The sequence below is a fragment of the Ferrovibrio terrae genome, from assembly GCF_943371255.1.
Classification (GTDB): Bacteria; Pseudomonadota; Alphaproteobacteria; order Ferrovibrionales; family Ferrovibrionaceae; genus Ferrovibrio; species Ferrovibrio terrae_B.
In genome coordinates, this window is the sequence record NZ_CALRUC010000004.1 from 1 (window position 1) to 52,895 (window position 52,895).

The following is a 52,895-nucleotide window of genomic DNA, read 5'->3' on the forward strand; positions in this document are numbered from 1 at the left end:
GGCAGCACATAGGCACAGCCGACTTCGCCCCATTTCTCGTCCGGCACGCCGATCACCGCGCATTCCAGCACGCCGGGGAATTTGTAGATCGCGATCTCGACTTCGGCCGGATAGACATTCTCGCCGCCGGAAATGAACATGTCCTTGATGCGGTCGACGATATAGTAATAACCATCCGCATCGCGACGGGCGACGTCGCCGGTGCGCAACCAGCCATCGTTGGTGAAAGTGGCCTTGGTGGCCGCCTCGTTGTTCCAGTAGCCGGGCGTGATGCCGGGGCCGCGAATCTGCAGCTCGCCGGCATGCTCGGCGGGCAGGGGCTGGTCGTTATCGTCGACCACGCGCACCTCGGCGAGGAGCTGCGGTTTGCCCACCGAACCGATCTTGGCCTGGGCATGGGCGCGATCCATCAGGAACACGGTGGGCCCGGTCTCGGTCATGCCCATGCCGTTGCACACCAGAACGCCGCGCTTGGCAAACAGTTCGACAAGGCTGGCTGGCAGCGGTGCGCCGCCGCAGCCCCAGCTGCGCACTTTGGTGAAATCGGCTGCGGCGAAATCCTTGTGCAGGCTGATCGCCTGATAGATCGCCGGCACGCCGAAAAAGGCCGTACAATCGCCGGTCTGCAGCGCGGTCATCACCGGATCGATCTCGAATTTCTTCAGCACCTGAATGGTGCCGCCCCACATCAGCAGCGGCAGGGTATGCAGGTTGATGCCGGCGGTATGGAACAGCGGCAGGAAATTCAGCGTCGTGTCGCGTGAGGTCAGGTCGATGGCCTGGCCGATATTGATCGCATTGGCATAAGCCATGCGCGGTGTCTGGATCACCGCCTTGGGCTTGCCGGTGGTCCCGGAGGTATAGAGCATGTACCAGATCCGATCCGGCTCCCATGCCGTGTCGTACTGGCCTGGTGCCGTGGCGGTGACGGCCTGTTCGTAAGCGGCGAAAGACAGCAGCGGCAGGTTCAGTTCTGCGGCCAAGGCCGCATGCTCGGCATCGTGGATCAGCAGCTTTGGCGCGGCATCCTGCGCCACCGGGATCAGCTCCGGTGCCGGCTGGCGCCAGTTCAGCGGCACCAGAATGGCGCCCAGCTTGCCGCAGGCAAACAGAATTTCGAAAAAGCTGGCGCTGTTCAGGCACAGGATGGCAATGCGGTCGCCATGGCCGATGCCCTTGGTCTGTAGCCAGGCGGCAAAGCGGCAGGCGCGATCATCAAGATCGCGGTAGGTCAGGCGGCGACCGCCCTCACGCTCGATGAAAGCGACCGTGTCTGGGCTCAGTTCGGCGCGGCGGGCGGCAATGTCGAAAACCATCTGCATGGCTAGGCACTCTTTGCCAGGAAGCGCGCCATGCCGGCCTCGGCTTCGGCGCTGTCGATCTGTTCCAGGAACTGCTGTTGTTCGGCCTGCAGGCCGGCGGCGCAGTCCACTGCCAGCAGGCGCTTGGTGCGGGCGATGCTGCCCGGCTGCTTGCTGCGCAGCTCCATCAGCCAGCCCTCGATGGTGCTGTCCAGACTGTCGGGCTCGGCCAGCGTGGTGGCAAGGCCGAGTTGCACGGCCTCCACTGCCGTGATGCGGCGGTTCAGCAACTGGATCTCGCGTGCCTGCTGTGTGCCGATGCGGGCGGGCAGCATCGCGGTCCAGCCGCCATCGGGACTGAAGCCCACCTCGGTGTAATAGGGCTGGATGAAGGCTTGCGGCGTGATCACCGCCAGGTCGCAGGCGAGCAGGAAGCCCAGTGCACCGCCCGTCAGCGGGCCATGGATGCGGCCGATCACCGGAACGCGCAGGCCGAGCAGAGCGAGGATGGCGCGGTTGAGGCTGCCGACCAGTCCAGCGGCATAGGTGCGACGCTCGCTACGCGGCACGGCCTGGAAGCCGGCGACATCGCCACCGGTGCTGAAGCTGCGGCCGGCGGCCTGCAGCACCACGGCACGGATATCGTCGCTGGTGACAATGCGGTCAAGGTCGGCATTCAGGCTGTCGAGCAGCGCCGGCACCAGGCTGTTATGCCGCTCGGGGCGGTTCAGCGTCAGCCGCGCCACGCCATCGGCGATATCCAGCAGCGTCGCGGGCATCAGCGCGGTGCCCTGGCGGCAATGCCATGCGCCACCATGGCCGAGGCGACATCGATGATAGGGTCAAGCGGTGTCTTCGGATCCCACAACCCGTAACGCTGGCCGAGGAAGACCGAAATGCCCATCAACATCCAGGCCCGCACTTCTGTCGCCGTGTCATTCTTGCCCGGCGCGATCTCGCCACGCTTTTCGGCGGCGGCCAGCGCGATACGGTAGGATTTGGCGAAATCGGTGTAATACTGGCGATAGACCTTCTCGTCGACGAACTGCGATTCTTCCACCACCTTGTAGAGGTCGGGGTTGCGCCGCACGAAATCGAGGAAGGCGCGCAGGCCGAGCCGTTCGGCCTCGATGCGGTCGCGGGCGCCTTCGGTCGCCTCGGTCAGGTGGTGGCGCAACATGCGGCCCATATGCAGGACCAGTTCGCGCATCACATCTTCCTTGCTGCGGAAGTAGATGTAGAAGGTGCCCTGGGCGACGCCGGCTTCGGCTGTGATCGTGCTGATCGAGGCCTCGGCAAAGCCGCGCCGGCCGATCTCGCGCTGGGCGGCATCGAGAATCTTGCGGCGGGTCTGTTCGCCACGGCCGGTCTTGGGCAATGGCAGGGCGCGTTTCCTGGCGTTCATGTGAGCCATGAATCTCTTGTCATATTAACTTTTTGGAACCCTCCGCATGCGTCCCGGCGGGATTCGCCGGAATGCAGCTTGACGGCTCAACGGGCGGACAGTACAAATCTATGAAACATGAATCAACTGTCATGTTTGTGGGCCGTCCAGCGGGCGCGGTCTGCCAGCGGCACCGGGACAACCCGGGCCAAGCAGAGGGAGGAGCCGATGTCGCGCATGTCGCATGCCAATACTCGCGTCTCCGTCGCCATGCCCGCATCGCAAGGGAGAGATACATGCTGCGCGTGATGAAGACGGCCGGACTGGCTGTTGCACTAACCGCCGGTCTGGCGCTGTCGGCGCAGGCCGCCGACCTCAAGGTTGCCCTGATTGCCAGCAAGACCGGTCCGCTCGAGGCTTATGCCAAGCAGACCGAGACCGGCTTCATGATGGGCCTCGAATACCTGACCAAGGGCACCATGACCTGGCAGGGCCGCAAGATTCAGGTCATCGTCAAGGATGACCAGTTCAAGCCCGATCTGGCCAAGTCGCTGCTCGAGCAGGCCTATGCCGACGATAATGTCGACATCGCTGTTGGCACCACCGGTTCGGGCGGCGCGCTGGCGATGCTGCCGGTTGCCGAGGAGCACAAGAAGATCCTGATCGTCGAGCCGGCGGTGGCCGATGCGATCACCGGCGAGAAGTGGAACAAGTATATCTTCCGCACCGGCCGCAACTCGACCCAGGACGCCTATGCCGGCGCTGCGGCGATGCCGAAGACCGGTGAAGTGCATCTGGCCACGCTGGCGCAGGATTATGCCTTCGGTCGGGATGGCATCAAGGCGATGAAGGACGCGCTGGCGCTGTCGCACCCGAACGTCAAGATTGCCTTCGAGGAATATGCCCCGACGCAGACCACCGACTTCACCGCCTCGGCGCAGCGTCTCTTCGATGCGCTGAAGGACAAGCCGGGTAAGAAGATTATCGCCATCGTTTGGGCCGGACCGCATCCGCTGCCCAAGATCGCCGATCTGAAGCCGGAGCGTTTCGGCATCGAGATCGCACCTGGTGGCAACATCCTGCCGGTGATGAAGCTCTACAAGCCCTATCCGGGCATGGAAGGCGCGATCTATTACTACTACGACTTCCCGAAGAACCCGATGAACGATTGGCTGGTTGCCGAGCACAAGAAGCGCAACAACGGCACGCCGCCTGACTTCTTCACCGCCGGTGGTTTTGCTGCCGCGTCCGCCATGCTGACCGCCGTGCAGAAGGCGGGGGGCACCAACACCGACAAGCTGATCGCCGCCATGGAAGGCATGATCTTCGACACCCCGAAGGGCACCATGCTGTTCCGCAAGGAAGACCATCAGGCGCTGCAGCAGATGTATCATTTCAAGGTCAAGAAGGACGGCAAGGACGACAACGACCTGCTCGATCTCGTCCAGGTGATCCAGGAATCGGCCGTGCCGCTGCCGATCCGCAACAAGCGCTGATTACGCCTGCCGCCGGGACGTCATGTCCCGGCGGTCTTTTTTTATCCAGACAGATGTCCGCCACACCCACACTCGAAACCCGCGACCTGACGATCCGCTTCGGCGGCCATGTCGCCGTCAATGCCGTCAGCTGCGCCTTCCAGCCCGGCACGCTGACCGCCATCGTCGGGCCCAATGGCGCCGGCAAGACCACCTATTTCAACCTGATTTCCGGCCAGCTGAAATCCACCGCCGGCCAGGTGCTGCTGCGCGGCGAGAATGTCACCGGCCTGACGGCCTCGGCGCGCACCAAGCGCGGCATGGGGCGCGCGTTTCAGCTCACCAACCTGTTTCCCAACCTGACCGTGATGGAGAATGTGCGGCTTGCCGTGCAGTCGCGTGCCGGTGCCGGTCTGCAGTTGCTGCAGCTGTGGAGCCATCGCCGCGACCTGATCGAGAAGGCCGACAGCCTGCTGGAACAGGTTCGCCTGCTCGACAAGCGCAATGCCACCGCGGGCGCGCTGCCGCATGGCGACCAGCGCAAGCTGGAGGTGGCTTTGCTGCTGGCGCTGGAGCCCGACGTCTTCATGTTCGACGAGCCGACCGCCGGCATGTCGGTCGATGAAGTGCCCACCATTCTCGACCTGATCCACGGCATCAAGGCGCGTGGTGACAAGACCGTGCTGCTGGTCGAACACAAGATGGATGTGGTGCGTAGCCTTGCAGATCGCATTATTGTTTTACATAACGGCCAGCTGGTCGCTGACGGCGAGCCGGCCGCAGTGATCGCATCGCCCGTGGTGCAGCAGGCCTATCTCGGCCTGCCGCCAGAAGGGAGTGCGGCCGCATGAGCGACATGCTGAAGCTGCAGGGCGTGCACACCCATATCGGCCAGTATCACATCCTGCATGGCGTCGACCTCGTCGTGCCGCGCGGCCAACTCACCATGCTGCTGGGCCGCAACGGTGCGGGCAAGACCACCACCTTGCGCACCATCATGGGCCTGTGGCAGGCAAGCCAGGGCAGCGTCACCTTCGATGGCCGCGACATCACGAAAACCCCCACGCCCGAGATCGCCCAGGCCGGCATCGCCTACGTGCCCGAGAATATGGGCATCTTCGCCGACCTCACGGTGCGCGAGAACATGATCCTGGCCGCCCGCGGCGGCGAGATTGATGCGGCGCGGCTGAAATGGATTTTCGGCCTGTTCCCGGCGCTGGAGAAATTCTGGTCGCTGGCTGCCGGCGTGCTGTCGGGCGGCCAGAAGCAGATGCTGGCGATCGCGCGCGCTATCGTCGAGCCGCGCGACCTGCTGCTGATTGACGAGCCGACCAAGGGCCTGGCACCGGCCATCATCATGAACATGGTGCAGGCCTTCAGGGAACTGAAAGCCACCGGCGCCACCATCCTGCTGGTCGAACAGAATTTCCTCGCCGCCAAGCTGCTCGGCGATCATGTCGCGGTGATGGACGATGGCCGCATTGTCCATACCGGTGCCATGGCCGAACTGGCCGCAGACGCGACGCTGCAGCAGAAACTGCTGGGCCTGAGCATGGAGGCGCATCAATGACTGCTGCTGCTGATACTCCGCCGGCCATGTTGCCCAAGGTGAAGGTCGATTACCTGCCGATGCTGCTGGTGCCGCTGCTGATGCTGGTGGCGCTGCCCTTCGTCGGCAGCGTGTCGACCTGGGTGACGCTCACCGTGGCAGCCCTCGCCATGGGCATGATGATCTTCCTGATGGCCTCGGGACTGACTCTCGTTTTCGGCCTGATGGACGTGCTGAATTTCGGCCATGGCGTGTTCATCTCCTTCGGCGCCTATATGAGCCTGGTGGCGCTGGGCCCGCTGGCCGGCTGGGTGGAATCCGACAACCTGCTGCTCAATATCGGCGTGCTGCTGGCCTGTATCCTGGTTGCCATGGTGGTCACCGGCGGCCTGGGCTATGCCTTCGAGCGTATCGTCATCCGCCCGGTCTATGGCCAGCATCTCAAGCAGATCCTGATCACCATGGGCGGCATGATCGTCGCCGAACAGATGATCCATGTGATCTGGGGCGCCAGCCCGATCCCGTTGCGACTGCCGGAAGGCCTGCGCGGCGCCATCGTGATCGGCGACGCGGCGATGGAGAAATACCGTGTCATTGCCGTGGTGCTCGGCCTTGTCGTGTTCGGTGCCATGTATCTGATCCTCAACCGCACCAAGATCGGGCTGCTGATCCGCGCCGGGGTCGAGAATGCCGAGATGGTCGAGGCGCTGGGCTACAAGATCCGCCGGCTGTTCGTCGGTGTCTTCATCGCCGGCTCGGCGCTCGCCGGTCTGGGCGGCGTGCTCTGGGCCTTCTACCGCCAGACGCTGACGGCGGGCATGGGCATGGAAGTGAACGTGCTGATCTTCATCGTCATCATCATCGGCGGGCTGGGTTCGGTCGGCGGCTGCTTCATCGGTGCGCTGCTGGTGGCACTGGTCGCCAACTACACCGGCTTCCTGGCGCCGAAACTGGCACTGGGCAGCAGCATCCTGCTGATGGTGGTGATCCTGCTGTGGCGACCGCAGGGCCTCTATCCCGTGGCCAAGCGGTGAGGGGAGAGGTGTGATGCTGCCCAACAATCCGATCCACAGCCTGCTGTCCGGCGACTATCCGCGCTCGCGCGTGCTGGGCGCACTGCTGTTCGTCGTGCTGATCTGCCTGGCCTTCGCGCCTTTCCTGTTCCCGGGCAGCCAACCGCTCAATGTCGCCGCCAAGATCTGCGTCTTCGTCATCCTGGTGGCGAGCTACGACCTGCTGCTCGGCTATACCGGCATCGTGTCGTTTGCCCATACGATGTTTTATGGCATCGGCGGCTATGGCGTGGCGATCGCCATGTACAATTTCAGCCCGAGCTGGAGCGCGCTCGGCATCGGCGTGGTCGTCGCCCTGGTGCTCGCCATCCTGCTGGCCCTGCTGATCGGCCTGTTCAGCCTGCGGGTGCGGGCGATCTTCTTTGCCATGATCACGCTGGCGGTGGCCTCTGCCTTCGCCATCCTGGCCTCGCAGCTCAACGAGATCACGGGCGGCGAGGATGGTCGCAGCTACCGGATTCCGGAAATGCTGCGACCGGCCTTCCGCCTGTTCGACGAACCGGTCATGGGCGTGATGATCAATGGCCGCATCCTGTCCTACTACCTGATCTTCCTCTCGGCGCTCATCCTGTTCCTGCTGGCCCTGCGCGTGGTCAATTCGCCGTTTGGTCGCGTGCTGCAGGCGATCCGCGAAAACGACTTCCGCGCCGAGGCGCTGGGCTATCGCGTCGTGGTCTACCGCTCGATCGCCAACTGCCTGTCGGCCGGCATGGCCACGCTGGCCGGCGTGCTGATGGCACTGTGGCTGCGCTACACCGGCCCGGACACCACGCTCAGCTTCGCCATCATGATCGACATCCTGCTCATGGTGGTGATCGGCGGCATGGGCACGCTGTATGGCGCCGTGCTGGGCGCCACCATCTTCATTCTGGCGCAGAATTATCTGCAGGTGCTGATGGGCCAGTTCAGCGGCATGCTGGAAGCCGCCGGCATTCCCCTGCTGCCCGGCCTGTTCCATGCCGATCGCTGGCTGCTCTGGCTTGGCATCCTGTTCGTGCTCAGCGTCTATTTCTTCCCGGTCGGCATTGTCGGCAAGCTGCGGCAGATGCGCTCATGAGCGCCCCGGTTTCGCGCTATCTCACACTCGCCGGCCGCAGTGTCCATCTGCTCGACTGGGGCAGGGCCGATGCCCCCGCCGTGATCCTGTGGCATGGCTTTGCCCGTACCGCCCATGATTTCGACGATCTGGCGGCGGCGCTGGCGCCGCATTACCGCCTGCTGGCGGTTGATACCATCGGCCGCGGCTTCAGCGAATGGAGCCCGCAGCCGGATGCGGAATACACCGTGCCCTTCTATGCGCGGCAGGCCGTCGAACTGTTCGACCATTTCAAACTGACCACCGCCCGCTGGGTCGGCACCTCGATGGGCGGCCTGATCGGCATGGCGGTGGCGGGCACGGTGCTGAAGGACCGCATCAGCCATCTGGTGCTCAACGATGTCGGGCCGGCGATTGCACCCGGCGCGGTCAGCCGCATCCTCACCTATGCCGGCACGCCGCCGGCCTTTGCCACGCTGCCCGAGCTGGAACAGTATTTCCGCACCATCTATGCGCCCTTCGGTATTGCCACCGATGCCGGCTGGCAGAAGCTGGCCGAAACCTCGGCCCGCCGGCTGCCCGATGGCCGCCTGACCCCGCATTACGACCCGCAGATCGCCGCCGTGCTGGGCCGCCAGGCCGCCACCGTCACCGGCGATGCCTGGCCGCTGTATGACCAGATCACGACGAAAACCCTGCTGCTGCGTGGCGCGGTGTCCGACCTGCTCAGCGATGAAACCGCCGCCGAGATGACCCGGCGCGGCCCGAAAGCCCGCCGGATCGACATGCCGGGTATCGGTCATGCCCCGGCGCTGGATACGGTGGAACAGATCGCCCTGATCGCGGCGTTTTTGGCCGAGTAGGGGGCATTGGCCGGAACCCGGCCCCGCCCTATACTGGGGATATGTCCCGCCACGCCCACCAGCACGCCCCCCATACTCATGGCCATGACCACGCCGCCTGCATCAGCGATGCGCTGGCGGCGGCTGAAACCCATTGCAGCAATACCGGCGCCAAGCTCACGCCGATCCGCCGCCGGGTGCTGGAGCTGATCTGGCAGAGCCACAAGCCGGCCGGCGCCTATGACCTGCTGGCCCAGCTGGGCGGCGATGGCCAGAAGGTGGCGCCGCCCACCGTGTATCGCGCGCTCGATTTCCTCGTCGAACAGGGACTGGTGCACCGGGTCGAAAGCCTGAATGCCTTCATCGGCTGCACCGCGCCGGGCCATGCCGTGCAGCAGGAAATCTTCATCTGCCGCCAGTGCGGCACCGCCACCGAGATCAACGATCCAGAACTCGGCACCCGCATCCAGCAGGATGCCCGGGCGCTGGGCTTCCAGGTCGAACGCCAGACCATCGAAGTGGTCGGCGTCTGCCGCGATTGCCGCGCGCTTTAGGGCTAGGCGCTAATCCGCTGCTTTCACAGCAAAGTTTCTGCCCCGCAAATGTCATTATGCCAACGCGCCATCGCGCGTTAGCCTGAGCGCAATCGGCGGTACCGCCGGATGAAGCTCAAGCCACACCGGCGGCCCGTCACCCTTGCCAGAGGAGGGTGCCATGGCACTTGCGACCAGTCTGCAGCAGTTTCTCGACCGGCAATCCATTCCCTACCGGCTGATCGAGCATGCCCATGCGGCGACCATGCGCGAGGCGGCGCATTGTGCCGGCGTGCCGGAAGCCTGTGTGATCAAGGCCGTGCTGGTGGAAGACGACGACGGCTTCATGCTGGCCGCGGTGCCGGCCTCCTGCGATGTCGAACTGACCAGGCTCTCCAGGGCCGTGAAGCGGCCTGTCGAACTGGCGACCGAAAGCGACATCATGTCGCTGTTCACCGACTGCGTCCGCGGCGCGCTGCCGCCGCTGGGCAGTGCCTATGGCGTGGAGGTGGTGGTGGACCGGCGCCTGGATGCCATGGCCGATCTCTATTTCGAGGGCGGCGATCACCGCACCCTGGTGCATGTGACGGGCGAGGATTTCCGGCGCCTGATGCCGGAAGCCAGGCATGCCCGCATCAGCGTGATGCACTGAACGCGAAAGGCCCGCACCGGATGGTGCGGGCCTTCATTGCGATACGTGTCATCGCGACACGTCTACCGTCAGTGCTTCTGCTTCTGGCGGTCGCCATCAATCTCGCCCGGCTGGCGCCCGGGCTTCACGACGCGGCCATCGCCATCGGTATCCTTGCCGACCCAGTCGGTCTTGCCGGTGGATTTGCCGGCCTGCGCCCGGCGCTGCTGCGCACCGTCCACCTCACCGGCACGATGCCCCGGCTGCACGACACGGCCGTCATTGTCGGTGTCCTTGCCGACATCGCTCGAAGATGGCTTTTGGCCGGCCTGCTGCGGGTTCTGCGGCGGCGTGCGGGTCTGTTGCGGCTGCGGATTTTTGTTGGGCATGATGAACTCCTTTCGTTGACGGATAAGAAACCTCCGTCACGCAGGAAATGTTCCCTGCCGATTACTGCGAAAAACGCAGAAACTCAGCCAAACTTGGGCGGTCGTTTCTCGAAAAAGGCGGTCATCGCCTCGCGCGCCTCGGCCGATTTAAGCTGGCTGCGGAAGTGCCCGCCTTCCAGCGCCATCTGCCCGGCCACATCGCCCTTGGTGTGTTTCAGCAGCTGCTTGGTCAGCTTCATTGCCGTCGGCGGTTTGGCCGCCAGCTTCTGCGCGATCTGCAGCGCTTCCGGCACCACGCGCGCATCGGGGAAGATCGCATTGGCGATGCCATAGGCCTTCGCCGTATCGGCATCGAAGGGCTCGCCCAGCAGCAGCAGTTCGGCGGCGCGGTGATGGCCGATCATGGCTGGCAGCAGCAGCGAGGAGGCAGCTTCCGGCACTAGTGCCAGATTGACGAAGGGCAGCGACAGCTTGGCGCCGGCGCCGACATAAACCAGGTCGCAATGCAGCAGCATGGTGGTGCCGACGCCAACCGCCACGCCGGTCACCGCGGCAACCAGCGGCTTGCTGGCCGTGCTGATCGCGCGCAGGAAGCGGAACACCGGCGTGTTGTCGCCCTGCGGCGGATTGTTGAGGAAGTCCTGCAGGTCGTTGCCGGCTGTGAAGGCCCCGCCATTGCCGGCGAACAGGATCACGCGCACGGCGGCATCGGTTTCGGCGGCCTCCAGCGCATCGGCCAGCGTGGCATACATCGCCGAGGTCAGCGCATTCTTCTTTTCAGGCCGGTTGAAGGTGATGGTCAGGATGCCATCAGCCTGCGCAGTCAGGATCTCGGTCATTGTTTGCTCCCCGGAAGCCGGTTTCAGTCGGCGAGCAGCAAAATGGCATAGTCTCCGATGCGCGTGAAGCCTATCGCTAGGTAAGCCGTCTGGGCGGCCGGGTTATCCTCCGGCGTGAACAGCACGGCCTGAGTGACGCCATCGCGCCGGGCCAGGGCTAGCGCGCCGGCAACCACGGCACGGCCATAGCCCCGGCTGCGGCTTTCCGGCGGGGTCCAGACATTGCCGATCTGCACGGTATCGGGCAGGCGCGCATTGAAGCAGCAGCCGGCCACCGGCCTGCCATTGTCCAGCAGGATGAACTGGCTGCCCTCGGCCACCCACCGGGTCACTTCGCCGGCTGCGCTTTGCGCCAGGGCCTGCGATGGCGTGGCGCCCAGGCTTTCGCAGCAGAAATCGAGCCGCCACTGATACAGCAATTCATGATCGGCAGCGGTGGCGCGGCGGCAGTGCAGAGTCTGCCCCTGCAGCAGCGGGGCCGGCAGCACCAGCCGCTCCAGCGGCAGCGCCATCAGCATCTCGCGCGAGCGCAGCTTGTGATGGGCGCCGTTCTGCGCGATGGCATCCTCGGCATCCAGCGCCTGCTGCCATGGACCGATAATGCCGGCCACTGCGCGGCCGTCGGCCACCATGCGGGCGACGGCACCGGCATGCTGCGGCGCATAGACCGCCAGCATGCCCTGCCAGTACAGCGCGGCGGTGCCGACGATCCGCTCGCCATCGAAGGCGGCAGCATAGCGGCCCTGATAGGGCTCGCTGCCGTCGACGATGCCGCTCTGCGCCAGATTGGAACGCAGGATCATGGTTTCGGCAGTATGGCCGCGCAGGAAGGCGTCGAGCTGCGGCTGGTCCTGCGGAGTGAGAAGGCGAATGGTCACGTTTATGCCTGTGCCTTGTTCAGCCGGTCGAAGCCGGCTTTCAGATCGGCGATCAGGTCGCCGGTATCCTCCAGGCCGATATGCAGGCGGATCAGCGAGCCGTGATCCTGCCATGGTTCGGCGGTGCGCACGCTCTTGATCGCCGGCACCGAGACCAGGCTTTCATAGCCGCCCCAGGAATAGCCGATGCCGAACAGTTCGAGATGGTCGACGAATTCGGCGACTGCCGCATCGCTGTATTTCTTCTGCAGCTCGAAGGCGAACAGGCCGCAGGCACCGAGGAAATCGCGCTTCCAGATACCATGGCCCGGATCCTGTGGCAGGCCGGGATGCCGCACGCTGGTGACTTCCTCGCGGCTGCGCAGCCAGTCCGCCACGGTGAGGCCGCTTTCCATGTGGCGCGGCAGCCGCACCGCCATGGTGCGCAGGCCGCGCAGGCCGAGATAGACCTCGTCGGGGCCGGCATTGGCGCCGATGGTGCGCGCGGTGTCGCGCAGGGTCGGCCACATCTCCTTGGTGGCGATCACGATGCCCAGCATGGCATCGGAATGGCCGACGATATATTTGGTCGCGGCATGCACCGAAAGATCGACGCCATGGCTGAAGCTCTTGAAATAGAGCGGCGTGCCCCAGGTGTTGTCCATCGCCAGCTTGGCGCCATGCTTGTGCGTAACCTCGGCAATCGCCGCCACGTCCATCATCTCGAAGGTGAGCGAGCCCGGCGATTCAATGAACACCAGCGTGGTGTTGGGGCGGAACAGCGCCTTGAAGCTCGCCATGTCGATGGCGGTCTTGAAATACTCGGTCTCGACGCCGAGCCGTTTCAGCACGGTGTCGCAGAAATGCCGGGTCGGGCCATAGATGTTGTCGACCACCAGGATATGGTCGCCGGCCTTCACCACGCTGAGGATCGCGCCCGAGCAGGCGCCGGCGCCTGACGGATAGGCGATGGCGCGATAGCCGCCTTCCAGTTCGGCCACGGTATTCTCGAACGCATAGGTCAGCGGCGTGCCGACGCGGCCATAGGAGGTGACCTGCTTGTCTTCCGCCCGTGCGGTATACACATCGGCCAGTGCTTTCAGGCTCGGCTGCAGGATGGTCGAGGCGCGATAGACCGGGATATTGACGGCGCCGTGATGGCCTTCCGGGTCGCGGCCGAGCGTGGCGAGCTTGGTTTCGTCTTTCATGGCGGACTCCAATCTGGGGTCCAACTATCGCAAAGCCCCGGATCAATGAGAAGACTTGGCGGCCCCGGCTTCCAGCCATAATGCCGCAGCAAAGCAGAATAGGGCCATCAGGCTGGCAATCATGCGCAGGGTGTTCCAGGTGATCCAGGGCTGGGCATAATCCTGCCAGATCGCCGCGGCCGACTGGGCGGTGGGTGTCGCGGCGGCCAGGGCCTCGTTCAGCGGCACATTGAAGGCCATGGTGACGGCGAAGGCGCCGCAGCCATAGAGTGCCGTGCCGGACCACACCAGCCAGGCGGCCGGATCGCGCGGCTGGCGCAGCGCCATGGCGATGCTGGCCAGCAGGCCGAACCCCAGCGTGCCGAAAAAGCTGAAGGCGAAGGTCATGTTGCGCACGGTGGCGTTGATCGCCTGCATGGCGGCAATCGCCGCCATAGGATCGGCCGCATCGAGGCCGGGCATGACCGAACAGTGATAGGCGTAGAAAAAGCCGGCGATCAGTGCGGCCGCCAGCGCGGCCAGGCTGGTGACGGACAGGCAGAGCGGTCGCAGCATGATTCCCCCCGGAGCGAAATGTTGGGATGCTGCACGCCGGCCGAACCAATTTCCTGCGCAACTTTGCTTTGGTCCGGCCCGGCGGGCCTTGGCGGCAGCCGGGCAGGGAGCCTAACATTGCCACTTCGTATTTCTGAGTGAAGAGGCTGTCCCATGACCCGCGATGCCGCGATCCGCGCTGCGACCACCTATCTGGACGAGGGCGGTTTCCTCGCCGATCTCACCCGCCGCGTCGCCATCCCCACCGAAAGCCAGAATCCCGATCGTGCCGGCGCGCTGGGCGATTATCTGGAACAGGAAATGCGCGGCTCGCTCGAAGCGCTCGGCTTCCAGTGCACGGTGCATCCCAATCCCTCGCCCAAGGGCGGACCTTTCCTGGTTGCCATCCGCCGCGAGGCCGGCGCCAGCAAGACGCTGTTCTCCTACGGCCATGGCGATGTGATCCGCGGCCAGGATGCACAATGGCGCAGCGGCCTGTCGCCCTGGCAGATCGTGCAGGAGGGTGAAAAGCTCTACGGCCGCGGCACCGCCGACAACAAGGGCCAGCATACGGTGAACATCGCCGCCATGGCCGCCGTGCTGAAGGCGCGCGGCGGCAAGCTCGGCTTCAATGTCGTGCTGCTGATCGAAACCGGCGAGGAGGTCGGCTCGCCCGGCCTCGATGCCTTCTGTAAGTCCCAGAAGGACGCCTGGAACGCCAACCTGTTTCTGGCCTCGGATGGCCCACGCCTGTCGCCGGAACGGCCGACGCTGTATTGCGGCGCGCGCGGCGCGATGAATTTCGACCTCACAGTGAATCTGCGCGAGGGCGCGCATCATTCGGGCAACTGGGGCGGCCTGCTGGCCGATCCGGGCATCATCCTCGCCCATGCCATCGCCAGCATTGCCGGGCCCACCGGCCAGATTCGCGTGCCCGAATGGGTGCCGAAGGAGCTGCCGGCCGGGGTGAAGCGCGCGCTCGCCGATTGCGAAGTCGGCGGCGGCAGCGACGGGCCGCAGATCGATGCCTGGTGGGGCGAGCCGGGCCTGACGCCGGCCGAACGCGTCTATGGCTGGTGCAGCTTCGATGTGCTGGCCTTCAAGACCGGCAATCCCGAATTCCCGGTCAATGCGATTCCCGGCATCGCCAGCGCGCATTGCCAGATCCGTTTCGTGGTCGGGCCGGATTCATCGCAGTTCCTGCCAGCATTGCGCCGCCATCTGGATCGCCACGGCTTCCCGCAGGTGCAGGTGACGCAGGCGCGGGCCGAGGTCTTCACCGCCACGCGGCTCGATCCCGATCATCCCTATGTGCATTTCGCAGTGGCCTCGGTCGAGAAGACCATGGGCCGCAAGCCGGCGCTGCTGCCCAATCTGGGTGGCTCGCTGCCCAACGAGGTGTTTGCCGAAACGCTCGGCCTGCCCACCGTGTGGATGCCGCATTCCTACGCCGCCTGTTCGCAGCATGCGCCGAACGAGCATATCCTGCTGCCGGTGATGCGCGAGGGGCTGGCGATGATGGCCGGCCTGCTATGGGATTTGGGCGAGGCCGATGCCCGCATTCTGCCGTCCTGATCGGGGCCATCCATCGACCAGGCATTGACACTCGGCGGCCTGTTTTTCTGGTCGTTGCTGGCTGCCACTCTGGTGCCGCTGTCGTCGGAGGTGGCGCTGTCGACGGCCCATGCCATGGCCGCGGCCCCGCCCGTTCAACTCTTCCTGGTCGCCACCGCCGGCAATATGTGCGGTGCACTCATTAACTGGGGTCTGGGGGGCTGGTGCCTGCGCTTTAAGCACAAGCGCTGGTTTCCAATCACGCCCGACCGCCTGCATCAAGCCGAGATCCGCTTTGCGCGCTGGGGCGGCTGGATCCTGCTTTTCTCTTGGATTCCGGTGATCGGCGACCCGCTGACCTTTGCTGCAGGCGCACTCCGCTACCCCTTGGCCCGATTCTTGATAGTGGTGACGGCCGGCAAGGCAGCGCGGTATGCGGCCATCCTGTGGATAACTGACGTTATCTTGCCGGTTTTTACAGCGTCGTGATAATTTTAGGCAGTTCTGCCCCAACGCAGAACCCAGTCACAACAGGGAAGGGTTAACCTATGAAACTTATTGCAACGGCCGCTGCCGCGGCGGCGCTTGTGTTTGTCGCACAGGGCGCGCAGGCAGGCGCCACCTTTGATTCCGTTAAGGCCAAGGGCTTTGTGCAGTGTGGCACGAATACCGGTCTCGGCGGTTTCGCCGCCCCGGACAGCCAGGGCGTCTGGAAGGGCCTCGATGTCGATGTCTGCCGTGCGGTTGCCGCCGCGATGTTCGGCGACGCCACCAAGGTGAAATATACCGGCCTGACCGCGCAGCAGCGTTTCACCGCCCTGCAGTCGGGCGAAGTGGATCTGCTGTCGCGCAACACCACGCAGACCCTGACCCGCGACGCCTCGCTGGGTTTGATCGGCGCCGGCATCAATTATTATGACGGCCAGGGCTTCATGGTGACCAAGAAGCTCGGCGTGAAGAGCGCCAAGGAGCTGAACGGCGCCACCGTCTGCGTGCAGCCGGGCACCACCACCGAACTGAACCTCGCCGACTATTTCCGCTCGGAAAAGATGACCTTCAAGCCGGTCGTCATCGAGAAGCTGGATGAAGTCGTTGCCGCTTACGCTTCCGGCCGTTGCGACGTGTACACCACGGACGCCTCCGGTCTGGCCGCCACGCGCGCGACCCAGCTGCCGAACGGCGACGATCATCTGATCCTGCCGGAAATCATCTCCAAGGAGCCGCTCGGCCCGATGGTGCGTCAGGGTGACGACCAGTGGCTGGTCGTGGTCCGCTGGGCGCTCAACGCGATGATCGAGGCCGAGGAATACGGCATCACCTCGAAGAATGTCGACGAGATGCTGAAGAGCGACAACCCGAACATCAAGCGCATCCTGGGTGTCACCCCGGGTGCCGGCAAGGCGCTCGGCCTTGACGAGAAGTGGGCCTACAACATCGTCAAGCAGGTCGGCAATTACGGCGAAAGCTTCGAACGTAATGTCGGCATGGGCAGCCCGCTGAAGCTGGCGCGTGGCGTCAACCAGATGTGGTCGAAGGGCGGCGCGCTCTACGCCTGGCCGATCCGCTAAGTCGTAAGCAGGGCCGGCGGTGTACAGGGCACCGCCGGCCCATCGCTTTCAGCTGGCATTTATAAGTTTCTCTTAGCCATGGGGGGCACATGGCAGACCATCAAAGTAAAGGCGCGCAAGCCGCGCCGCCGCGCCGTCTGAACTGGAACGATCCCGATGTTCGTTCCGTGGTGTATCAGGTCGTCGCCGTTTCTATCGTGGTTGCAGTGGCGTGGTTTCTGATTTCCAACACGCTGCACAATCTCTCGATCCGCAACATTTCCACCGGTTTCGACTTCCTCGGCCGCGAATCCGGCTTCGCCATCGGTGAATCGCCGATCGCCTTCGGGCCGGAAAATACCTACGCCCGCGCCATTCTGGTCGGCCTGCTGAACACCATCCGCGTGGCGGTGATCGGCATCATCCTGGCCACCATCATCGGCACGATTGTCGGCATCGCCCGGCTGTCGAAGAACTGGCTGATCGCCAAGCTGTCGATGATCTATGTCGAGGTGATCCGCAACGTACCGCTGCTGCTGCAGCTGTTCTTCTGGTATGCGCTGATCACCGAGACGCTGCCCGGTCCGCGTTCCGCCATCAACCTGATGCCCGGCGTGTTCATGTCGAACCGCGGCATCAAGGTGCCGGCACCGACCGACCATTTCGCCTTCGATCTGGCCGCCATCGGTTTCCTGCTCGCCTTCGTGCTGATCGCCATCATGGCCAATCTGGCCAAGAAGCGGCAGGACGCCACCGGCAAGCCGTTCCCGATCTATCGCACCGCCCTGGCCTTGCTGGTCGGCATGCCGTTCCTGGGCTGGCTGATCGGCGGCGCGCCGCTGGAACTCGACGTGCCGAAACTGCAGGGCTTTAATTATGTCGGCGGCGCCACGCTGACGCCGGAATTTGCCGCCCTGCTGTTCGGCCTGGTGCTCTACACCGCCGGCTTCATTGCCGAGGTGGTGCGCGCCGGCATCCAGGCGGTGAATTACGGCCAGTGGGAGGCGGCTGGTGCCATTGGCCTGACCCGCACCCAGACGCTGCGCCTGATCGTGCTGCCACAGTCGCTGCGTGTCATCATTCCGCCGATGACCAGCCAGTATCTGAACCTGACCAAGAACAGCTCGCTGGCTGTGGCGATCGGCTATCCCGATATCGTCTCGATTGCCAATACGACGCTGAACCAGACCGGTCAGGCCATCGAAGGCATCATGATCATCATGGCGGTGTATCTGGCCATCAGCCTGTCGATCTCGTTCTTCATGAACTGGTACAACAAACATATTGCGCTGGTGGAGCGGTAAGATGACGACAGCGACCGAATCCCTGCCGCCGCCGACCTCCACCACCGGGCCGATCGCCTGGGTGCGCGAGCGTCTGTTCTCCTCGCCACTCAATGCCATCCTGACCATCCTGTCGGTCTGGCTGCTGCTGATGTCGTTACCGCCATTTATCGAATGGGCCCTGATCAAGGCCAACTTCACGGCGGCGACCTCGCAGGAATGCCGCGCCGGTGGCGGTGCCTGCTGGGCTTTCATCGGCGTGAAATACCGGCTGATGCTGTTCGGCCTGTATCCTTACGACGAGCAATGGCGGCCGCTGCTGGCCACCATCATCCTGATCGCGATGATCATCGTCAGCACCATCCCGCGCTTCTGGACTGTCATCCTGCTGCCGATCTGGGTCGGTGGACTGATCCTGGTGTCGGTGCTGATGTGGGGCGGCATTCTCGGCCTGAAATATGTCGAGGACACGCTGTGGGGCGGCCTGCCGCTCACGCTGATCCTCTCAACTTTCGGCATCGCCATCGCGTTTCCTTTCGGCGTCGCGCTGGCGCTCGGGCGACGTTCGAAGATGCCGGCGATCAAGACGCTCTGCGTGCTCTACATCGAGCTGATCCGCGGTGTGCCGCTGATCTCGATGCTGTTCATGTCATCGGTGATGCTGCCGCTGTTCCTGCCGGAAGGCTTCAGCATCGACAAGCTGCTGCGCGCCCAGATCGCCATCATCCTGTTTGCCGCCGCCTATCTGGCGGAGGTGGTGCGCGGCGGACTGCAGGCGATTCCGAAGGGGCAGTATGAAGGCGCCGATTCTCTTGGTCTCAGCTATGGCCAGAAGATGGGTTTCATCATCCTGCCGCAGGCCCTGAAGGTCGTGATTCCGCCGCTGGTCAGCCTGTTCATTGCGGTGTTCAAGGACACTTCCCTGGTGGTCATCATCGGTATCTACGATCTGATGCAGTCCACCAAAGTGGCGCTGACCGATCCGGCCTGGCGCGGCTTCTCCATCGAGGCCTATATCTTCGTCTCGATGATCTACTTCGTCTTCTGCTACTCCATGTCGAAATACAGCCAGAATCTCGAAAAGCGTCTGGCAACCGGACATAAGCGCTAAAGGGGCCATAACCATGGTTGCACAGATCATCGAACTGCAAAGCGTCAACAAGTGGTATGGCGAATTCCACGTGTTGCGGAACATCAACCTTAGCGTCAAGAAGGGCGAACGTATCGTCGTCTGCGGGCCGTCCGGCTCGGGCAAGTCGACCATGATCCGCTGCATCAACCGGCTGGAAGAACACCAGAAGGGCCATATCATCGTCGATGGCACCGAGTTGACCAACGACCTGAAGAACATCGATGCGATCCGCCGCGAGGTCGGCATGGTGTTCCAGCACTTCAATCTTTTCCCGCATCTCACCGTGCTGGAAAACCTCACGATCGGTCCGATCTGGGTGCTGAAAAAGCCCAAGGCCGAGGCCGAGGCGACCGCGATGAAATATCTCAACCGTGTGCGCATCCCGGAGCAGGCCAGCAAGTATCCCGGCCAGCTGTCGGGCGGCCAGCAGCAACGTGTCGCCATTGCACGCTCGCTGTGCATGAACCCCAAGATCATGCTGTTCGATGAGCCGACCTCGGCGCTCGATCCGGAAATGGTCAAGGAAGTGCTGGATGTCATGGTCGGCCTGGCCGAAGAGGGCGGCATGACCATGATCTGCGTCACCCATGAAATGGGCTTTGCCCGCAAGGTGGCCGATCGCGTGATCTTCATGGATCGCGGCGAGATCATCGAGCAGAACACGCCGGAAGAGTTCTTCTCCAACCCGCAGAACGAACGCACCCAGCTGTTCCTCAGCCAGATACTGCACTGATAAATCACTAAACCGTGCTATGCTCCTCCCCATAACAAATGGGGAGGAGCGTCATGCGCAACAGTGTCGCCGTTCTTCTGGTTCTTGCCTTGGCCGGCCCGGCCTCGGCCCAGCTTCCATCCGTCGATCCTGCCGGCCAGTATCGCCTGATCGGCCCGGCCGCCCGCAGCGACAGCCGTTGCATCGGCAGCCCTGAAACGCCGCTTTGCGCGGTCGAAACCCTGCTGGCCTGCTTCGCCCGCCGCGACACCGATCTGTGCCGCGTGGTCTGGGCCGGCAGTGAAGGCGCTGCCGGTTTCCTTCGCACGATGACGGCCTCGCGCTACTGGTGGAGCTATCGGATCGCGTCTGCCGAACAGCCGGCCGCCGATGAAGCGGTGATCGCGGTTGCCGGTCGCAACTGCGGCCTGCAGATGGCCGAGCCCGATTGCGGCACCACGCCGGCGCCGCCGACGCGCTACCGCCTCAAACAGGTGGCCGGCCGCTGGCAGGTGCTGGACTGGCAGTCGCAGCCGGGCGATCCGACGCCCATACGTTGAGACCAGACTGGCGCAGATGGCAGACCGGCACTGACGGAACTGCCGTGGCTGGCATCGCGTTATACACTGCTGCAGCACCGACTCTGCGGCAGGGGATGCAATGGCCAGGCTATTTGAGATTTTGCAACACATGTCGGCCGGCTGGCGCCTGCTGATCTGCCTGGGTCTCGGCGCCGCCATTTTTCTGTGGCCGTTCCAGCCTGACGATCCGATGATCCATGCCGGTGCGGCCTGGCTGGCGGGCGTGCTGCTGTTCCTTGCCTGGACCTGGTATGCAGTCAGCGACGTATCCATCGCCATGCTGCGCAAGCGGGCCCGTGATCTGGATGACAGCGCCTGGATCATTTCGCTGCTGGTGGTGGTTGCCGGGGCCATCAGTCTGCTGGCGCTCGGCATGATGATCAATGCCAAGGATGATGCGACGGGCAGCATCAGGATATTGCGCCTTGGGCTTGGTGGCGCCAGCATGATCTGTGCCTGGTTCCTGATCCATACGGTGCTCGCCCTGCATTACGCGCATCTCTACTATGGCGACCGGCCTGGAGACGGGAAGCGCAAGGAGCATGGTGGTCTCGACTTCCCGGGCGGGCGCGAGCCCGATTACAGCGATTTCTTTTACTATGCCTTCGTCATCGGCATGACCTGCCAGGTTTCGGATGTGAGCACGCAGTCGCGCGGAATGCGGCGCCTGACGCTGGTGCACAGCGTGATCTCATTTTTCTTCAATACCACGGTGATCGCACTGACCGTGAACATGCTTGCCAGCAATTGATGCCGCTTAACCCGGAATGCTGGGAATCTCGCGCGCCAGATCCGGCTCGTCATGAATGAAGGTAATCGCCAGGCTGCCGGAGATCTCTTCTGCCGTGCCCTGCGCAGGTGGGGCTGGTTCATCAACGCATAACCCGGCCTTTCGCAGATCGTCGAGCCAGTTGGTCAGCGTGACAATCGGGATCGTGAAGCGGATCGTCGCCGCCTTGTTGGAGTAGAAATGTGCGTCCACGACCCAGCCGCTGTGGGTAGCCAGGCTGTCGCAGGCGGCCGTCACCGCCTGATGACGGTCGGCAGTGGTCACGGCCTGCAGCAACAGCGGCTTTGGCTTCATGCCGGAAAAAGTCCGAGCAACCGCAGGCCGATGGCGATGGCCATGCCACTCAGGATCGCGGTCATCGACTTGCGCAGCAGCAGCATGATGCCGACGGCGGCCGCGAGGCCGGCCCACATGGCGGGGTCGCCCTTCATGGCGGCGGCCGTTACGATGGCGACCAGCACGCCGCCGGCGGTATGGCGCAGGAAGCGTTCCAGCCGCGGTGACAGGGTGACATAGCTCATCAGCCAGAAACCGCCGACGCGGGTGAGCAGTGTCGCCAGCGCCATACCGGCGATGGCGATCACCGCCACGCTGTCAAAGGCGAGGAAGTTATTCATCGCGGCTGCTCCACAGCCCGGCCAGGCCGGCGCAGAGGCCGCCGATCAGGATGTACCAGTTGCCGGGCAGCCAGAGCAGGGCGGCCACGGTGCCGGCCACGGCGGCGACCCAGGGCAGGATGTCGCTGCGGCCGCGATACAGTCCCACCACCGAAGTGGCGAATACGCCGGCGATCAGCACATCCAGGCCCCAGCGTTTCACATCGAGGCCGCCGCTGCCGACCAGCGCACCCAGCGCGGTGCCGCCGACCCAGACCGGCCATTGCATGATTATGGTGCCGAGCAGGATGCCGAGATCGCGCCGGCCGTTCATCATCGCCTGCAGGGTGATGGCCCAGCCGGCATCGGTCATGCCGGCCGAGATCGGAAACACCCAGCGGCGCGGCAGGGTGCCGATATAGGGATACAGCGCTGCACCCATCACGATATGGCGGGCATTGACCAGGAAGCTGGTCAGCACGATGGCGGCCACCGGCAGCGGCACGCTCCACAGGCCCAGCACGGCGAACTGCGCGCTGCCGGCGAAGGTGATCGCGCTCATCAGGATGGCTTCGCCCGGCGAGAGCGTGGTGCCCAGCGCGGCGGCGCCGAAGGCAATGCCAAAGGGCAGGGCGCTCAGGCTGTAAGGCGTGGTCAGCTTCATGCCGTGCCACACGCCTTCGCGGGTGAATCTGGCCGTTTCCGGTTTGTCGGGCAGCGAATCCATGGGCGGAAGCTAGGGATTGGCGTGCAGCCAGTCAACCGGTATGATGGTTATATGGCATTGGCTCTCCGCATTCTCACCACTGGCCTGCATGGTGGCCATCCGGCGCTCGATTTCGTCAACACGCTGGACTGGCGTGACCGCCCCGTGGCGGATGGCGGGCCGGAGGACATGCTGGTCAGTTATGACGCGCTGCTGGCCTGGTGCCGACGCCTCGGCATCATCGGCGCGCCGACGCAGGCCGAACTGGATCGGCTGGCTGCGGGCAAGGCCGCGCAGGCCGCTGCCGTGTTGCAGGAGGCCATCGCCCTGCGCGAGGCGCTACATCGCCTGGCCCAGGCCGCGCGGCTGGGCAAGCCGGCAAAGCCCGCCGATCTTGAAACCCTGAACCGCATCCTGCTGCGCTATCCGGAAGGCCGTGTCATCGCCGCCACGGGATCGCGACTGGGCTGGAAGGCGCATGGCGAGGGGCTGGAGCTGGGCTCGCCGCTCGGTGCCATCGCGCGGCTGGGCGCCGACCTGCTGGTGACGGCGGCACCGAACAGCATCCGCTGCTGCGCCGGCCCCGATTGCGGCTGGCTGTTCCACGATACCAGCCCGAACAAGCGGCGCCGCTGGTGTTCGATGGAAAGCTGCGGCAACCGCGCCAAGGCGCGGCGGCATTACGAGCGCGTCAAGAAGCATGCCTGAACTGCCAAGCTGTGCTTGCAGTCAGGCGGCAGACCTCGTCCGGAACTTTCATCTCCGTCATGTCTTTTGGAATAGCTCCAGAAAACCAGCGAGGGATGGACATGGCCAAGACGCCGCGAGACGCGAAGAAGACTGCGCCCAACAACAAGACAAAGACCGTAACCGGCAAGGGCGGTGAGACGCATCAGCAGGCAGACGGCGCCGATCATCGACTGACCACCAATCAGGGAACGGTGATTGCCGACAACCAGAACTCCCTGAAAAGCGGTGCGCGTGGGCCCACCCTGCTGGAGGACTTTATCCTCCGCGAGAAGATCACGCATTTCGATCATGAGCGTATTCCGGAACGGATTGTTCATGCACGCGGCAGCGGGGCGCACGGCTATTTCCAGCCCTACAAAGATCTCAGCCGGCTCACCAGGGCGGCGTTCCTGCGAAATCCGAAGGAGAAAACCAAAGTCTTCGTGCGCTTCTCCACAGTAGCCGGCGGTGCGGGCTCGGCCGACACCGTGCGCGACGTGCGCGGCTTCGCGGTGAAGTTCTATACTTCGGAAGGCAATTTCGACCTGGTGGGCAACAACATCCCGGTCTTTTTCATCCAGGATGCGATGAAGTTTCCCGATCTGGTGCATTCAGTGAAAATGGAGCCCGACCGCGCTTTCCCGCAGGCGGCCTCTGCGCATGACACCTTCTGGGATTTCGTGTCTCTGATGCCGGAAAGCACCCATATGCTGATGTGGGCGATGTCGGATCGCGGCATTCCGCGCAGCTATCGCATGATGGAAGGCTTTGGCGTGCATACCTTCCGGTTTGTCAACGAGAAGGGCAAATCCACCTTCGTGAAATTCCACTGGCGCCCGACTATCGGCGCGGTCTCGCTGATCTGGGACGAAGCCGTGAAGCTGGCCGGTGCCGATTACGACTTCCATCGCCGCGATCTGTGGAACGCCATCGCCGCCGGCGACTTTCCGGAATTCGAGTTGGGCATCCAGGCCTTTGAAGAAAAAACCGCCGACAGGCTCGGTTTTGATGTGCTTGATCCCACCAAGGTGATTCCGGAAGAGGTCGTGCCGCTAGAGATGATTGGCAGGCTTGTGCTCGACCGCAACCCGGACAATTTCTTCGCCGAGACCGAGCAGGTCGCTTTCCATCCCGGGCATGTGGTGCCCGGGATCGATTTCACCAACGACCCATTGCTGCAGGGCCGGCTGTTTTCTTACACCGATACCCAGCTCAGCCGGCTTGGCGGGCCGAATTTCCATGAGATTCCGATCAACCGGCCGGTTTGCCCGATGCGTAACTTCCAGCGCGATGGCATTCACCGCATGGCCGTGCCCCAGGGGCGGGTCAACTATGAGCCCAACAGCCTCGATCCGGACAGCCCGCGTGAGCACCCCACTGCCGGTTTCAATACCTTCCCGGAGCCGGCCGAGGGCGGCAAGCTGCGCCAGCGGCCCGAAAGCTTCGCTGACCATTACAGCCATGCGCGGCTGTTCTGGCTGTCGATGACGAAGCCGGAGCAGACCCACATCGTCAGCGCGTTTGCCTTTGAACTGGCGAAGGTGGGGACCATCTCGATCCGCACTCGCATGCTGGGACGACTGAAGCTGGTGCATAAGGATCTCTGTGCCGGTGTTGAGGCCGCCTTGGGCATGGAGGGACAGGCAGATACTCTGACGCCCGCCGTGCCGGCCAAGACCATGCAGCCGTCACCGGCGCTCAGTCTGATAGCCAAGGCGCCTCCCACCATCAAGGGGCGCAAGATCGGCGTGCTGGTCACCGATGGCACTGATGCGAAACTGTTGGCTGCTGTGCAAAAGGCGGTCGATGGCGAGGGCGCGCTGGTCGAGATCGTGGCGCCGAAGATCGGCGGCGCAAAGCTCAGCGATGGCAAGACCCTGGTGGCGCATCACACCATCTCGGGCGGACCTTCCGTGCTGTTTGATGCCGTGGTGGTGCTGCCGTCGGCGGATGGCGTGAAGGCGTTGGTGCGCGAGGCCGGTGCGGTCGCCTGGGTGCATGATGCCTTCAGTCATCTGAAGGTCATCGGCCATGTCGCGGCGGCAAAGCCGCTGCTGGTCAAGGCCGGCGTGGAGGCGGATGACGGGGTTGTGTCGCTGGATACCAGCAGTGGCGCGAAGGCTTTCATCGCGGCGGCCAAGCAACACCGCATCTGGGATCGCGAGCCGAAACTCAGAAGCCCGGGTTAAGGGGGCCGGGGCGATGACGGAAGCACTCACCGCCGCGGATCGAACAGCGCCTCGCGTGTCTGATACGGCCGGAAGCCGTTTTTCTGGTACAGCGGCAGGGCGGCCGGATGGTCGAGGTTGCAGGTGTTCACCGTCAGCCGGTCGATGCCATAGGACCAGGCCTGCCGGATACCGGCGCGCAACAGCCATGGACCGATGCCGCGGCCGAAGAAGTCCGGCGTCAGGCCGAAATAGGCGATGTTGACGGTCTTGCGCTCGTCGTGGTCGATGGTGCGGCGGTCGAGTTCGATATAGCCGGCCGGTACGCCGCCCACATAGGGCACCCAGATTTCCACCAGCGGATCGCTGATGATATTGCCCAGCGTCAGGTCGCTCATGCGATGGCGGTCGACCCAGTGCCAGGGCTTGCCGACCGCATCATAGAGATAGCGGTAGAATCCGGTGGTCGGCTTGTCGAGCCGCAGCAGCGCCAGCTTGGGCACCAGCGGCGGCAGGTTGGCGCTTTCAGGTGGCGCCTTGGTCATTTCCAGATAGACGACGGTGACATTGTAGCGCCCGTCATCCAGCAGTTCGGCCGGCGGCATGCGGAAGATCGCCGCGGCGACGGTCTCGTTGCGATTGTCGCGTGCCTCGGCCAAGCGGCGCCTCAGGCCACTTCGGCCGGCAGGTCGGCGCGGCCGCCCCATTCGGTCCATGAACCGTCATAGACCGACACCTGGCGATGGCCGAGCAGATGCATGCCGAGCGTGAGGATGCAGGCCGAGACACCCGAGCCGCAGCTGTTCACCACCGGCTTGTTCAGGTCGACACCGGCTTTGGTGAAGATATCTTTCAGCGCATCGGCCGACTGGAACAGGCCGGTCTTCGGGTCGGTCATCAGCGAGGAGGGCACGTTCAGCGAGCCCGGAATATGGCCGCCGCGCAGGCCGATACGTGGCTCCGGCTCGGTGCCGTCGAAGCGGCCCTTGCTGCGCGCATCCACCACCTGTTCGCGCGGGCTGGTCATGTTGGCGCGGATCTGGTCGACATCGCGAACCAGAAGATCATTGCGGCGCGCGGTAAAGTGGCGCTCGCGCGGCAGCGGCGGCAGGTCTTCCACCGGGCGGCCTTCGGCCTTCCATTTCTTGAAGCCGCCATTCAGCACGGCAACATCGTTATGGCCGAAGACGCGGAACATCCACCAGGCGCGCGGCGCCGACAGATGCACGTCCGAACCGTCATAGACCACGATGCGGTTGCCATCGCCGATGCCAAGCCGGCGCATGCGGGCGGCGAATTTCTCCGGGCTGGGCAGCATATGCGGCAGCGGCACATCGGTATCGGCGATCTCGTCGATATCGAAATACACCGCGCCGGGGATATGCGCATCGGCATATTCCTGCCGGCCGTTGCGGCTCATGGTGGGCAGATACCAGGAGGCATCGACAATGCGCAGGTCAGGCGCCTTCAGGTGTTCGGCCAGCCATTCGGTCGAAACCAGCGCATCCGGATTCACATACGACGACATGGAGTCACTCCCTCGGATTTTTTAGGCGGCGAATGCGATATTCACGCGCCGGTTCTGCTTGCCCTTGTTCTCGATCTTGACGACCGCCACCGGGCCGATCTCGCCGGTCTGCTTCACATGGGTGCCGCCGCAGGCCTGCAGGTCGAGCGGCCGGTCCAGCCCGGCGATCTCGATCAGGCGCACTTTGCCCAGGCCCATCGGCGGCTTCACCGCCATGGTCTTGACCAGGTCGGGGCTCGACAGCAGTTCTTCATCGGTGATCCAGCGCGCGCTCACGGCATGGTCGGCGGTGATCAGCTCGTTCAGCCTGGCGGTCAGCGTGTCCTTGTCCGGGATGCTGTCAGCCATATCAAAGTCAAGCCGGCCCTTGCCATCGCTGACCTGGCCGCCGGTGACCGGGAAGGGCACCAGCACCGACAGCAGATGCAGGCAGGTATGCATGCGCATCAGGCGGTGGCGCCGCGCCCAGTCGAGTTCCAGCTTGCCCCTGGCGCCGACCTTGAGCGCCGCCGAGCCGCCGGCCGGCACATGGATGATGCCGTCGGGGCCGTCGCCCTTGCGCGTGTCGGCGATTTCCACCACCTCGCCGCTCTCCAGCATGAAACGCCCGATATCGCCCGGCTGGCCGCCACCCGTCGGATAGAACACCGATGCATCGGTCTGGAAGCCGCGCTCGTCGATCGCCGTCACAATGGCATCGCAGGCGGGCAGGTAGGCATCGTCGCGGAACAGGAAGCTGGTCATGGGGCTCAACTCATCCAGGGCGGAACCGGCAGGTTCTTCGACCGCAGGAATTCCGGATTGAACATCTTGCTCTGATAGCGCGCGCCACCGTCGCACAGGATGGTGACGATGGTGTGGCCCGGGCCCATCTTTTTGGCGAGGCGGATGGCGGCGGCGATGTTGATGCCGCTGGAACCGCCCAGCACCAGGCCTTCATGCTGGATCAGGTCGAACACCACCGGCAGGGCTTCCTCGTCGGGAATCTGGAAGGCGTCGTCGGGCGTGATGCCTTCCAGGTTGGCGGTGATGCGGCCCTGGCCGATGCCTTCGGTGATCGAGCTGCCCTCGGCCTTCAGTTCGCCATGCTTGTAATAGTGATACAGCGCGGCGCCCATCGGATCGGCCAGCGCCACCTGCACCTTCGGGTTGCGCTCTTTCAGCGCCATCAGGATGCCGGCCAGCGTGCCGCCGGAGCCGACCGCACAGGTGAAGCCGTCGATCTTGCCGCCGGTCTGCTCCCAGATCTCGGGACCGGTGGTGTGATAATGCGCCTCACGGTTGGCGACATTGTCGAACTGGTTGGCCCAGATCGCGCCGTTCGGCTCGGTCTTGGCCATCTCCTCGGCCAGGCGGCCGGAGTATTTCACGTAGTTGTTGGGATCCTTGTAGGGCACGGCCGGCACCAGCCGCAGGTCGGCACCGCACAGGCGCAGGAAGTCTTTCTTCTCCTGGCTCTGGGTATCGGGCATCACGATCACGGTCCTGAAACCCAGTGCATTGCCCACCAGGGCGAGGCCGATGCCGGTGTTGCCGGCGGTGCCTTCCACGATGGTGCCGCCCTGGCGCAGCGTGCCGCGCTTGAGTGCGTCCTGCACAATGTACAGTGCGGCGCGGTCTTTTACCGAGCCACCGGGATTCATGAATTCGGCCTTGCCGTAGATGTCGCAGCCGGTGGCCTCGGAGGCGCGGCGCAGGCGGATCAGCGGCGTGCGGCCGATACTGTCGATGAAGTCTTTGCGGATATCCATAACGCTCTCGGTCTCAGGGAGGTCGGGCCGATATAGCGCCCTCCCGTCCTAATCCTATACCGAGGGGGGGTTAGGGTCGCAACCCGCGCGGATCGGCCCAGCTCCGGCGCAGCTTATCGCGATGCAGCGCCAGCCACAGCAGGCTGAAGGAGGCGGGCGGGTTGGGGATTTCCCCGGCTTCCCAGCGGGCAAAGGCCTCGGCAAACGGCAGGGCGAAAACCCGGATTTCCTCATGCTCGTTGGCGAGGCCGTGCAGGCCGCCGGCCAGCGATGCATCCACCGGCGCGCAGAACAGGTGATAGCGCTCCGAGCAGAAACCGGGCGTGGCATAGACCGTGTTGATGAAGATCAGCGGGCCAACCGGATCGAGGCCGCTTTCTTCCTTCATCTCGCGACGGGCCACATCTTCCAGGCTTTCGCCTTCCTCGATCAGGCCGGCCACCACCTCGGTCATCCAGGCGCGGTCGCCATTCAGCAGGGCGGAGGTGCGGAACTGTTCAGCCAGCACCACCTCGTCGCGCCTGGGGTCATAGGGCACGACGCAGACGGCATCGCCGCGCCCCACCACCTCGCGGCTGATCAGGCCGCTCATGCCGCCCCGGAACAGGCCATGGCGCAGATGCAGCTCATCCACCTTGAGATGGCCGTCAAAGACGCGGTCATGGCGCACCACCTCGACCGGGTAGGGCTGGTTGCTGGTGTCTAACGGCTTGCGCATGGCATCGGGCCCTGGTGGTGGAGACTACGGAGGAAGGCGGCCTTGTCGCGACGCTGCCAGCGCCGCAGCTGCCAGTCATCGAAGGTGGCGGACAGCCCGGAACCGGCCGGCAGAAACACCCGGGCGCGGGCCGGGCCCCGGCTGCCGTTGCGGCAGACCGGCAGGGCGCGGGTCAGGTATTCCGGCCCCTCGTAGGCGTCCAGGCGGGCGGCATCGCCGGGCCGGGGCCGGAACAGCAGGCCATCCACCCGCCCGCCGGGGGCACGCACCAGTACCGGGTAGCTGCGCCCGCGGGCCCGTTTGCGACGGAAGCCGGGCAACCGGGCCGGGCGCAATTGGCGGGGGCTGGGCCGGTAGCCCAGAATCAGGCGCCGCACATCCGAATCGCACAGCGTGCCGTAGAAGAAATACATCATGGGTGGCAGGCTTGACCGGTCCGGGGATTGATCCAGATTGCAGGCAGACACGTACAACACCGTGTAGTCCAGAGCACAGGATTTCGCAAAGACCATGGTTGTGACCGATTTGGCCGCAAACTCCGATTCCCTCCGGGTACCGGACCATCATATCCCGGCCGAGTTGCTGTTGGATTACGCCAGCGGCACGCTGCCGGAACAATGGTCGCTGGTGACGGCCTGCCATCTGACCTTCTGCCCGCACTGCCGGCGCGAGCTGGCCGCTCTCGAGGCCACCGCCGGCGCCATGCTGGAAGACATCGCGCCGCAGCCGGTCAAGGCCAGCGGCTTTGCCGCCGTATCCGCCCGGCTGGGGTCGCAGGAGCCGGCCGCGCCGGCCGTCACGGCGTCCGACGATCTTCTGCCCGTGCCGCTGCGCAGCTATCTGAACCGCAGTATCGACACCATCCCGTGGCGCTGGAGCGGCGCCGGCCTGCAATCCTATGCCCTGCCGATGCGCAAGCCGCGCGGCGGCATGGTCAGCCTGCTCAAGGTGGCGCCCGGTGCCGGTTTGCCGATGCACACCCATCGCGGCGGGGAAATGACCCTGGTGCTGAGCGGCGGCTATACCGACGCGGCCGGCGCCTTCCGGCGCGGCGATGTCGAGATCGCCGATGGCAGCGTTGAGCATCGCCCGCTGGCGATGACCGACCAGCCTTGCATCTGCCTTGCCGTCACCGACGCGCCGCTGCGCTTCAGCGGGTCTTTTGGCTGGGTGCTGACACAATGGGCCAGATTCTCCGCATAGCCTGCACGCTGCTGTTGTTGGCCTTGCCGCTGACGGCACAGGCCGAACAGGTCGAGACCCGCAATTTCCAGGTGCTGCGCAACGGCACGCCGATCGGCCATCACAATGTGACGATCCGGCGCAATGGCGAGCGCACCGATGTGAATGTCGATATCCGGCTGCGGGTCACGGTCGCCGGCGTGCTGACACTGTATCGCTATCTCCATGACTCGCATGAGGTCTGGGAAGGCGACCGCCTGGTCAGCCTAAAATCCACCACCGACAATGACGGCGAGGCGGAATACCTTAACGCCATGGCTGCGCCGACTGGCCTGCAGGTGGATGGATCGCGCTTCAAGGGTGTGCTGCCCGCCGACACCATGCCGACCAGCTACTGGCGCAGCGATTTCGTGCAGCGCGCCACCATCATGGACAGCCAGAATGGCCGTCGCCTCGATCTGACCGTGAAGCCGTCGCAGTTTGAAATGGCCAGCGCTGCCACCAGCGACATGCCGGCATACAGGTATGATGTGACCGGCGAGGTTGATCTCACCCTGTGGTATGGCCGAGATGGCCGCTGGGTGAAAACGGCATTCCCGGCCAAGGACGGCTCAAAAATCGAGTATCTGCTGCAATGACCGCCGCCAACACCGGGCCCGGCGTGGTCTGGATCACCGGTGCAGGCTCGGGCATCGGTCGTGCCCTGGCGCTGCGCTATCTGCGGGCCGGCGCCATCGTGGCCGGCACGGCGCGGCGGCTGGAAACACTTGAAAGTCTGCCGGCCGAAGCACGCGGCGCCGGTGGGCGCTTCCATGCTTTCACTGCCGATCTCACCGATCTGGCCGCCACGCGCGCCGCGGTCGCCCGCATCGACGCCGAGCTTGGACCGATCCGGCTGGCGGTGCTGAATGCCGGCACGCACAAGCCGACGCCGGGCACGCGGTTCAATGCCGATGATGTGCGCATGCTGCTCGACAGCAACGTGATGACGGTGGCCAACAGCCTGGACGCCGTGCTGCCGGGCCTGCTGGCGCGCCGCGGCGGCATGGTGGCGATCAATGCCTCGCTGGCCGGCTATGGCGGTCTGCCATCGGCAGCAGGTTACGGCGCCAGCAAGGCGGCGCTGATCAACATGGCAGAGGCGCTCAAACTCGATCTCGATGGCAAGGGCATCACCGTGCGGCTGATTTCGCCGGGCTTCGTGCGCACGCCGCTGACCGACCGCAACCCTTTCCCGATGCCGTTCCTGATGGATGTCGATGTGGCGGCCGAACGGTTGTGGCGGGCCCTGGAAACCGGCGGCGATTTCGAAATCATCTTTCCGCGCCGCTTCGCCTATATCCTCAAGGCAATGCGTCTGCTGCCCTACAGCCTGTATTTCCCGCTGGTGCGCCGCTTCACCGGCATCTGACTGGCCGGGCGTCAGGCTTCGCGCGTGAAGCCGTACTGCAGCACATCAATGGTGCCGGCGTTGAAGCCGCCCTCGCAATAGGCGAGATAGTAGCGCCACATGCGGCGGAAGCGCTCGTCGAAGGCCAGCTTGCGGCTGTCCAGCGCGCGGATGCGCGGCCAGGCCGCCTCGAAACTCTGGTGCCACAGGTTCAGCGTGCGGGCATAATCGCGGCCGAAACTGAAAGTATCGGTGATCTGCAGGCCGGCACCAGCCGCCTGGCGCTGTATCATCTCTGGCGACAGCAGCATGCCGCCGGGGAAGATATGGGCCTGGATGAAATCCATGGTCCCGCGATAATCCTCGAAATACTGGTCGGCGATCACGATGGCCTGGATGCCGGCGCGGCCTTGCGGCAGCAGACGGTCGCGCAGCTGGCCGAAATAGCGCGGCCAGTATTTCTCGCCTACGGCCTCGATCATCTCGATCGAGGCGACGGCATCATATTGCCCGGTCAGGTCGCGATAATCGCGCAACTCGATCTGCACGCGATCGCCCAGCCCGGCCTGCTGCACGCGCTGCTGGGCAAAATCATGCTGTTCGCGGCTGATGGTGATGGCATGCACGCGGGCACCGAATTCTTGTGCTGCCAGACAGGCAAAGCCGCCCCAGCCGCAGCCGATTTCCAGCACGCGCTGGTCGGGCCTGATCTGCAGCACCTCGCCGGCCAGCCGGCGGTATTTGTTCAGCTGCGCCTGTTCCAGCGTCTCGGCCTCGTGCCGCCACAGCGCGGCGGAATAGGTCATCGAGGGGTCGAGCCACTGGCTGTAGAAGTCGTTCCCGAGATCGTAGTGATAGGCGATGTTCTTGCGGCTGCCGCGCTTGCTGTTGGCGGCAAAGGCAAAGCCCAGGCGCCGCAGCAGGCGCAGCCAGGGCTTGCCCATCAATGTGGAATCAAGATCGCTGTTCAGGCAGGCCCATTCGGTCAGCGCGGCCAGATCGGGGCAGTCGAAATCGCCATCGAGATAGGCCTCGCCGACGGCGAGATTGCCGCCCAGCAGCAGCCGCTTGGCCAGTTTGTGGGTGTTGATATCGAGCCGCGCATCCGGGCCACCATGGGGGCCGCGTGCCTGCAGGGCACGCCCATCGGGCAGGGTGATGGTCAGGCTGCCATGGCTGACCCGGGCGGCGAGCGACAGCATCAGGCGCGTCCAGCGCGGCACGTTATGCAGCAGCAGCGCATCCTGCGCCGATTTCAGCAGCATCGGTTCGGCGGCTGTGGGATGCGCAGAATGCGCGGTGCGCATCACGCCGGCGGCGGCATCGATAGCCGCATCCATCGCCACTTCCGCGGCCCGGTTCAGCGCCGGCTCGTCCCGGGCATAGGCATCACTCATGCGTCACGCTCCATCATCGCGCGGTTCGTCTTGTCATCCACCGGCTGGCCCGCCGACACCGCTTCGCGCGGTGGCGCCGTCCAGCCGAAGAAGGCGGCACCCTTGCGCCACAGTTGCAGCGCTTCCCAGTGAATGCCGGCCATGACTTTTACGGTCATCAGCGGATGCCGGATGAGGGCTTTCAACAGACTGTGATCGGTCAGGTCTTCGCGCCGCCCGGTCTGCGTCGCCAGCAGTTGCACGGCGCCATCAGGGGCGGTCTGGCGGATCAGGATGCCGATCTTCTCGCCCGGCGGCAGCAGGCGGAAATGATAGTCGCCCGACAGCGGCAGGAAGGGCGAGACGTGGAAACGCTTCGCCACGCTCTGCTCCACCACGGGTCCGCTGTTTTTCAGCGGCACCTCGATCAGATAGCCATGCTGGTCGCCAAAGGTGTTCTTCACCTCATACAGCACGGCGCGCAGGCGCCGGGCCGCGTCATAGCAGAAGAACACGCTGAGCGGATTGAACACATAGCCGAACAGGCGCGGGAAACACAGCAGGTGGATATGGGCTGCGGCTTCCGACAGATTCTGCCGCGCCAGCGCCGCCTCGATCCAGGGCCGCAGCGCCGAACCATCGCGCGGGCCATGGTCACGGTCATGGAAGCTCACCAGGCCGAAGCGGTTGTAGCGGAACAGCCGCGATCCGGCCGCCAGCGCTGCCAGCCGGTCGATATCCAGCAGCAGTGAAAATACGCGATAGGTGAACTTGTGACGGAATGGCAGCAGGCGCTCATGCACCACGCGGCACCAGTACAGGCTGGCGGCCGGCATCGGCATGGCGGCATGGTCCGTCACTCTGCGGCGTCCCGCTGCGGCATTGCAGATGTTGTGAAGGGCTCAACGCCCAGCGCCCGCGCCACGGCGAGGCCGGCGCTGAAGCCATCCTCATGGAAGCCGTATTTGCACCAGGCGCCGCAGAACCACAGCCGGTCCTGACCCTGGATCTCGGACAGCCGTGCCTGCGCGGCGATGGCGGCACGATCGAACAGCGGGTGGTCGTAGGCGAATTCGGCGAAGACCAGATCGGGTCGCGGCTCGGTGACCGGGTTCATGGTGACAAACAGCGGCCGGCTCTCGTCGATGGATTGCAGCCGGTTCATCCAGTAGGTGAGGCCGACGCGGCGCTGCAGGTCGCGGCGCGGTTCGGACAGGTAGTTCCAGCTGGCCCAGACATTCCGGCGCTTTGGCATCTGCGCGACGTCGCGATGCAGCACGGCACGATTGGCCTGGAAGCGGAAGGCCGAGAGGATGTCGCGTTCGGCGGCAGAAGCGCCGTCATCGAGCAGGCGCAGGGCCTGGTCGCCATGGCAGGCGAGCACCACCTGGTCGAAATGTGTTGCATGGCCGGCGGTGACAACGCTGACACCATTTGCCTCGCGGCGCACCGTATGTACCGGCGTGTGCAGGTGCAGGGTGAAATCACCATCCGCCAGCAGGCGCTTCACATATTCGCGGCTGCCGCCGTTCACCGTGTACCATTGCGGCCGGTCGTTGACGCTGAGCAGGCCGTGGTTCTTGAAGAAATTGGCAAAGGTCTCGGCCGGGAAGGCCATCATGTCGGCCAGCGGCGCCGACCAGATCGCGGCCCCCATCGGCAGCAGGTAATCCAGCATGAAGCGGTCGCTGTAGCGGTCGCGTGCCAGATAGTCGCCCAGGGTCAGGCCGGCCATGCGGCCGGCAGCGAGATCGGCGACGGCGGTCTTGTTGAAGCGCAGGATATCGCGCCACATGCGATGGAAGCCGGGCTTCAGCAGGTTGCGCTTCTGCGCGAACAGCGTGGCAAGGCTGCTGCCGCTCCATTCCAGCTCACCCTGGCCGACCGACACCGCAAACGACATGTCGCTCTTGATCGCCGGCACATCCAGATGGGCAAACAGCCGGCGCAGGTTGGGATAGTTCCAGTCGTTGAAAACGATGAAGCCGGTATCCACCGCGATCTTCACGCCGCCGTAGTCAACCTCGACGGTATTGCTGTGGCCGCCGGCATAGGCGTTGGCCTCGAAGACGGTGACATCATGGTGCTTCGACAGCGCCCAGGCGGTGCCCAGCCCGGCGATGCCGGCGCCGATCACGGCGATGCGTTGCCGCCGCTCTGTTTGAGTCGTTGTCATTCGGCCCCCGCTGCCTCCCTGGCATCATTGCGTAAAGCCGCAAAGGCCGCCAGTGCCGCCTTGCGCGCGGTGTCATGGTCGACCAGCGGCCGCGGATAGTCGCGGCCCAGGACAAGCCCGGCTTGTTTCAGCACGGCATCCGGTGCCATCCAGGGCTTGTGCACATGCTTGTTCGGCAGCCGGGCCAGTTCGGGCAGCCAGTGCCGCACATAGGCGCCCTCGGGATCGAATTTCTCGCCCTGCAGGATCGGATTGAAAATGCGGAAATAGGGGGCCGCATCGGCGCCGGAGCCGGCGACCCATTGCCAGCCCGCCGCATTGTTGGCGAGGTCGGCATCCACCAGCGTGTCCCAGAACCAGGCCTCGCCTTTGCGCCAGTCCTGCAGCAGGTGCTTGATCAGGAAGGAGGCGGCGATCATGCGCACGCGGTTGTGCATCCAGCCGGTATGCCAGAGCTGGCGCATGCCGGCATCGACGATGGGGTAGCCGGTGCGGGCCCCTTGCCAGGCGGCGAGGAAATCGGGGCGCGGCTGCCACGGGAAGGCATCGAAATCGGCGCGGAAATTCTGCTGCGGCAGCTCGGGGAAATGAAACAGCAGGTGATAGGAGAATTCGCGCCAGCCCAGCTCGGTGAGGAATTTCTCCGCGTTGCGGCCCAGCGCCGCGTTGCCATGGCCGAGCGCCAGCTGCACCGCCTGCCAGATCTGGCGCGGTCCGATCTCGCCGAAGCGCAGATGCGCCGACAGCCGCGAGGTCACGTTCATGTCGGGCCGGTCGCGCCCGTCGGCATAGTGGATCAGGTCATCCTCGATGAAGGCCTGCAGCCGCGCGGCGGCGCCGGCCTCGCCGGGCGTCCAGCTCTCGCGCAGGCCGCCGGCCCAGTCGGGCTTGCGCGGCAGCAGGCCCCAGTCAGCCAGTTCGTCGCTCGCGATCGGCTGCGGCCAGGCCGCAATCGTCTTGGGCGCGCGCTGCGGTGCCGGCGGCGCGGGCAGGGCGCGGCAGGCACGCCAGAAGGGCGAAAACACCTTGAACCAGCCGCCGGCCTGGGTCTTCACCGCCCAGGGTTCGAACAGCAGTGCGGCATTATGGGTCTCAACCGCCGCGCCGGCGGTTTTCAGGGCGGCCTTGATCGCGGTGTCGCGCGCCACCAGGGCCGGCTCGTAGCAGCGGTTCCAGTGCACGGCTTGGGCGCCGGTCTCGCCCAGGATGGTGCGCAGCACCGTGGCCGGATCGCCCCGGCGCAGCACCAGGGTCATGCCATAGCGCTGCTGCAGGTCGGCGGCCAGCCGGTCCAGGCTGTGATGCAGCCACCAGCGCGTGGCGCCGCCCATGCGCCAGGCCGTGGCACCGGTATCGAGGATGAACAGCGGGATGACGGCAGCGCCTGCGGCGGCCGCCTGTGCCAGGGCCGGATTGTCGTTCAGGCGCAGATCCTGGCGGAACCAGACGATAACCGGAGAAGATGAGGGCGACGCCATGCCAAGCTGTATCTGCTGTCGTCGCCGGGACTGGCGACGTTCACTCTTTGATACGCAAGGCGAGGCATGGCGGATCACCCCGCCGCGGGAAGTTTAACGGCTGGGCAGCTCGCCGTCGCGCTCCAGCAGCCGCAGCGCCAGCGACGCCGCCTGGGTGCGGTTGAACACCTGCATCTTGGTGAAGATCTGGCGTAAATGCGCCTTCACGGTCACTTCCTGCACGCCCAGCCGGATTGCGATGGCCTTGTTGGAATCGCCCTGGCTGACCCATTTCAGCACCTCGCGTTCGCGGTCGGTCAGCGCGGCAAGGCGCGGATCGGCCGGCTCGGCCGCCGGCGGCGGCCGGGTGGCGTCGTCCAGCCCGTCCAGTTCATGGCGCAGGCTGCGCAGCAATTCGCGGTCGTCGGCGCCGGCCTTGGCGCGTTCGGCCAGCTGGGCATATTTGGCGGCGGCGATATAGCTGGGCAGGAATTCCTCATACAGCCGCAGCGCCTTCACCACGGTGAGGATCATGCTCTGCTGCGTGATCTCGGTCTTTTCCTTGTAGTCGTTGATGCCGTGGTTCGACACCACGGTCAGCGGCGGCGCCTGGCCCGGCTGGCCGGTGCGGATCACGATCTGCGCCGAGCGGTTGGCCAGGTCGTTGCGGATGTAATCCACCAGCGCCAGACCGGCATGCTCGGTTTCCATCACCACATCCAGCAGCACCAGGGCGGTGTCGGGATTGTCGCGCATCACATCGCGCGCCTCGGTGGCGGAATAGGCGCTGAGGAAATTCAGCCCGCGCTTGCGGTAGTTGAAATTGCGCAGCAGCAGCTTGGTCAGCGAATGAACGTCGGGCTCGTCATCGACGATCAGGACCTTCCAGTTGCGGCGATCCGGCGTCGGTCCGCCACCGCCCGGTGGCCGTGTGTCGTCACGCCGGTCGGCCCGGTCGTCGAGAAAATTGATCGAGGAATCCGCCAAAGCCTGTCTCCCGCTCTACGCGTATAGTAGCGGATCGCTTCGCAAAAGAAACGAGGCCTGGCGGGGTTTTTACCCGACATAAGTATCAAAGCGAGGCTTAGGCGCGGATTCGGATCATGGTATCGGCCGGCGTGAGCCGGCGGCCATCGGCGGCGCGCAATTCGAGCGGCGGAATCGGCTCGCTCTTCTCGCGGTCGAGCAGTTCGATTGTGCAGGGCTGGTCGGGGAACTGGTGTTTGGCACCCCATTGCCGCAGCGCGACCAGCACCGGAAACAGCTCGCGGCCCTTTGGCGTCAGCACATACTCCCGGTAGGCACTCCCATCCGCAGCCGGCACGGCCTCCAGGATGCCGCTGGCAACCAGGCTTTTCAGCCGCACCGTCAGGATGTTTTTCGCCATACCGAGGCTTTTGTGGAATTCGCCGAAGCGGCGCAGGCCGAAAAAGGCATCGCGCACGATCAGCAGCGACCACCAGTCGCCGATCACATCCAGCGCGCGGGCAATCGGGCAATCCGCGTCGTCGAGGCTGGTCCGCTTCATCCTGTGCCTCCTCGGGTTTTTGTGCGCGCCGTCACCGGGCGGCGGCCAATCATGGTTGCATTATAAAACCAGTGTGATGAGATGTCCATGTAGTTTCATAATTAAACCTATATCGCACTGGAGACGACCATGAGGCTCAAGAACAAGACGGCGCTGATCACCGGCGGCAACAGCGGCATCGGCCTGGCGACGGCCAAAGCCTTCATCGCCGCGGGCGCCCGCGTTGCCATCACCGGCCGCAACAAGGCGACCCTGGACGCGGCCCTGGCAGAACTGGGTTCCGATGCTATGGCCCTGCAGGCGGATGCCACCGACATCGCCGCCACCGAACAGGCGGTGGCCGCTGCGGTGCAGGCCTTTGGCAAGCTCGATATCGTCTTTGCCAATGCCGGCATTCCGGGCAGCACGCCGATCGGCGGCAGCAGGCTTGAAGTGTTCGAGCAGATCCTGCGCACCAACATCACCGGCGTATTCTTCACCGTGCAGGCCGCCGCACCGCATCTGAACGATGGCGCCTCGATCATCCTGAACGGCTCGGTGATGTCGCAGCTGGGCTCGCCCGGCTCCTCGGCCTATGCCGCCAGCAAGGCCGGCGTGCGCGGCATGGCGCGCGTGATGGCATCCGAACTGGCGCCGCGCGGCATTCGGGTCAATGTCGTCTCGCCCGGCGCCACCCGCACACCGATCTGGGATGGCGCCGCGCCGACACCGGAGGCGAAGGCACAACTGGAAAAGCGCCTGTCGGGCATCATCCCGCTCGGCCGTCTGGGCGAAGCAGAAGAGATTGCGAAGACTGTGCTGTTCCTCGCCTCTGACGATGCGTCCAACGTGAATGGCACCGAAATCTTCGTCGATGGCGGCAGCAACGGTTCGCCGGTGGGTGGCCCGGTGTTTCGCGGCTAGCGAGCCGTGACAGTACAGGGAGAGGGGGCCGCAATGCCTCTTTTCCCTGTTGATTTTTCCCCTGTTGATGCATGTCAAGATGACAGGGCGCGCTCTGGTCTAGTCTGTTGGTCCAGGAGTTCCCAGCATGCAAAAAACCATGAAAGCCGCCGTCGTCCGCGCCTTCGGCAAGCCGCTTGTCATCGAGGAGGCGGCGGTGCCGCTGCCGGGTGCCGGACAAATCCTCGTCAAGGTCATGGCGAGCGGCGTCTGCCACACCGATCTGCATGCCGCGGAAGGCGATTGGCCGGTCAAGCCCAAGCCGCCGTTCATTCCCGGCCATGAAGGCGTCGGCTATGTCGCCGCGGTCGGCAGCGGCGTGCGCCATGTGAAGGAAGGCGATCGCGTCGGCGTGCCCTGGCTCTACAGCGCCTGCGGCCATTGCGAGCATTGCCTCGGCGGCTGGGAAACGCTCTGCGAGACGCAGCAGAATACCGGCTATTCGGTGAATGGCGGCTTCGCCGAATATGTGCTTGCCGATCCGGACTATGTCGGCCATCTGCCGGCCAATATCGGCTTCGTCGAGATCGCTCCGGTGCTCTGTGCCGGCGTCACTGTCTACAAGGGACTGAAGGTCACCGACACCAAGCCGGGCGACTGGGTGGCGATCTCCGGCATCGGCGGGCTGGGCCATATGGCCGTGCAATACGCGACTGCGATGGGCCTGAATGTCGTGGCCGTGGATATCGACGATGCCAAGCTGGCGCTGGCCCGGCGGCTGGGCGCGGCGCTGACCGTCAATGCGCGCCAGACCGATCCGGCCGCTTTCGTCCGCAAGGAAATCGGCGGCGCCCATGGCGTTCTGGTCACCGCAGTCTCGCTCAAGGCCTTCCAGCAGGCACTCGGCATGGTGCGCCGTGGCGGCACGGTATCGCTGAACGGCCTGCCGCCCGGCGACTTCCCGTTATCGGTGTTCGACACCGTGCTCAACGGCATCACGGTGCGTGGCTCGATCGTCGGCACGCGGCTCGACCTGCAGGAGGCACTGGCCTTCGCCGGAGCGGGCAGGGTGCAGGCGACGGTGAAGACCGAGCGGCTGGAAAACATCAACGACGTCTTCGCCCGCATGCATCGCGGCGAGATCGAGGGCCGCATCGTGCTCGACTTCGCCTAGGCGCGGCGCGCATCAGGCGGTCAGCGTTCGATCACCCATTGCGTCACCGCCTGGTGGTAATTCTGCGGGCCGGGCACGGTCATATGGGTCTTGACGAATTTGAAGCCGGCCTTCTGCAGCGTGCGGTTCGGCGCGGCATTGAAGGCATTCGGTTCGCAGAACAGTTTTTTGATCTTCAGTAGCTCGAAATAGATATCGACACTGTGCTTGACGCATTGCGTGCCCAGGCCCTGCACACGCAGGTCAGGCTCCACGATATGCAGATGCATGTTGGCGCGCTCGCCGCGCAGGATGCGGTCGCTGGTCGAGAAGCCGATCGCCCGGCCGTTCAGCAGCCAGATCACCAGCAGGCCTTTGCGCTGCTCCACCGGCAGGGCGAGATCCTGCTCATAGGCGTTCTGCCAGGCCGCGCGCGCCGGCAGGCGGGTGGGATCGACGCCCAGCAGTTCCAGCTGCTCGGGCGTCGCGTTATGAAAATAATCGATAATGAGTGGCGTTTCCGCCGCCGTCATTAGCCGCACCGTCAGGGCCATGATGCTCTCCTGCAGTCTGACACACGGCCTGGGCCGGCCGTGCCATCATGCTGGCCCGTGCGCGGCTGGAAGCAAAGCCCTATTGCAGGCGCGTGGTCAGAATCTTCAGGCCGGCGGCACCGAAGGCCAGCGCGAACGCGCCTTCGAACCAGCGGCGCAGTCGCATGTAGCCCCGGCTCAGCGGCGGGCTGGAGAACAGCAGCGCATAGCCGTGGAACACCAGCGTGCTCTGCAGCGCCACGGCGGCGATGATGGTGGCGAGCGTCAGCGGCGAGGCCTGCGCCGGCACGCCCACGGCATAGAGCGAGCCGAAGAACAGGATCGCCTTCGGGTTGGTCAGGTGCAAACCAAGTCCGGCAGCATAGGCGCGTTTCAGCGAACTGTAGGTGCCACTGCGCGCATGAATCTCGCCGGCTTTCAGCGCCGAGCGTGCCGAACGGAAGGCGAGATAGAGCAGATAGGCGGCGCCGCAATAGCGCATCGCCTCGAACAGCCAGGCATTCGCCAGCATCACCGCGCCAAGGCCGAAAGCCGCAGCGGTCGACCACATCAGCGATCCGGTGCTGACGCCGCCGGCCACCGCAAGGCCGAAGCCGCGGCCCGATTTCATCGAGGCGCCGGCGATGGCGAGCGTGGCGGGGCCGGGGCTGCCGGTGGCGAGCAGGGCGGCAAGGAGAATCAGCGGAAGGTTGATGTCATCGAGCATGCTTAAGTCTGGTCCGGCCGGTGCCGCGAAGGCAAGCGCGGAGATGTATCGCTACAATTGTTGCGCTTGTCGGGCTGGTGCTTCGCAGCGATACTGAATGCCTCCCCGAGACCAGTCAGAATGACCCCCATGAGTTCCAGCCACACTATCGCATCCGGCCGCGCCATGCTGGCGGTGGAAACACGCGGCAGCGGCGATCCCGTCGTCTTCCTGCATGCCAATGTCGGCGACCGCCGCATGTGGCGCGCACAGATGGATGCCGTCGGTGCCGGCAACATGGCGATCACTTACGACCGGCGCGGTTTTGGCGACACCCGCGCAGAACCGGAAGACTATTCCGCCATCGGTGATCTGATGGCGGTGCTCGCCGCCACGGCGCAGGGTAAACCTGCGATCCTGGTCGGCTGCTCGCAGGGCGGCCGCATCGCCATCGACACAGCGCTGCGGCATCCATCCGCCGTGCGTGGCCTGGTGCTGATCTCGCCCACCGTGACCGGCGCGCCCGAGCCGGTGCTGTCGCCCGATATCAAAAGCCTGCTGGCCGAACAGAAGGCCGCTGAAGCGGCCGGCGATATCGAGCGCGTGATTGCGATCAAGGCCCAGCTCTGGCTCGATGGCCCGCTGCAGCCGGCGGGACGTGTGACGGGTGCGGCGCGCCAACTGTTCCTCGCCATGAACGCCACTGCATTGCGTTCGTCGCCGCTCGGAATGGACATGGATGCACCTCCCGGCGCCTTCCAGCATCTGGGCGAAATAGCGGTACCGACGCTGGTGATTTGCGGCGACATGGACTTCCCCCATATCCAGGAGCGCTGCCGCGCTGCCGCCAGCCTGATGCCGAACGCATCACATCATGGACTGCCCGATGCGGCCCATGTGCCGAGCCTGGACCGGCCGGCCGAGATCACTGCACTGCTTGCCGCCTTCATCGGGCGCTGCCGCGCATAGGCGGTACGCAGTTATCGCTTTTTGCGCAGGGCTTTGCTTTTGCCAGCTGTCTTGCGGTTGAGCTGACCCGCGGCATTCACCAGCCGGCGGAAGGTCGGGCATTCCAGATGGCTGGGCGCCGAGCATTTCGCCGCATGGCGCAACCCGTCGCGCATCGCCGCCATGCGATGAATCCTGCGGTCCAGGTCGTCGGCCTTGGCGGCCAGTTGCTCGCGTTTGATGCGCAGCCGGCCATCGGTGGCAAACATGCCGGCGATCTCGTCGAGGCTGAAGCCGGCCAGCCGCCCCAGCGCGATCAGCGACAGGCGCTGCACCACATCGGGCGTGAACAGGCGCTTTAACCCGCGCCGGCCGATCGAGGCGATCAGGCCTTTTTCCTCATAGAAGCGGAGCGCAGAGGCCGGCACGCCGGTCTGGGCCGCCACTTCGGCGATATCGAGCGCTTTCATGCTTGACCTCAAGTGAACTTGAATTTGTAGGCTACCCCAACATCACCACCACACAAGAGGAATTTCAGATGTTGGACACACCCTTTCAGATCGCGGCCGTGGGCATCGGCGCCACGCTGGCGATGGATCTCTGGGCCCTGGTGCTCAGGCATGTCTATGGCGTGACCGGGCTTGATTACCGCATGGTCGGCCGCTGGCTCGGCCATCTGCCGCGTGGCCGGTTTCGCCATGACGGCATCGGCCGTGCGGCGCCGGTGGCGGGCGAGGCCGCACTCGGCTGGGCGGCGCATTACGCCATCGGCATTGCCTTTGCCGCCGGGCTCGTCGCGGTCTTCGGCGCCGGCTGGCTGCAGGCACCGACACTGATGCCGGCGCTGCTCACCGGGCTCGTCACCGTGGCGGCACCCTTCCTGATCCTGCAGCCGGCGCTGGGGCTCGGCATCGCCGCCGCGCGCACACCGGCGCCGATGGCGGCGCGGGCGCGCAGCCTCATCACGCATCTGGTGTTCGGCGCCGGGCTCTATGGCGCCGCCCGGCTCACCGCAACTCTGTAACGCTCAACCTTTGAAATGGGAGATATCCGATGATACCCGCACGCTTTGAACCCATCGCCTTCGGCTTCGTGCTTTCGGCCCTGATGTCGCTGCTCGTTTCGGGCATCGCCACGCTCCGCACCGCCGGGCTGGCCGAGAATTTCCTCTGGCTCTGGACCGGCGCCTGGCTGGCATCCTGGCTGGTCGCATTTCCGGTCGTGCTGTTCGTCGCGCCGGTGGCGCGGCGTGTCGTGCGCCGGATGGTGAGGGCGTAACGTCACGGCCAGGCGGCCGGCTGTGCAAGCATGCACGTCCGGTCGCTGCCTGTGATGCAGCGGGCCATGATGAATAAGAATGTTGGGAATGAATGGCTCCGAGGGAGGGATTCGAACCCCCGACCGGGCGGTTAACAGCCGCCTGCTCTACCACTGAGCTACCTCGGACCAGTGCGGCGCGCAACCTAGCCATCTGGGCCCTGCACCGCAAGGGCCGCCTGCAAAAATTCCGCAGCCGCTTCCGGCCCCTGTCAAACCGGCTTTTCCCTTTATGCGCCAGATGGTAAGCGGGAGGCGAGGGAGCCGCAAAAATGAAAATGACCAAGGCCGAACTGGAAGCCTTTCTCGCCGCCGAATTTCCGCAGATGGCGCCGCTGCGCATGCGAATCGAAAACTGGGACGGCGCGGCGCTGCGGCTCGACATGCCGGTCACCGAGCAGAATCTGCGCCCCGGCGGCACGGTGTCGGGCCCGGCGATGATGACGCTGGCCGACTGCGCCGCCTATCTGCTGCTGCTCGGCCTGATCGGTCCGGTGGCGCTGGCGGTCACCACCAATCTCAATATCAATTTCCTGCGCAAGCCGGGCCTGGGCGATCTGGGTGCCGAGGCCACCATGCTCAAGCTGGGCAAGACGCTGGCGATCATCGAGATCGCGCTGTTCACCGCCGGCCAGGCCGAACCGGTGGCCCATGCGGTGATGACCTACGCGATTCCGCCCAAACGCTGAAGCTCGGGTCATTGAGCAACGGGGCGGGGCAGGGCTTGACCGGCCGGCATGGTGTTCCCATATCGTTCCTGACGTGACATGACAGCAGCTGCAGCGCCGCGAACCCCAACGAACCTCAACGAACCCGAACGGACCTGAACGAACCTCAACGGACCTCAACGGACCTCAACGGACCTGAACGAACCTGAACGGACCCCGGCGAAGCAGAACAGGCATTTTTTTGCAATTTTCGTCGCTCCCGCGAAGGCGGGAGCCCAGTCTTGAGGCCTGGAAGCGACAAAGACGCTGGATTCCCGCTTGCGCGGGAATGACGAAGAATTAGTTAAGCCGTTGATTTATATGGGGTGGAGCGCGGGTATTATAATACCGCTCTGTAAATACCTGATTTCATTAGACAGATCAGGTTTGACAGCACGCCAAAAATCCTCATAGTGCGCCCCGATCCGCCCGCCGGCTGTCCGGCGGGATTTTTACTACTCTGTCAGGACGTCAGATGAAGACTTTCACCGCCAAAGAGTCCGAAGTGGACAAGAAGTGGCTGCTGATCGACGCCGACGGTTTGGTGCTGGGGCGGCTTGCCTCCCTGATCGCCATGCGTCTGCGCGGCAAGCACAAGGCCATCTTCACGCCGAACTGCGATACCGGCGACAACATCATTGTCATCAATGCCGAGAAGGTTCGCCTCACCGGCCGCAAGGCCGCGAATGAGGTCTTTTACTGGCACACCGGTCATCCGGGTGGCATCAAGGGTCGCACCCTGGGCGAAGGCCTGGCCGGCAAGTATCCCGAGCGCGTCATCATGAAGGCCGTCGAGCGCATGCTGCCGAAGGAGAGCCCGCTGGCTCGCCGTCAGCTCACCAAGCTCAAGGTCTACAAGGGTGCCGAGCATCCGCATGAGGCACAGCAGCCCGTGAAGCTGGATGTCGCCGCGCTCAATCCGAAGAACAAGAGGAACGACTAATGGCTGAGTCCCGCACACTCGCCGACCTGAGCCTGGGCAATGCCCAGGCGGCCGTGGCTGCCAAGGCGGTGGTTGAAGAGCGCAAGCTCGACAAGTACGGCCGCGCCTACGCCACCGGCAAGCGCAAGAACGCCATCGCCCGCGTCTGGATCAAGCCCGGCACCGGCAAGTTCACCGTGAACGGCAAGGAGAGCAACGATTACTTCGCTCGTCCCGTGCTGCGCATGCTGCTCGCCCAGCCGATGGTGGTGACCAACCGCACCGGCCAGTTCGACATCATGGCCACCGTCGTCGGCGGCGGCCTGTCGGGCCAGGCCGGCGCGCTGCGTCACGGCATCTCGAAGGCCCTGACCTATTTCGAGCCGACACTGCGTCCGGCTCTGAAGGCCCAGGGCTTCCTGACCCGCGACAGCCGCGTGGTCGAGCGTAAGAAGTACGGCAAGCCGAAGGCCCGCCGCAGCTTCCAGTTCTCGAAGCGCTAATCGGTTTCGCTGCCATCCGGCGGCAAACGAGAAAGGGGTCGGAGCGCAAGCTCCGGCCCTTTTTTGTTTTTCCGGGCCTTGAGCTTTTCATGGTGCGGAATCGCCCGCCGGTGCTATGGCTGTGTGCACCGACGCGTCCCAGAATCGCGACGTAAACGGAGTTTTTGACGATGGATGCCGGAGAGGCATTGCTGCTCGTAGTGCCCGCCATGCTGCTGCTGCTCGCAGCCGGCGGCCTTGCCGGCTATATCGAGAACGCGATCTACCAGCTCTATCGCGGCGGCGGCGATGGCGAGGACAATGCCGAGAATCAGGCGCGCATGCAGGGCACCTACAACCAGCAGCGCACCGAGTTCGCCCGCCTGCGCGACGAGAAGGCGCGGCTGGAGGAAGATCTCGCCGAGCTGATGAAAGAGCGCGCCAACCTGCAGGGCCAGCAGCGCCGCATGGCCGATCGCCAGAACAACCTGGTGGCCGAAGCCGGCTATCCCGCGCCGGGCACCAATGGCTTCTACTTCCGCATCGAAGGCCCCGCCGCGGTGATGCCCTTTGCCGGCATGGCCTCGCTGCCGACGGCGATGGGCGGCAAGCGGCGCGTGCGCCTGGTGGTCTGGGCCGGCAACATGGAAGCGGCGCAGGCGATTGCGATGAACTGGACCGGCGATGATGGCCGCGTGATCGATGCGCGCGAGTTTGCCGGCAAGCTGTTCTGGCACGAGGTCTGAGCGATGGATGGTCTTGTCGCCGCCCTGGGAGCCATAATTGCACTGCTGCTGTTCGGCCTGGCGGCGGTCATCGTCATCGACCGCGCCCGCAACGGCTATCGCCGCGCCGAAGCCGAGCAGACCGGTCGCCGCAACCGCCAGCATGAACTGACCATGCGGCTGGAACAGCTCGAGCGCGCGGTCGCCGAGCAGCGCCCGGCGATTGCCGAGGTCCGCCGCAAGGTGCAGCAGACCAAGGCCGACTGCGAAAGCCTGAAAGCCCAGCTGAATGCCACCGAGCATGTCTTCAGCTACACCGCGGTGCCGATGGAAAGCCGCGACATGCATGCGCGCCCCTGGCGCTTCAGCGCCCGCCATCCCACGCTCGGCGCCGACCTGCCCGACACCGTTCCGGCCGGGCAGTGGAACCAGGGCCGCCCCTATGTGCTGACCGCCGAGAATCAGGCCGAGGCCCGCTCGGTGATGGACCGCCTGCTGCCGCGGCATCGCGGTTTTATGGTGGTTAACATGGGCGAGGCCTCCAGCGATGCGCCGGCCCAGCCGAGCCCGGGCTGAGTCTGGTCCGGGTCTGCGCCGAGTCGTGCCGCGCGGACACAATCAGCGGTAAAACTATGATTGATTTGATACCGCCTTTGCCCGACAGTAATGGCTAACCCCAGGGCGCAATAGCCAGAGTCCGCCGGTATGGATGCCGTCGACATCGTCTCCGCACTGCTGCCATCGCTGATGATGTTCTTCGCCGTTTCGCTCGGCGCGAACAGCCTGGAACGCTATGTCTTCAACTATGCGCGCGGCCGTTTCCGGCTCGACGATCTGGTCAGTGATGCCGACCGCATCCGCAACCAGCTTTCCGATATCCGCGTCGAATACGACAAACTGGTGGAGACCAAGGCGGAGCTGGAGCTGCGCCTGGCCGAGCGGCAGTCGACCTATGGCACAATGATGGCGCGCGAGGTCGAATTCAGCGACGCCCGCAACATGGTGATCTACGAGGTCGGCACGCCGAAGCCGCATCACACCGGCTGGTATGTCAAACTGATCGGCCCCGAGATGCACGAGATGTTCAGCGGCCCCGGCTCGGCGGTTGCGGCCTTTCCCGGCCGCCGCACCGCGCGCGTGGTGATGTGGGGTATCGAGGACGAGCATGCGGCGCGCCTGCGCACCAAGAAAATTTTCGGCGCGCTGTCGGAGGTCATGCTGATCCGCCCGTTCAACGGCAAACTCAGGCTCGGCGATGCCTGAGCTTTCAGTCACCCAGTTCATCGGCATCCTGGCCGCGGCCGCCAATATCGGCATCGCGGTGATGATCATCATCCTGCTGGGTGAGCGCAGCCATGCCGCCTGGACCCGGGTGCGCCTGAAAGCCGAGGAGCTCACCGGCCTGAAGCAGGAGCTGGAGCGCCAGGCCGATGATGCGGTGAAAACCGTGCAGTCGCTGCGCGAGAGCATTGCCGACCTGAAGAACCAGGTGACCCGCGCCGAACAGGATCTCGATGCCCTGACCAAGCGGCACAAGGAAACCGATCTGCCATTCGGCTACACCGCCACCATCGTCGATGTGGTCGACCGTCGCTATCGCACCTGGCGCGTGGTGGTGCGCAATGCCGAGCTGGGCGCGCAGGCGGGCTCGTTCAGCCATCCGGCACATAAATGGATCGAGGGCCGCTACTACGAAGTGCCGGCGCCGAACATGGAATATGCCGTACAGGCGATGCAGCAGCGCTTCCTGCTGCGCGACGGCTTCACCGTCGATCCGGCGCCGCCGCGCGGCACCGCCATCGAGGCGCCGGAACCGATCGAAGCGGCGATCAGCGCGATCTAGCGGATCGGGCTGTCTTGGCCTAACATCCCGATATCGGCGCAATAGACGCCCCTCTGTGTTTCCCGGGAGGAAACCATGCAGAAAATTTCCATCGTTGCCGCCGCGCTCATGCTGGCGGCCAGCCCGGCCGCCATCGCGCAGCAGGGCTATCCCAGCAAGACGATCCGCTTCGTGGTGCCCTTCGCGCCGGGCGGTTCCTCCGACATCATCTCGCGCGCCGTCGCCAACCAGCTGACCGCCGGCCTTGGCCAGCAGGTATATGTCGAGAACAAGGGCGGCGGTGGCGGCAATATCGCGATGGAGGAGGTCAAGCGCGCGGCGCCCGATGGCTATACGCTGATCCTCGGCCATATCGGCACGCTCGCGGTCAATCCGGCCATGTATGGCGCCAAGCTCCCCTATGATCCGGTGAAGGATTTCCAGCCGATCTCGCTGCTCGCCGTGGTGCCCAATGTGATCGCCGTGCATCCCGATGTGCCGATCAAAAGCCTTGCCGAATTCGTCAAGGCGGCGAAGGACAAGCCGGGCAAGCTGAATTACGGCACGGCCGGCAACGGCAGCGCCGGCCACCTGGCGATGGAATATTTCAAGATGCAGGCCGGCATCGACATCGTGCATATCCCGTATCGCGGCACCGGCCCGATGCTGTCCGACCTGCTGGGCGGCCAGGTGGAAGCCACCTTCAACGGCATCCCGCCGATCATGAGTCATATCAAGGCCGGCAAGCTGCGGCCGCTGGCGGTCGGTTCGGCGGCGCGCGTGCCGGCACTGGCCGATGTGCCCACAGTCGCCGAAAGCGGCTATCCGGGTTTCGAAACCTCGCAATGGTATGGCCTGATGGCACCGGCCGGCACGCCGCGCGCGATCATCGACCGGCTGGCGGAAGAAACCCGCAAAGCGCTGAACAGCGACGATGCCAAGAAGCGCATCAGCGACGATGGCGGCATCACCGCCGGCGGCACGCCGGAGCAGTTCGCGGCCCTGATCGCCAAGGAGAAGGAGCGCTGGGGCAAGGTGGTAACGACGGCGAAGATCCAGCCAGATTGAACTGTCTTACCGGTTCAGTTCCTTCATCCCGCGCTCCAGGCCTTGCAGGGTGAGCGGGAACATGCGGTTGCCCATGATCTGGCGCACCACCTGCACCGAGGGCGTGAAGTCCCAGTATTTTTCCTGCACCGGGTTGAGCCAGATCGCCTTCGGATAGGTGTCGATCAGGCGCTGCATCCACACCGCGCCCGCTTCCTCATTCCAGTGCTCGACGCTGCCGCCCGGCTGCACGATCTCATAAGGGCTCATGGTGGCGTCGCCGACGAAGATCAGCTTGTAGTCATGCTGGTAGGTGCGCAGCATCTCGAAGGTGGGCAGGAATTCGCTGTGGCGACGGCGATTGTCCTTCCACAGCTTCTCGTAGACGCAATTGTGGAAGTAGAAAAACTCCATATGCTTGAACTCGGCGCGCGCCGCCGAGAATAGCTCTTCGGTGACGCGGATATGGTCGTCCATCGAGCCGCCGATATCGAACAGCAGCAGCACCTTCACCTTGTTATGCCGCTCGGGCACCATCTTGATATCGAGATAGCCGGCATTGGCCGCGGTCGACTTGATGGTGTCGGGCAGGTCGAGTTCCAGGTCGGCGCCGTCGCGGGCGAATTTGCGCAGGCGGCGCATCGCCACCTTGATGTTGCGGGTGCCCAGCTCCACGCTGTCGTCCAGGTTCTTGTATTCGCGCTTGTCCCACACCTTCACGGCGCGGCGGTTGCGCGATTTGTCCTGGCCGATGCGCACGCCTTCGGGATTGTAGCCATAGGCCCCGAAGGGCGATGTGCCGGCGGTGCCGATCCATTTGTTGCCGCCCTGGTGGCGGCCTTTCTGCTCTTCGAGGCGCTGCTTCAGCGTCTCCATCAGCTTGTCCCAGCCGCCGAGCGCCTCGATCTGCGCCATTTCTTCCGGCGTCAGTACTTTCTCGGCCAGCTTGCGCAGCCATTCCTCGGGAATCTCGGCGGTGATCTCGGCGCCGGCACCGGCAAACTGCAGGCCGTTGAAGCACTGGCCGAACACGCGGTCGAACTTGTCGAGATTGCGCTCGTCCTTCACCAGGGCGGTGCGCGACAGGTAATAGAAATCCTCGACGCGGTATTCGGCCACGTTCTTGTCCATCGCCTCGATCAGCGTGAGGTATTCCCGCAGGGTGGCGGGGACTTTCGCCTTGCGCAGTTCGAGGAAGAAATTGATGAACATGGCGGCCTCGTTTTAAAGGCTTAGTTCCGTTCGCGGCGGGCGATGAAGGCCAGCCGCTCGAACAGATGCACATCCTGCTCGTTCTTCAGCAGCGCGCCGGCCAGCGGCGGGATCAGCTTGCCCTGGTCCTTGGTGCGCAGCGCATCGGCCGGCAGGTCTTCCGCCATCAGCAGCTTGAGCCAGTCGAGCAGTTCGGAGGTGGAGGGCTTTTTCTTCAGGCCGGGCGTCTCGCGGATGTCGTAGAAGACATTCAGCGCGTCGCGCACCAGGTTTTTCTGCACGCCGGGATAATGCACCTCAATGATCTCTTCCATGGTCTCGCGCTCGGGGAAGCGGATGTAGTGGAAGAAGCAGCGGCGCAGGAAGGCGTCGGGCAGTTCCTTCTCGTTATTCGAGGTGATGATCATGATCGGGCGCACGGTCGCCTTCACGGTCTCGTTCGTCTCGTAGACGAAGAATTCCATGCGGTCGAGTTCAAGCAGCAGATCGTTGGGGAATTCAATATCGGCCTTGTCGATCTCGTCGATCAGCAGCACCGGCCGCTGCGGCGCCGTGAAGGCGTCCCACAGCTTGCCCTTTTTGATGTAGTTGCCGATGTCCTTGACGCGCTCGTCGCCCAGCTGGCTGTCGCGCAGGCGCGACACGGCATCGTATTCATACAGGCCCTGCTGCGCCTTGGTGGTCGACTTCACATGCCAGGTCAGCAGCGGGGCGTTCAGCGCCCTGGCGATCTCGATGGCCAGCACGGTCTTGCCGGTGCCCGGCTCGCCCTTCACCAGCAGGGGCCGCTCCAGCGTGATGGCGGCATTCACCGCCACCTTGAGGTCGTTGGTGGCGACATAGGACTCGGTACCAGTGAACTTCATTGCGGGCTTCCCGGATTCTGCAAAAGACAGCGGATGGGGAAGACGCTAGGTCGCCACCCCGCGCTTCGCAAGCCGTGACGTTACGTCAACGGCGGCCGGCAACGACCAGACAGCCTAATTGGTGGTCTTGTAGTTGATGCAGATCTTGGTTTTTTCGGCGGTATCGACCGCTTCGCCGGTATTGCCGCAGGTGCCGCCGGTCAGGTCGGTCACGGACTGGGTGTTCACACAGAACAGCGAGCAGTCCTGGCAGACGCCGAATTCGTTGATCTGGTTGCGGCTCTGCAGATCATGCAGCAGGCGGGTCAGGCCCTTCACCATCTGGATGCCAAGCTCGTCGGCGATTTCCAGCGTGGCCTGTTCCAGGGTCTGCATCGGATCCTTGGCCAGCATGGTCTGGCCGGCCTCGGTGAGGCAGAGATCGACCTGGCGGCGGTCCTCGGTTTTCTTGCAGCGGGTGATCAGGCCCTTCGATTCCAGGGCGATCAGGGTCTGGGAGACGGTCCCCTTGGTGGCGCCGAGATAGTCGGCCAGCGCGGTGGGGGAGCGGGAATACTTGTTGGCCTGGGCGATAAAACGCAGCGCTTCCCACTGGGCGGGGTTCAGGCCATTGGCGAACTGCAGCTCGCGGGTCAACCGCCCAAGGCGGTCGAGCAGGATGATAACCCTTTGAGCCAGCGCAGTTTTTTCGCTTTGGCCGGAGCCTATGCCGGTTGTTCCGGCCAGGGCGTGAAGGGGATCGGTGATCGGCATCACAGTTTTGTTTCGACTCGCTAATACCCCTTGCCAGTGCGGCGAGGGCAGGCGTATCGTGAGATTGTATCGACACGATACTAACAACGCTTCGCCCGACCGGCAGTCCAAGGAACCTAGTGCAGGACCGGGCGAAAGTCGATGGAGGACATATAAATGGCCATCGCATCCGCCCCCCGGACCCTGGACACCGCCGACCGGCGCTACCTGTCCACTGTCATGACCAAAGCCATGCTGACAGAGGAAGAGGAATTACACCTCGCCC

At 64.5% G+C, this 52,895-nt stretch carries 64 protein-coding genes and 1 tRNA gene (1 of these 65 running past the window's edge); 35 read left to right on the top strand and 30 right to left on the bottom strand.

From position 1 onward, the window contains the following. The 3 genes from AAG799_RS01630 to AAG799_RS01640 form a co-directional block, all read right to left on the bottom strand. A partial coding sequence (locus tag AAG799_RS01630; RefSeq protein WP_341894043.1) for an AMP-binding protein occupies window positions 1–1,322 on the bottom strand: 1,322 nt, incomplete at its 3' end. A gap of 2 nt (window positions 1,323–1,324) precedes the next feature. Continuing rightward, window positions 1,325–2,080: an enoyl-CoA hydratase/isomerase family protein gene (locus AAG799_RS01635; protein ID WP_341894044.1), complete on the bottom strand. Its 756-nt coding sequence runs from the start codon at window positions 2,078–2,080 to the stop codon at window positions 1,325–1,327. Further along, window positions 2,080–2,706, bottom strand: a complete 627-nt coding sequence (locus AAG799_RS01640) for a TetR/AcrR family transcriptional regulator (RefSeq protein ID WP_341894045.1) — start codon at window positions 2,704–2,706, stop codon at window positions 2,080–2,082. Before AAG799_RS01640 ends, AAG799_RS01635 begins: the two co-directional genes overlap by 1 nt. A gap of 275 nt (window positions 2,707–2,981) precedes the next feature. Here AAG799_RS01640 and AAG799_RS01645 point away from each other — a divergent pair, with 275 nt between their 5' ends. From AAG799_RS01645 to AAG799_RS01680, 8 genes are all read left to right on the top strand, one after another. Beyond that, entirely contained in the window at window positions 2,982–4,181 is a 1,200-nt protein-coding gene (locus tag AAG799_RS01645; protein WP_341894046.1) for a substrate-binding domain-containing protein, read from the top strand. A 53-nt stretch (window positions 4,182–4,234) separates the two neighbouring features. Then, complete coding sequence (locus tag AAG799_RS01650) at window positions 4,235–5,011, top strand: ABC transporter ATP-binding protein (protein WP_341894047.1); 777 nt, start codon at window positions 4,235–4,237, stop codon at window positions 5,009–5,011. Beyond that, the gene (locus AAG799_RS01655) at window positions 5,008–5,730 is read left to right on the top strand and encodes an ABC transporter ATP-binding protein (RefSeq protein WP_341894048.1); all 723 of its coding nucleotides are present in this window, start codon (window positions 5,008–5,010) and stop codon (window positions 5,728–5,730) included. The genes AAG799_RS01650 and AAG799_RS01655 overlap by 4 nt, the downstream gene beginning before the upstream one ends. Further along, window positions 5,727–6,743, top strand: coding sequence for a branched-chain amino acid ABC transporter permease (locus tag AAG799_RS01660; RefSeq protein ID WP_341894049.1), 1,017 nt, complete (start codon window positions 5,727–5,729; stop codon window positions 6,741–6,743). Before AAG799_RS01655 ends, AAG799_RS01660 begins: the two co-directional genes overlap by 4 nt. A 13-nt stretch (window positions 6,744–6,756) precedes the next feature. After that, window positions 6,757–7,839: a branched-chain amino acid ABC transporter permease gene (locus tag AAG799_RS01665; protein WP_341894050.1), complete on the top strand. Its 1,083-nt coding sequence runs from the start codon at window positions 6,757–6,759 to the stop codon at window positions 7,837–7,839. Continuing rightward, the gene (locus AAG799_RS01670) at window positions 7,836–8,681 is read left to right on the top strand and encodes an alpha/beta hydrolase (protein WP_341894051.1); all 846 of its coding nucleotides are present in this window, start codon (window positions 7,836–7,838) and stop codon (window positions 8,679–8,681) included. The genes AAG799_RS01665 and AAG799_RS01670 overlap by 4 nt, the downstream gene beginning before the upstream one ends. Window positions 8,682–8,722: 41 nt before the next feature. Further along, a complete protein-coding gene (locus AAG799_RS01675; RefSeq protein WP_341894052.1) occupies window positions 8,723–9,214 on the top strand; it encodes a Fur family transcriptional regulator in 492 nt (163 codons plus the stop codon). A 160-nt stretch (window positions 9,215–9,374) separates the two neighbouring features. Beyond that, on the top strand, window positions 9,375–9,845 hold the full coding sequence (locus tag AAG799_RS01680; protein ID WP_341894053.1) for a YbaK/EbsC family protein: 471 nt from the start codon (window positions 9,375–9,377) through the stop codon (window positions 9,843–9,845). A gap of 68 nt (window positions 9,846–9,913) precedes the next feature. On the opposite strand, the gene AAG799_RS01685 is transcribed toward AAG799_RS01680, so the two are convergent. From AAG799_RS01685 to AAG799_RS01705, 5 genes are all read right to left on the bottom strand, one after another. Beyond that, entirely contained in the window at window positions 9,914–10,213 is a 300-nt protein-coding gene (locus tag AAG799_RS01685; RefSeq protein WP_341894054.1) for a hypothetical protein, read from the bottom strand. Window positions 10,214–10,296: 83 nt separating this feature from the next. Continuing rightward, window positions 10,297–11,052 carry an enoyl-CoA hydratase gene (locus AAG799_RS01690; RefSeq protein WP_341894055.1) on the bottom strand — a complete coding sequence of 252 codons (756 nt, stop codon included), beginning with the start codon at window positions 11,050–11,052 and terminating at the stop codon, window positions 10,297–10,299. 23 nt (window positions 11,053–11,075) lie between these two features. Then, complete coding sequence (locus AAG799_RS01695) at window positions 11,076–11,930, bottom strand: GNAT family N-acetyltransferase (RefSeq protein WP_341894056.1); 855 nt, start codon at window positions 11,928–11,930, stop codon at window positions 11,076–11,078. Window positions 11,931–11,932: 2 nt separating this feature from the next. Further along, complete coding sequence (gene metC, locus AAG799_RS01700) at window positions 11,933–13,117, bottom strand: cystathionine beta-lyase (protein WP_341894057.1); 1,185 nt, start codon at window positions 13,115–13,117, stop codon at window positions 11,933–11,935. Window positions 13,118–13,159: 42 nt separating this feature from the next. Beyond that, a complete protein-coding gene (locus AAG799_RS01705; RefSeq protein ID WP_341894058.1) occupies window positions 13,160–13,672 on the bottom strand; it encodes an anthrone oxygenase family protein in 513 nt (170 codons plus the stop codon). 153 nt (window positions 13,673–13,825) lie between these two features. Between AAG799_RS01705 and AAG799_RS01710 the strand changes: the two genes are divergently transcribed. The 8 genes from AAG799_RS01710 (at window position 13,826) to AAG799_RS01745 (ending at window position 21,211) form a co-directional block, all read left to right on the top strand. After that, window positions 13,826–15,226, top strand: a complete 1,401-nt coding sequence (locus AAG799_RS01710; RefSeq protein WP_341894059.1) for a M20 family metallopeptidase — start codon at window positions 13,826–13,828, stop codon at window positions 15,224–15,226. A 24-nt stretch (window positions 15,227–15,250) separates the two neighbouring features. After that, the gene (locus tag AAG799_RS01715) at window positions 15,251–15,694 is read left to right on the top strand and encodes a YqaA family protein (RefSeq protein ID WP_341894060.1); all 444 of its coding nucleotides are present in this window, start codon (window positions 15,251–15,253) and stop codon (window positions 15,692–15,694) included. Between the two features lie 59 nt (window positions 15,695–15,753). Then, entirely contained in the window at window positions 15,754–16,773 is a 1,020-nt protein-coding gene (locus AAG799_RS01720; RefSeq protein ID WP_341894061.1) for an amino acid ABC transporter substrate-binding protein, read from the top strand. An 89-nt stretch (window positions 16,774–16,862) separates the two neighbouring features. Continuing rightward, window positions 16,863–18,056 carry an amino acid ABC transporter permease gene (locus AAG799_RS01725; RefSeq protein ID WP_341894062.1) on the top strand — a complete coding sequence of 398 codons (1,194 nt, stop codon included), beginning with the start codon at window positions 16,863–16,865 and terminating at the stop codon, window positions 18,054–18,056. Window position 18,057: 1 nt separating this feature from the next. Next, a complete protein-coding gene (locus AAG799_RS01730) occupies window positions 18,058–19,146 on the top strand; it encodes an amino acid ABC transporter permease (protein ID WP_341894063.1) in 1,089 nt (362 codons plus the stop codon). Between the two features lie 13 nt (window positions 19,147–19,159). Then, the gene (locus tag AAG799_RS01735; protein WP_341894064.1) at window positions 19,160–19,900 is read left to right on the top strand and encodes an amino acid ABC transporter ATP-binding protein; all 741 of its coding nucleotides are present in this window, start codon (window positions 19,160–19,162) and stop codon (window positions 19,898–19,900) included. A 53-nt stretch (window positions 19,901–19,953) separates the two neighbouring features. Beyond that, a complete protein-coding gene (locus AAG799_RS01740; protein ID WP_341894065.1) occupies window positions 19,954–20,439 on the top strand; it encodes a hypothetical protein in 486 nt (161 codons plus the stop codon). A 130-nt stretch (window positions 20,440–20,569) separates the two neighbouring features. After that, window positions 20,570–21,211, top strand: coding sequence for a DUF1345 domain-containing protein (locus tag AAG799_RS01745; RefSeq protein WP_341894066.1), 642 nt, complete (start codon window positions 20,570–20,572; stop codon window positions 21,209–21,211). A 6-nt stretch (window positions 21,212–21,217) separates the two neighbouring features. On the opposite strand, the gene AAG799_RS01750 is transcribed toward AAG799_RS01745, so the two are convergent. From AAG799_RS01750 to AAG799_RS01760, 3 genes are read right to left on the bottom strand one after another with little or no spacing between them, the layout of a single operon-like run. Further along, window positions 21,218–21,544 (bottom strand): hypothetical protein, encoded by a 327-nt coding sequence (locus AAG799_RS01750; protein ID WP_341894067.1) that lies wholly within the window; start codon window positions 21,542–21,544, stop codon window positions 21,218–21,220. Next, window positions 21,541–21,867 (bottom strand): AzlD domain-containing protein, encoded by a 327-nt coding sequence (locus tag AAG799_RS01755; protein WP_341894068.1) that lies wholly within the window; start codon window positions 21,865–21,867, stop codon window positions 21,541–21,543. The genes AAG799_RS01750 and AAG799_RS01755 overlap by 4 nt, the downstream gene beginning before the upstream one ends. Continuing rightward, entirely contained in the window at window positions 21,860–22,573 is a 714-nt protein-coding gene (locus AAG799_RS01760; protein WP_341894069.1) for an AzlC family ABC transporter permease, read from the bottom strand. The genes AAG799_RS01755 and AAG799_RS01760 overlap by 8 nt, the downstream gene beginning before the upstream one ends. A 51-nt stretch (window positions 22,574–22,624) precedes the next feature. Between AAG799_RS01760 and AAG799_RS01765 the strand changes: the two genes are divergently transcribed. Beyond that, entirely contained in the window at window positions 22,625–23,260 is a 636-nt protein-coding gene (locus AAG799_RS01765; protein WP_341894070.1) for an ABATE domain-containing protein, read from the top strand. Between the two features lie 101 nt (window positions 23,261–23,361). Further along, window positions 23,362–25,470: a catalase gene (locus AAG799_RS01770; protein WP_341894071.1), complete on the top strand. Its 2,109-nt coding sequence runs from the start codon at window positions 23,362–23,364 to the stop codon at window positions 25,468–25,470. A gap of 26 nt (window positions 25,471–25,496) precedes the next feature. Here AAG799_RS01770 and AAG799_RS01775 read toward each other — a convergent pair whose 3' ends face one another. The 6 genes from AAG799_RS01775 to AAG799_RS01800 all read right to left on the bottom strand — a co-directional run bounded on the left by AAG799_RS01775 (window position 25,497) and on the right by AAG799_RS01800 (window position 29,958). Further along, window positions 25,497–26,108, bottom strand: a complete 612-nt coding sequence (locus tag AAG799_RS01775; protein ID WP_341894072.1) for a GNAT family N-acetyltransferase — start codon at window positions 26,106–26,108, stop codon at window positions 25,497–25,499. An 8-nt stretch (window positions 26,109–26,116) separates the two neighbouring features. Further along, on the bottom strand, window positions 26,117–26,977 hold the full coding sequence (gene sseA / locus AAG799_RS01780; protein ID WP_341894073.1) for a 3-mercaptopyruvate sulfurtransferase: 861 nt from the start codon (window positions 26,975–26,977) through the stop codon (window positions 26,117–26,119). Between the two features lie 21 nt (window positions 26,978–26,998). Continuing rightward, complete coding sequence (locus AAG799_RS01785; RefSeq protein ID WP_341894074.1) at window positions 26,999–27,721, bottom strand: alanyl-tRNA editing protein; 723 nt, start codon at window positions 27,719–27,721, stop codon at window positions 26,999–27,001. A gap of 5 nt (window positions 27,722–27,726) precedes the next feature. Next, window positions 27,727–28,728: a cysteine synthase A gene (locus AAG799_RS01790; RefSeq protein WP_341894075.1), complete on the bottom strand. Its 1,002-nt coding sequence runs from the start codon at window positions 28,726–28,728 to the stop codon at window positions 27,727–27,729. A 70-nt stretch (window positions 28,729–28,798) separates the two neighbouring features. Continuing rightward, on the bottom strand, window positions 28,799–29,446 hold the full coding sequence (locus AAG799_RS01795; protein ID WP_341894076.1) for an NUDIX domain-containing protein: 648 nt from the start codon (window positions 29,444–29,446) through the stop codon (window positions 28,799–28,801). Then, window positions 29,431–29,958 carry a gamma-glutamylcyclotransferase family protein gene (locus AAG799_RS01800; RefSeq protein ID WP_341894077.1) on the bottom strand — a complete coding sequence of 176 codons (528 nt, stop codon included), beginning with the start codon at window positions 29,956–29,958 and terminating at the stop codon, window positions 29,431–29,433. The genes AAG799_RS01795 and AAG799_RS01800 overlap by 16 nt, the downstream gene beginning before the upstream one ends. Between AAG799_RS01800 and AAG799_RS01805 the strand changes: the two genes are divergently transcribed. From AAG799_RS01805 to AAG799_RS01815, 3 genes are read left to right on the top strand one after another with little or no spacing between them, the layout of a single operon-like run. Then, window positions 29,957–30,649 carry a ChrR family anti-sigma-E factor gene (locus AAG799_RS01805; RefSeq protein ID WP_341894078.1) on the top strand — a complete coding sequence of 231 codons (693 nt, stop codon included), beginning with the start codon at window positions 29,957–29,959 and terminating at the stop codon, window positions 30,647–30,649. The two genes, AAG799_RS01800 and AAG799_RS01805, sit on opposite strands and share 2 nt — an antisense overlap. Beyond that, the gene (locus AAG799_RS01810; RefSeq protein WP_341894079.1) at window positions 30,628–31,266 is read left to right on the top strand and encodes a DUF6134 family protein; all 639 of its coding nucleotides are present in this window, start codon (window positions 30,628–30,630) and stop codon (window positions 31,264–31,266) included. The genes AAG799_RS01805 and AAG799_RS01810 overlap by 22 nt, the downstream gene beginning before the upstream one ends. Next, window positions 31,263–32,039 (top strand): SDR family NAD(P)-dependent oxidoreductase, encoded by a 777-nt coding sequence (locus AAG799_RS01815; RefSeq protein WP_341894080.1) that lies wholly within the window; start codon window positions 31,263–31,265, stop codon window positions 32,037–32,039. Before AAG799_RS01810 ends, AAG799_RS01815 begins: the two co-directional genes overlap by 4 nt. Before the next feature lie 11 nt (window positions 32,040–32,050). On the opposite strand, the gene AAG799_RS01820 is transcribed toward AAG799_RS01815, so the two are convergent. The 6 genes from AAG799_RS01820 to AAG799_RS01845 form a co-directional block, all read right to left on the bottom strand. After that, window positions 32,051–33,415, bottom strand: coding sequence for a cyclopropane-fatty-acyl-phospholipid synthase family protein (locus AAG799_RS01820; protein ID WP_341894081.1), 1,365 nt, complete (start codon window positions 33,413–33,415; stop codon window positions 32,051–32,053). Continuing rightward, window positions 33,412–34,254 (bottom strand): DUF1365 domain-containing protein, encoded by an 843-nt coding sequence (locus AAG799_RS01825; RefSeq protein ID WP_341894082.1) that lies wholly within the window; start codon window positions 34,252–34,254, stop codon window positions 33,412–33,414. The genes AAG799_RS01820 and AAG799_RS01825 overlap by 4 nt, the downstream gene beginning before the upstream one ends. After that, window positions 34,251–35,570 carry an FAD-dependent oxidoreductase gene (locus tag AAG799_RS01830; protein WP_341894083.1) on the bottom strand — a complete coding sequence of 440 codons (1,320 nt, stop codon included), beginning with the start codon at window positions 35,568–35,570 and terminating at the stop codon, window positions 34,251–34,253. The genes AAG799_RS01825 and AAG799_RS01830 overlap by 4 nt, the downstream gene beginning before the upstream one ends. Continuing rightward, a complete protein-coding gene (locus AAG799_RS01835; protein WP_341894084.1) occupies window positions 35,567–37,048 on the bottom strand; it encodes a deoxyribodipyrimidine photo-lyase in 1,482 nt (493 codons plus the stop codon). Before AAG799_RS01835 ends, AAG799_RS01830 begins: the two co-directional genes overlap by 4 nt. Window positions 37,049–37,141: 93 nt before the next feature. Further along, window positions 37,142–38,014, bottom strand: a complete 873-nt coding sequence (locus AAG799_RS01840) for a LuxR C-terminal-related transcriptional regulator (protein WP_341894085.1) — start codon at window positions 38,012–38,014, stop codon at window positions 37,142–37,144. Between the two features lie 97 nt (window positions 38,015–38,111). Then, window positions 38,112–38,555, bottom strand: coding sequence for a helix-turn-helix domain-containing protein (locus tag AAG799_RS01845; RefSeq protein ID WP_341894086.1), 444 nt, complete (start codon window positions 38,553–38,555; stop codon window positions 38,112–38,114). Window positions 38,556–38,684: 129 nt separating this feature from the next. Here AAG799_RS01845 and AAG799_RS01850 point away from each other — a divergent pair, with 129 nt between their 5' ends. Beyond that, the gene (locus tag AAG799_RS01850; RefSeq protein ID WP_341894087.1) at window positions 38,685–39,458 is read left to right on the top strand and encodes an SDR family oxidoreductase; all 774 of its coding nucleotides are present in this window, start codon (window positions 38,685–38,687) and stop codon (window positions 39,456–39,458) included. Window positions 39,459–39,585: 127 nt separating this feature from the next. After that, window positions 39,586–40,611 carry an alcohol dehydrogenase AdhP gene (gene adhP, locus AAG799_RS01855; protein WP_341894088.1) on the top strand — a complete coding sequence of 342 codons (1,026 nt, stop codon included), beginning with the start codon at window positions 39,586–39,588 and terminating at the stop codon, window positions 40,609–40,611. Between the two features lie 20 nt (window positions 40,612–40,631). Here the strand turns inward: adhP and AAG799_RS01860 are convergent, their stop codons facing one another. Beyond that, a complete protein-coding gene (locus tag AAG799_RS01860; protein WP_341894089.1) occupies window positions 40,632–41,144 on the bottom strand; it encodes a GNAT family N-acetyltransferase in 513 nt (170 codons plus the stop codon). A 79-nt stretch (window positions 41,145–41,223) separates the two neighbouring features. Beyond that, complete coding sequence (locus AAG799_RS01865; RefSeq protein ID WP_341894090.1) at window positions 41,224–41,850, bottom strand: LysE family translocator; 627 nt, start codon at window positions 41,848–41,850, stop codon at window positions 41,224–41,226. Window positions 41,851–41,979: 129 nt separating this feature from the next. Here AAG799_RS01865 and AAG799_RS01870 point away from each other — a divergent pair, with 129 nt between their 5' ends. Continuing rightward, on the top strand, window positions 41,980–42,798 hold the full coding sequence (locus tag AAG799_RS01870; protein ID WP_341894091.1) for an alpha/beta hydrolase: 819 nt from the start codon (window positions 41,980–41,982) through the stop codon (window positions 42,796–42,798). An 11-nt stretch (window positions 42,799–42,809) separates the two neighbouring features. On the opposite strand, the gene AAG799_RS01875 is transcribed toward AAG799_RS01870, so the two are convergent. Next, window positions 42,810–43,247, bottom strand: a complete 438-nt coding sequence (locus tag AAG799_RS01875; RefSeq protein WP_341894092.1) for a helix-turn-helix domain-containing protein — start codon at window positions 43,245–43,247, stop codon at window positions 42,810–42,812. A gap of 68 nt (window positions 43,248–43,315) precedes the next feature. Here AAG799_RS01875 and AAG799_RS01880 point away from each other — a divergent pair, with 68 nt between their 5' ends. Together AAG799_RS01880 and AAG799_RS01885 are read left to right on the top strand one after the other, a co-directional pair. Beyond that, window positions 43,316–43,801 (top strand): DUF2938 domain-containing protein, encoded by a 486-nt coding sequence (locus tag AAG799_RS01880; RefSeq protein WP_341894093.1) that lies wholly within the window; start codon window positions 43,316–43,318, stop codon window positions 43,799–43,801. Window positions 43,802–43,830: 29 nt separating this feature from the next. Next, the gene (locus AAG799_RS01885; RefSeq protein WP_341894094.1) at window positions 43,831–44,055 is read left to right on the top strand and encodes a DUF2798 domain-containing protein; all 225 of its coding nucleotides are present in this window, start codon (window positions 43,831–43,833) and stop codon (window positions 44,053–44,055) included. Between the two features lie 93 nt (window positions 44,056–44,148). On the opposite strand, the gene AAG799_RS01890 is transcribed toward AAG799_RS01885, so the two are convergent. Next, window positions 44,149–44,223: transfer RNA gene (locus AAG799_RS01890), tRNA-Asn, on the bottom strand. Between the two features lie 143 nt (window positions 44,224–44,366). On the opposite strand from AAG799_RS01890, the gene AAG799_RS01895 reads away from it, so the two are divergent. From AAG799_RS01895 to AAG799_RS01930, 8 genes are all read left to right on the top strand, one after another. After that, window positions 44,367–44,783: a PaaI family thioesterase gene (locus AAG799_RS01895; RefSeq protein ID WP_341894095.1), complete on the top strand. Its 417-nt coding sequence runs from the start codon at window positions 44,367–44,369 to the stop codon at window positions 44,781–44,783. A gap of 493 nt (window positions 44,784–45,276) precedes the next feature. Then, window positions 45,277–45,744 carry a 50S ribosomal protein L13 gene (gene rplM / locus AAG799_RS01900; protein WP_341894096.1) on the top strand — a complete coding sequence of 156 codons (468 nt, stop codon included), beginning with the start codon at window positions 45,277–45,279 and terminating at the stop codon, window positions 45,742–45,744. After that, complete coding sequence (gene rpsI / locus AAG799_RS01905; protein ID WP_341894097.1) at window positions 45,744–46,226, top strand: 30S ribosomal protein S9; 483 nt, start codon at window positions 45,744–45,746, stop codon at window positions 46,224–46,226. Before rplM ends, rpsI begins: the two co-directional genes overlap by 1 nt. 170 nt (window positions 46,227–46,396) lie before the next feature. Then, the gene (locus AAG799_RS01910; RefSeq protein WP_341894098.1) at window positions 46,397–46,951 is read left to right on the top strand and encodes a hypothetical protein; all 555 of its coding nucleotides are present in this window, start codon (window positions 46,397–46,399) and stop codon (window positions 46,949–46,951) included. Window positions 46,952–46,954: 3 nt separating this feature from the next. Continuing rightward, window positions 46,955–47,506: a hypothetical protein gene (locus AAG799_RS01915; protein ID WP_341894099.1), complete on the top strand. Its 552-nt coding sequence runs from the start codon at window positions 46,955–46,957 to the stop codon at window positions 47,504–47,506. 129 nt (window positions 47,507–47,635) lie between these two features. Then, window positions 47,636–48,193, top strand: coding sequence for a hypothetical protein (locus tag AAG799_RS01920; protein ID WP_341894100.1), 558 nt, complete (start codon window positions 47,636–47,638; stop codon window positions 48,191–48,193). After that, complete coding sequence (locus AAG799_RS01925; protein ID WP_341894101.1) at window positions 48,186–48,773, top strand: hypothetical protein; 588 nt, start codon at window positions 48,186–48,188, stop codon at window positions 48,771–48,773. Before AAG799_RS01920 ends, AAG799_RS01925 begins: the two co-directional genes overlap by 8 nt. Before the next feature lie 75 nt (window positions 48,774–48,848). After that, entirely contained in the window at window positions 48,849–49,820 is a 972-nt protein-coding gene (locus AAG799_RS01930; protein WP_341894102.1) for a tripartite tricarboxylate transporter substrate binding protein, read from the top strand. A gap of 6 nt (window positions 49,821–49,826) precedes the next feature. Here the strand turns inward: AAG799_RS01930 and AAG799_RS01935 are convergent, their stop codons facing one another. The 3 genes from AAG799_RS01935 to AAG799_RS01945 all read right to left on the bottom strand — a co-directional run bounded on the left by AAG799_RS01935 (window position 49,827) and on the right by AAG799_RS01945 (window position 52,630). Continuing rightward, window positions 49,827–51,011: a VWA domain-containing protein gene (locus tag AAG799_RS01935; RefSeq protein ID WP_341894103.1), complete on the bottom strand. Its 1,185-nt coding sequence runs from the start codon at window positions 51,009–51,011 to the stop codon at window positions 49,827–49,829. 20 nt (window positions 51,012–51,031) lie between these two features. Further along, on the bottom strand, window positions 51,032–51,877 hold the full coding sequence (locus tag AAG799_RS01940; protein WP_341894104.1) for a MoxR family ATPase: 846 nt from the start codon (window positions 51,875–51,877) through the stop codon (window positions 51,032–51,034). A 114-nt stretch (window positions 51,878–51,991) separates the two neighbouring features. Next, window positions 51,992–52,630, bottom strand: coding sequence for a MarR family transcriptional regulator (locus tag AAG799_RS01945; RefSeq protein ID WP_341894105.1), 639 nt, complete (start codon window positions 52,628–52,630; stop codon window positions 51,992–51,994). A 156-nt stretch (window positions 52,631–52,786) separates the two neighbouring features. Here AAG799_RS01945 and AAG799_RS01950 point away from each other — a divergent pair, with 156 nt between their 5' ends. Next, window positions 52,787–52,895, top strand: partial view of an RNA polymerase factor sigma-32 gene (locus tag AAG799_RS01950; protein WP_341894106.1) — the start only. The gene runs 818 nt beyond the window's last position; only the first 109 of its 927 coding nucleotides appear in the window; it begins with the start codon at window positions 52,787–52,789; its stop codon lies off the right edge, out of view.

Bases quoted from the DNA above. Each gene is read 5' to 3' on its own strand.
- AAG799_RS01815 (WP_341894080.1), top strand. From the start codon at position 31,263: ATGACCGCCGCCAACACCGGGCCCGGCGTGGTCTGGATCACCGGTGCA.
- AAG799_RS01710 (WP_341894059.1), top strand. From the start codon at position 13,826: ATGACCCGCGATGCCGCGATCCGCGCTGCGACCACCTATCTGGACGAG.
- metC (WP_341894057.1), bottom strand. From the start codon at position 13,117: ATGAAAGACGAAACCAAGCTCGCCACGCTCGGCCGCGACCCGGAAGGC.
- AAG799_RS01670 (WP_341894051.1), top strand. From the start codon at position 7,836: ATGAGCGCCCCGGTTTCGCGCTATCTCACACTCGCCGGCCGCAGTGTC.
- AAG799_RS01750 (WP_341894067.1), bottom strand. From the start codon at position 21,544: ATGAAGCCAAAGCCGCTGTTGCTGCAGGCCGTGACCACTGCCGACCGT.
- AAG799_RS01765 (WP_341894070.1), top strand. From the start codon at position 22,625: ATGGCATTGGCTCTCCGCATTCTCACCACTGGCCTGCATGGTGGCCAT.
- AAG799_RS01795 (WP_341894076.1), bottom strand. From the start codon at position 29,446: ATGCGCAAGCCGTTAGACACCAGCAACCAGCCCTACCCGGTCGAGGTG.
- AAG799_RS01945 (WP_341894105.1), bottom strand. From the start codon at position 52,630: ATGCCGATCACCGATCCCCTTCACGCCCTGGCCGGAACAACCGGCATA.
- AAG799_RS01635 (WP_341894044.1), bottom strand. From the start codon at position 2,080: ATGCCCGCGACGCTGCTGGATATCGCCGATGGCGTGGCGCGGCTGACG.
- AAG799_RS01935 (WP_341894103.1), bottom strand. From the start codon at position 51,011: ATGTTCATCAATTTCTTCCTCGAACTGCGCAAGGCGAAAGTCCCCGCC.
- AAG799_RS01830 (WP_341894083.1), bottom strand. From the start codon at position 35,570: ATGACAACGACTCAAACAGAGCGGCGGCAACGCATCGCCGTGATCGGC.
- AAG799_RS01645 (WP_341894046.1), top strand. From the start codon at position 2,982: ATGCTGCGCGTGATGAAGACGGCCGGACTGGCTGTTGCACTAACCGCC.
- AAG799_RS01650 (WP_341894047.1), top strand. From the start codon at position 4,235: ATGTCCGCCACACCCACACTCGAAACCCGCGACCTGACGATCCGCTTC.
- AAG799_RS01895 (WP_341894095.1), top strand. From the start codon at position 44,367: ATGAAAATGACCAAGGCCGAACTGGAAGCCTTTCTCGCCGCCGAATTT.
- AAG799_RS01805 (WP_341894078.1), top strand. From the start codon at position 29,957: ATGGTTGTGACCGATTTGGCCGCAAACTCCGATTCCCTCCGGGTACCG.
- AAG799_RS01735 (WP_341894064.1), top strand. From the start codon at position 19,160: ATGGTTGCACAGATCATCGAACTGCAAAGCGTCAACAAGTGGTATGGC.
- AAG799_RS01915 (WP_341894099.1), top strand. From the start codon at position 46,955: ATGGATGGTCTTGTCGCCGCCCTGGGAGCCATAATTGCACTGCTGCTG.
- AAG799_RS01745 (WP_341894066.1), top strand. From the start codon at position 20,570: ATGTCGGCCGGCTGGCGCCTGCTGATCTGCCTGGGTCTCGGCGCCGCC.
- AAG799_RS01880 (WP_341894093.1), top strand. From the start codon at position 43,316: ATGTTGGACACACCCTTTCAGATCGCGGCCGTGGGCATCGGCGCCACG.
- AAG799_RS01665 (WP_341894050.1), top strand. From the start codon at position 6,757: ATGCTGCCCAACAATCCGATCCACAGCCTGCTGTCCGGCGACTATCCG.
- adhP (WP_341894088.1), top strand. From the start codon at position 39,586: ATGCAAAAAACCATGAAAGCCGCCGTCGTCCGCGCCTTCGGCAAGCCG.
- AAG799_RS01725 (WP_341894062.1), top strand. From the start codon at position 16,863: ATGGCAGACCATCAAAGTAAAGGCGCGCAAGCCGCGCCGCCGCGCCGT.
- AAG799_RS01655 (WP_341894048.1), top strand. From the start codon at position 5,008: ATGAGCGACATGCTGAAGCTGCAGGGCGTGCACACCCATATCGGCCAG.
- AAG799_RS01790 (WP_341894075.1), bottom strand. From the start codon at position 28,728: ATGGATATCCGCAAAGACTTCATCGACAGTATCGGCCGCACGCCGCTG.
- rplM (WP_341894096.1), top strand. From the start codon at position 45,277: ATGAAGACTTTCACCGCCAAAGAGTCCGAAGTGGACAAGAAGTGGCTG.
- AAG799_RS01685 (WP_341894054.1), bottom strand. From the start codon at position 10,213: ATGCCCAACAAAAATCCGCAGCCGCAACAGACCCGCACGCCGCCGCAG.
- AAG799_RS01705 (WP_341894058.1), bottom strand. From the start codon at position 13,672: ATGCTGCGACCGCTCTGCCTGTCCGTCACCAGCCTGGCCGCGCTGGCG.
- AAG799_RS01835 (WP_341894084.1), bottom strand. From the start codon at position 37,048: ATGGCGTCGCCCTCATCTTCTCCGGTTATCGTCTGGTTCCGCCAGGAT.
- AAG799_RS01940 (WP_341894104.1), bottom strand. From the start codon at position 51,877: ATGAAGTTCACTGGTACCGAGTCCTATGTCGCCACCAACGACCTCAAG.
- AAG799_RS01730 (WP_341894063.1), top strand. From the start codon at position 18,058: ATGACGACAGCGACCGAATCCCTGCCGCCGCCGACCTCCACCACCGGG.
- AAG799_RS01785 (WP_341894074.1), bottom strand. From the start codon at position 27,721: ATGACCAGCTTCCTGTTCCGCGACGATGCCTACCTGCCCGCCTGCGAT.
- AAG799_RS01755 (WP_341894068.1), bottom strand. From the start codon at position 21,867: ATGAATAACTTCCTCGCCTTTGACAGCGTGGCGGTGATCGCCATCGCC.
- AAG799_RS01925 (WP_341894101.1), top strand. From the start codon at position 48,186: ATGCCTGAGCTTTCAGTCACCCAGTTCATCGGCATCCTGGCCGCGGCC.
- AAG799_RS01850 (WP_341894087.1), top strand. From the start codon at position 38,685: ATGAGGCTCAAGAACAAGACGGCGCTGATCACCGGCGGCAACAGCGGC.
- AAG799_RS01860 (WP_341894089.1), bottom strand. From the start codon at position 41,144: ATGGCCCTGACGGTGCGGCTAATGACGGCGGCGGAAACGCCACTCATT.
- sseA (WP_341894073.1), bottom strand. From the start codon at position 26,977: ATGTCGTCGTATGTGAATCCGGATGCGCTGGTTTCGACCGAATGGCTG.
- AAG799_RS01875 (WP_341894092.1), bottom strand. From the start codon at position 43,247: ATGAAAGCGCTCGATATCGCCGAAGTGGCGGCCCAGACCGGCGTGCCG.
- AAG799_RS01910 (WP_341894098.1), top strand. From the start codon at position 46,397: ATGGATGCCGGAGAGGCATTGCTGCTCGTAGTGCCCGCCATGCTGCTG.
- AAG799_RS01920 (WP_341894100.1), top strand. From the start codon at position 47,636: ATGGATGCCGTCGACATCGTCTCCGCACTGCTGCCATCGCTGATGATG.
- AAG799_RS01810 (WP_341894079.1), top strand. From the start codon at position 30,628: ATGGGCCAGATTCTCCGCATAGCCTGCACGCTGCTGTTGTTGGCCTTG.
- AAG799_RS01865 (WP_341894090.1), bottom strand. From the start codon at position 41,850: ATGCTCGATGACATCAACCTTCCGCTGATTCTCCTTGCCGCCCTGCTC.
- AAG799_RS01690 (WP_341894055.1), bottom strand. From the start codon at position 11,052: ATGACCGAGATCCTGACTGCGCAGGCTGATGGCATCCTGACCATCACC.
- AAG799_RS01640 (WP_341894045.1), bottom strand. From the start codon at position 2,706: ATGAACGCCAGGAAACGCGCCCTGCCATTGCCCAAGACCGGCCGTGGC.
- AAG799_RS01820 (WP_341894081.1), bottom strand. From the start codon at position 33,415: ATGAGTGATGCCTATGCCCGGGACGAGCCGGCGCTGAACCGGGCCGCG.
- AAG799_RS01680 (WP_341894053.1), top strand. From the start codon at position 9,375: ATGGCACTTGCGACCAGTCTGCAGCAGTTTCTCGACCGGCAATCCATT.
- AAG799_RS01845 (WP_341894086.1), bottom strand. From the start codon at position 38,555: ATGAAGCGGACCAGCCTCGACGACGCGGATTGCCCGATTGCCCGCGCG.
- AAG799_RS01740 (WP_341894065.1), top strand. From the start codon at position 19,954: ATGCGCAACAGTGTCGCCGTTCTTCTGGTTCTTGCCTTGGCCGGCCCG.
- AAG799_RS01800 (WP_341894077.1), bottom strand. From the start codon at position 29,958: ATGGTCTTTGCGAAATCCTGTGCTCTGGACTACACGGTGTTGTACGTG.
- AAG799_RS01770 (WP_341894071.1), top strand. From the start codon at position 23,362: ATGGCCAAGACGCCGCGAGACGCGAAGAAGACTGCGCCCAACAACAAG.
- AAG799_RS01870 (WP_341894091.1), top strand. From the start codon at position 41,980: ATGAGTTCCAGCCACACTATCGCATCCGGCCGCGCCATGCTGGCGGTG.
- rpsI (WP_341894097.1), top strand. From the start codon at position 45,744: ATGGCTGAGTCCCGCACACTCGCCGACCTGAGCCTGGGCAATGCCCAG.
- AAG799_RS01885 (WP_341894094.1), top strand. From the start codon at position 43,831: ATGATACCCGCACGCTTTGAACCCATCGCCTTCGGCTTCGTGCTTTCG.
- AAG799_RS01660 (WP_341894049.1), top strand. From the start codon at position 5,727: ATGACTGCTGCTGCTGATACTCCGCCGGCCATGTTGCCCAAGGTGAAG.
- AAG799_RS01675 (WP_341894052.1), top strand. From the start codon at position 8,723: ATGTCCCGCCACGCCCACCAGCACGCCCCCCATACTCATGGCCATGAC.
- AAG799_RS01760 (WP_341894069.1), bottom strand. From the start codon at position 22,573: ATGGATTCGCTGCCCGACAAACCGGAAACGGCCAGATTCACCCGCGAA.
- AAG799_RS01720 (WP_341894061.1), top strand. From the start codon at position 15,754: ATGAAACTTATTGCAACGGCCGCTGCCGCGGCGGCGCTTGTGTTTGTC.
- AAG799_RS01930 (WP_341894102.1), top strand. From the start codon at position 48,849: ATGCAGAAAATTTCCATCGTTGCCGCCGCGCTCATGCTGGCGGCCAGC.